The organism is Pseudomonas hefeiensis (genome assembly GCF_030687835.1).
GTDB lineage: Bacteria > Pseudomonadota > Gammaproteobacteria > Pseudomonadales > Pseudomonadaceae > Aquipseudomonas > Aquipseudomonas hefeiensis.
The window spans coordinates 3,218,451-3,276,121 of sequence record NZ_CP117449.1; the positions used below are offsets into that span (position 1 = coordinate 3,218,451).

Genomic DNA, 57,671 nt, shown 5'->3' on the forward strand with positions numbered 1-57,671 from the left:
CGCGCCGGCGAAAAGCTGTTCGTCGATTACGCGGGTCAGACCGTGCCGATCATCGACCGGCGAACCGGAGAGATCCGCCAGGCCCAGATATTCGTCGCCGTCCTCGGCGCCTCCAGCTACACCTTCGCCGAGGCCACCTGGTCGCAGAAACTGCCCGACTGGCTGGGCTCGCACGCCCGCTGTTTTGCTTTTTTCGGCGGCACCGCACAGATCCTGGTGCCCGACAATCTGCGCAGCGGCGTTTACCAAAGCGCATCGTTACGAGCCCGATATCAACCCCAGTTACCGCGATCTCGCCGAGCATTACGGCGTGGCCGTATTGCCTGCTCGCTCACGAAAACCCAAGGACAAAGCCAAGGTCGAAGTCGGTGTTCAAGTGGTCGAGCGCTGGATCCTGGCGGTGCTGCGCAACCGCCAGTTCTTCTCGCTGGGCGAACTCAACACGGCCATCGGACTGCTGCTGGATCGGCTCAATCAGAAGCCCTTCAAAAAGCTGCCCGGCTCGCGCCGGTCAGCCTTCGAGGCTATCGACCAGCCGGCACTGCAAGCACTGCCGGAACATCCCTACGTCTACGCCGAATGGAAAAAGGTGCGGGTGCACATCGACTACCACGTCGAAGTCGACGGCCATTTTTACTCAGTGCCGTACCAGTTGGTGAAGCACCAACTTGAAGTGCGGTTGACCGCGCAAACGGTGGAGTGCTTCCACGCCAACCAGCGCGTGGCCAGCCATCTACGCTCGCAGCATAAAGGCCGCCACACCACCCAAACCGAGCACATGCCCAAGAGCCATCGCGAACACGCCGAATGGACACCGCAACGGCTGATCCTCTGGGCTGAGCAGACGGGCCCGAATACGGCCGGTGTCATCGCCTACATCCTCGAACGCCGAATCCACCCGCAGCATGGCTTCCGCGCCTGCCTGGGCATCCTGCGCCTGAGCAAGCAGCACGGCGAAGCGCGGCTGGAAGCCGCGTGCCAGCGTGCGCTGGCCCTAGGCGCATGCAGTTACAAGAGCCTCGAATCGATCCTGCGCCAAGGCCTGGAACGGCTACCTCTTGCCCAGCAAAACCTGCCGTTACTGCCCGACGAGCACATCAACCTGCGTGGCCCCGGCTACTACCACTGACCTGAAAAAGGAGCACCCAAATGCTGCCCAACCCGACCCTCGACAAGCTACAAACCCTGCGCCTGCACGGCATGATCAAGGCGCTTGGCGAACAACACGCAACGCCTGACATCAACGATCTCAGCTTCGACGAGCGCCTCGGCCTGATGGTCGACCGCGAGCTGACCGAGCGCGAAGACGCCCGCCTGACTACGCGTCTCAAAGCCGCACGACTACGCCATAACGCCTGCCTGGAAGACATCGACTACCGCAGCCCGCGCGGGCTGGACAAGGCGCTGATCCTGCAATTGGGCAGCGGCCAATGGCTACGCGATGGCCTGAACCTGATCATCGGCGGCCCGACTGGTGTAGGCAAAACCTGGCTTGCCTGCGCGCTGGCTCATAAGGCCTGCCGCGACGGTTACAGCGTGCGCTATCTGCGCCTGCCACGCTTGATGGAAGAACTGGGCCTGGCCCACGGCGATGGGCGCTTCTCCAAGCTAATGGCTGGCTACGCCAAAACCGACCTGCTGATCCTGGATGACTGGGGCTTGGCGCCGTTTACCGCTGCTCAGCGGCGCGACATGCTTGAACTGCTGGACGACCGCTACGGCAACCGCTCGACGCTGGTGACTAGCCAGATGCCGGTGGACAAATGGCACGCACTGATCGGCGATCCGACCTTGGGCGATGCGATCCTTGACCGGCTGGTGCACAACGCATATAGGATCGAACTGAAGGGCGAATCGATGCGCAGGCGCGTGACGAAATTGACGACGGCAGGGACTTCAGACTAACAATGCAAACCTGCGTCGCTGCGCTCCGACTGCCTGTCCAAGTGGACGTGGATCAGATGTCCAAGTGCGCGTGGAACGAGTGTCCAAATGATCGTGGGCTGAGTGTCCAAGTGTCGTGGAATCCGCATCTTGCGGTTGCTCAGTGACGACGTCGTCAAATTCCTCCGGCTTTCCTTGCAGTCTGGCGATGAACAACTGGTCCACGATATTGATGTGCCTGAGCCAGTAGCAGGCTTCCTCCATTTCTACTGGGAAGGACGTTGCTATGGGCGCTTTCAAGCACCTGAATAGCACCTCCTCAGACCATGCCTTGTACTGATAAAGCGAGTGCAATAGGTTCTTGGCACACATGGTGTTCTCCCATTTTTTAAGCATTGTCGGCCCTGGCACATCACGGAACTGGGACAAAAAGGGGGGGCGTGTAACGGAACGGAATACCGTTGGCGAGATAGCATAGTCACTATATTGACTTTTATAGTCAATGGCGTGAAGCTGGATCAACGGCGATTAACGCCACCGCATTGAATTCCAGCAAAGCCCCACCTTGCAGGTGGCCCGCTCGGAAATGGCTTGAGGGTGTCTTGGATCATGAAGTACGTCAGCACGCGGACCCCTGGTAGAACATTCGAATTCAGCGAGGTGCTGATGGGGTCGTACGCGCCTGACGGTGGCTTGTACGTACCGCACAAGGTTCCCCGCTTTAAAAAGGAGGAACTCTCAAAGCTCGAATGGTTGCCCTTTCATGAATTGGCTCGCTATTTAATCGAACCATTTTTGGGGGGATGGATCGAGCAAGATCAGCTGTCTCGGATGCTCGAGGAGACCTTTGATTGTTTTAAAAGCAGCGCAGTGACACCGCTGTACCAGACAGCAAGTAACGAGTGGATACTCGAGTTGTTTCATGGGCCGTCAGGCGTCTATCAAGACGTTGGCCTTCAATTGATGTCTCGCTTTATCAATCACGATTTACTGAAGTCTGGGAAGAAGGCGCTGATTGTAGGTTGTACAGGCGGAGATACTGGCGCAGCTGCAATAAAAGCTTTTTCGGGAATGAAGAGTGTTACTTTGTTGGTATTGCATCCTTCCAAGGGTTTAACGACGGAAGATCACCGACGCTTACTGAGTGGAGAGGAAGGCAATGTCGTCAACATTGCGATCGACGGAGATTATTCTGATTGCCATCGTTTGTGTGAGCAGTTCCTAAAACAAAATAATGATGCGCAGCAGCATCTTATTTCGTTCAACTCAGTGCATTGGGTTCGCATACTTGCGCACCTCTCCTTCTATTTTTATTCCGCTCTTCAGCTCGACGCACCTAAAAGAGAGGTTGCTTTCAGTGTGCCAACTGGGAATTTTGGTGCCCTGTACGCCGGTTATATGGCCAAGCAAATGGGACTACCCATTCGACAGCTAATCGTTGCCACGAATGCTAACGCTGGACTGCACCATTTTCTCCAATCAAATCTGTACAGTCGAAATGAGATTCGTACGACCAAAACTCCCACTATGAATGTTTCATTGGCCTCTAATTTTGAGCGCTTACAGTGGAGTATCTTAAATCGATGCGGAGAAAAAGTAGCTCGTAACATGCAGTTGTTAGAAGGCGAGGGCACTATCCAGTTAGAGCAGGATGGATGGTTGGAGGCGAGAAAATTGTTTGACTCGCTGGCGGTGGAAGATGCGGATGCATTCAGGTGTATTCATGAGGTCTTCACACAGAGCGGGTATCTCGTCAGTCCCAACACCGCTATCGGCTTGCGCGCAGCACGTGTAAGCAGACGCAGCTTGCTGATTCCCATGATTTGTCTCGCGACGACGCATCCCTCGAAGATTGGTGCTGCAACCGATAAGTCGGAAATCTTCGGCCTCCAGCATGCAGGCGTCGCTCCCGCGTTGAGCGAACATGACTGCACTTCAATTCCTAACGAAATCGGGGCGCTGACCTCGCTCGTCAGGGCCTTATCCAAAGACACGGAGTCTCACTCGTTATAAAATCGGAGCCAGAGATGAAACGTGTTCTAGATAAAGTTGATGAAAAGATTTTAGAGGAACTCAGCCGAAATGCACGGTTAGCCCACAACGATATTGCCCTAAAAGTTAATTTATCCAGGAACGCAGTCAGACTGCGGATTGAGCGATTGGAACGCGACGGTTATATTAGAGGGTACACAATAATCAAAGGTATGCCGTCTAGCGATGTCGGGCCCATTAATGCGTTGATCTTTGTTTATCGTCAGGACCGCATGCGCGACTCGGAAGTTGTTCGCTCCGCGGGTGCAATGCCTGAGGTGATTGCCTGTAATGTGATGAGTGGTGATCTTGATATTGTATTGACGGTTCAGGCGATGAATGCAGATCGCATCCACAGGATATGGAGTGAGATTTCGGCGCTGCCGGGTGTCCTGAATACCGTAACCTCTTTTGTGCTGTCGAGCACTAAGTAGCAAGCTGCGCTATTGCATAAGCATTTTGCTCGTAACAACGTGCTGTTTGCCATATTCGTAAAGTTAGGTTGGCGGCTTACTATCTCAGCACCACAACATAACAATGAGAACTCTGTCGTGACTGAATACAAAATTGCGTTGCTTGGTTTTGGTGGCGTTAATCGCGCGCTGACCCAGCTGGTTGCCGATAAGAACTCGCGCTGGGCCGATGAGTTAGGTTTTACCTTGAAGATCGTCGGTGTGAGTGATCTTTACCTCGGCTCCATAATTAACAAGGACGGCCTGGACGCTCGTGAATTGGCCGCAGTGCCTGCTGCTAAGGGTGGCTTCAGGACGCTACCCGGCGGCAGTGCTGAACCGGCGAACGAAACCGTCATCCGCTTTTCTGGTGCAGATATTGTGGCTGAAGCAACCTTCACCAACCCATTGGACGGTGAACCGGCTACGACCTTCTGCCGCTGGGCGCTGGAGAGGGGCATCAGTGTCGTGACCACCAACAAAGGGCCCGTGGCGCTGCATGCACAAAGCTTGAAGACGCTGGCCGATAGCACCGGTGCCCGCTTTGAGTTCGAAGGTTCTGTCATGAGCGGGACCCCGGTTATCCGTTTGGCCAAGGAGTCACTGGCGGGTTCGGAAATCACTGGATTCAAGGGGATTCTCAACGGTACATCAAACTTTGTCCTCTCCAGCATGGAGACAGGGTTGGACTTCTCCAGTGCTGTCGCAAAAGCCCAGGAGTTGGGCTATGCAGAAGCCGATCCAACAGCAGATGTCGAAGGGCACGACGTTCGCTTGAAGGTCGTCATCCTCGCCAATGAACTGCTGGGCGCAAAACTCAAACCCAGCGATGTCTTGTGCAAGGGGATCTCTGGAATCACAGCCAATGGTATCGCCGAAGCGACGAAAGCGAATGCCCGTTGGAAGCTGATTGGCAGTGCAGAAAAGCTGAGCGATGGCTCGATTACGGCCTCGGTGAGTCCACAGCTATTGCCAGCGAGAGCGACGCGCTCTCAGCAGTGAGTGGAGCCACCAACGCAATCACGTTCAACACCGCCATTCTCGGTCCCGTCACTGTGGTGGGGGCGGGGGCAGGTCGTTTCGAAACCGCCTTCGCGTTACTCGCCGACATCGTGAGCATTCACAACCACAAAACCACGCCAGGTAAGTAATCATGAATAGCTTGAGTCTCTCGCTCGCTGCTTATTATAAGGCCATTACGGTGCTCAGCCCGTTTGACGGTAGCAAGGTGGGTGAAGTGGCCGATATGCCGGCATCATCAGCCACCACGATCATCGACACCGCCATTTTTGGGGCTTCGATTGCCAAGGATCTCGCACGGCATGAGCGCGCACGCATCCTGGAGACAGCCGCAAACTCAGTTGAGCGTGATAAGAACGCCTTTGCCAGGCTGATCGTTGCTGAGTCTGGCAAAACCTTGAAACAGGCGAGAAAGGAGGTGCTGCGCTGCGTCAATACCTTGAAATTGTCTGCCGAAGAGGCCAAGCGTAATGCCGGTGAAGTCATCCCTTTCGATGCCTATGTCGGATCTGAATCTCGTCAGGGCTGGTTCACGCGTGAGCCGTTAGGCGTAATCGTCGCCATCACGCCCTACAACGACCCGCTTAATCTGGTTGCCCATAAACTGGGACCTGCTATTGCCGGGGGAAATGCGGTTGTTCTCAAACCGTCTGAGCTCACACCGTTATCCGCGATCAAGCTGGTGGAGTGCTTGATCGATGCGGGCCTGCCGCCGGTTGTCGTCACTGTCGCCACAGGAGGCGCCGCGTTGGGCAAGGCATTGGTTGCTCACCGTGCCGTGCGCATGGTGTCGTTCACAGGCGGCTTTGTCACCGGTGAGCAGATCGCTCGCACAGCCGGCCTCAAGAAGCTGGCGATGGACCTTGGCGGTAATGCACCGGTCATCGTGATGGCTGATTGTGATTTGGATGAAACCGTTGATTCATGCGTGTCGGGGGCTTTCTGGGCGGCCGGTCAAAACTGCATCGGTACTCAGCGGATCCTCATCGAGGCCCCACTCTACGAAGCCTTCAAAACGCGCTTTGTTGAACAGACTCGCAAGTTGATCGTCGGCAACCCTGCTGATGAGCAGACGGACGTGGGGCCGATGATTACCAAGGCAGCAGCCGAGCGTACCGAAGATGTGGTCAATGACGCCATTACCAAAGGCGCCACCTTGTTGTTTGGCAACACACGTAACGGCTCGCTCTATTCACCTACCGTGCTGGAAAGTGTCGACCGCCATTGCAAGTTGTGGTGCGAAGAAGTGTTCAGTCCGGTGGTCATCCTCCAGAGCGTCGCGTCCCTGGATGAGGCGTTGGCGCTGGCTAACGAACCTGAATACAGCCTACATGCCGGGATTTTTACCAGCAATCTGAACGTTGCAATGACCGCTGCTAAACGTCTGGAGGCAGGCGGAGTGATGATCAACGACTCTTCCGACTACCGTTTTGATGCAATGCCTTTCGGCGGTTTCAAATACGGGAGCATGGGCCGTGAGGGGGTACGTTTCGCTTACGAAGATATGACGCAACCCAAGGTCATTTGTATTAACGGTGTGAGTGGAAGCTAAACAACTCGCTCGACTCAAGAATGAATCACACAACCATAAAGAGGAAAACGACATGCGCCCCGATAAGCACAATCTTTCGACATTGTCTGCAGCGACGCTGGCTGTTCATGGCGGGAATGTCGCGGATGTAACCAGTGGCGCCGTACGTACGCCATTGGTTATGGCGAATTCCTATCTCTTGCCGGAAGACCCAGCAACCATGGACTGGTCAAGTCCGGATGGGCTCGTGTACACGCGTAATCAAGGCCACAACCAGGTCTGCCTTGAGAGGAAACTTGCGGCCCTTGAGGGGTGTGAAGACGCGGTGGTATTCGCGACCGGTGTCGCTGCCTTGCACTCGGTGTTTTTTTCATTCTTGAAAAGTGGCGACCACGTCATTGTCAGTGACATCACCTACCAGGCGGTCTGGCGGCTTTTCGCAGAACTATTGCCTGAGCGTTACGGCATTGAAGCAACCTTCGTAGACGTCGGTGATCTGGAATCGGTGCGTAATGCCTTTCGGCCCAATACCAAGCTGATCCACACCGAAACGATCGCTAACCCCACCACCAAAGTTGCAGATATTGCCGCATTGGCTGAGATTGCACACGCCCATGGCGCGCTGATCTCTGTAGATGCCACGTTCACGCCCCCTCCATTTTTCCGTGCAAGTCAACACGGCGTCGACTTTGTCATTCACTCATTGACCAAGTACATCAATGGTCATGGAGACGCCATGGGTGGGGTGGTGATCGGCTCCAACCAGTTGATCAACAAGATTAAGAATGATGCATTGGTTGACCTCGGCGCGACCATTTCCCCGTTCAACGCGTGGATGATCATGCGCGGTTCGGTCACGTTGCCACTGCGTTTGAAGCAATTGTTGAACACAGCTGAAAAGCTGGCTCAGTTTCTGGACGGCGATGATCGGATTGCCTACGTCTACTACCCCGGTTTGCCTTCCCATCCGCAGCACGAGTTGGCGCGTCGGCAATTTGCAGGCAAGGGCTATGGTGCGGTAATGGCGTTTGCAGTAGAGGGCGATCCTGATATCCAGAACCGCTTTGTGTCGAATCTGCGCATCATCACGTCGGCCGTTTCCTTGGGGCATGACGAGTCGCTGATCGTGCACGTAGGGGCAGAAGGCCGGGGTGGCTTTGACAAGTACCCGGAAGAGTTCCGCCAGTACGGTCATTTGCGTTTTTCTGTCGGGCTGGAAGATCCAGATGACTTGATCAAGGATATTACATTCGCGCTGGATGCAACATTCAAGTGATTTGATAGGCGTTATGTAACCAGGGGTTGGTCAACCCGTCTTTACCGCCGTGCTCGCGGGGGGCTTTTTAATAAGGTTAGCGCGTTAGTTTTTTCTAGCGCGAACTATCTGTTTGCCTGTTGTTTGGGAGTTATTCATGGCTTGGGTAAGTTTGATCATTGCAGGTCTATTAGAAGTTATCTGGGCTTTTTCGATGAAGCAATCCGAAGGATTTACGCGGTTAGTGCCAACGGTAATTACATTCATCACCGTGATCGCCAGTTTTGCACTGCTTTCATTCTCGATGAAGAACCTGCCGCTGGGCACGGCGTATACCATCTGGACCGGCATCGGCGCGGTGGGGGCGTTTGCGGCGGGTATTTTCTTCATGGGTGAACCCGCCACGCTGTTGCGGATCGTGGCGGCCGTATTGATTATCAGTGGTTTGTTAATGATGAAACTTGTGTCTGCTTGAAAGGCGAGCATTTTGCTCGTGATAACGTTCAACTTGCCATATTCGTATAGTCGCCGTACTCAGGTAACGTTCAAGTCGAGGCGCTGGCCTTGGCGAAGAATAACAAGCGCCACGTTTTAACGCTGTGAGATGTTTACTGCCCTTAATCCAACTACAACATCTAGGGATTTACTTATGATTTCGCTACGACAACTGTTCTTGATAGTGCTTCTGCCTCTGTGCAGTAACGTGGTGTCCGCAAAAGACTACTCAACGCTGCGCTTTGGTGTAGATCCAACGTATGCGCCGTTTGAATCCAGGACGACAGATGGCAGCCTGAAAGGGTTCGATATTGATCTGGGGAATGCAATTTGTGCAAAGCTACAGGTCAAATGCATATGGGTGGAAAGTGATTTTGACGGTCTGATACCAGGACTCAGAGCAGGTAAATTCGATGGTATTCTGTCTTCAATGACAATGACGCCTGCTCGCGAAAAAGCCATCGATTTTTCAGACGAGCTATTTTCTGGTTTGACAGCTTATGTATTTAAAAAAGGCTCGGGCTTGAGCACAGACGTGGCGTCACTCAAGGGTAAACGGGTCGGGTATTTTCAGGGCAGCATCTGGGAGGCCTACGCCAAAGCAGTGCTGGACAAAGAAGGTGTGAAAACACAGTCCTATCAGAATCAGGATCAAGTGTATTACGACCTGGTAGCGGGTCGGCTGGATGCATCGCTCCAAGACACGCTGCAAGCTCAATTAGGATTTATCAATACCCCTCAGGGTGCTGATTACGAAATCAGTTCAACCGTTGAAAGTTCTTATCTGCCCTCCAAAACGGCCATCGGCATCGCTAAGGGTAACTCAGAACTCAAGGCCTTGTTAAACAAGGCGATCCAGGCTCTGCATGACGATGGGACCTATGATTCGATCCAGAAGCAGCACTTTGGGGATCTGAATCTTTACAGCGGTAAATAACAAATAACCACCCGGCGCTCATCCCCTGGGTGGGCGCTTATCGCTATAGGTTGTTGATCATGTTCGAAACACTATTAGGTGCATTGGGGCTCTCTGCATTCAGCCTGCAAGGCTTCGGCCCTTTGCTGCTCGAAGGCACCTGGATGACTGTCAAGCTTTCCTTGTGCTCCCTGGTGCTTAGCGTATTGCTCGGGCTGATCGGGGCCAGCGCCAAGCTTTCAAGCCTTAAACTGTTGCGCGTGCCAGCGCAGCTCTACACCACGCTGATTCGTGGGGTGCCCGACTTGGTATTGATGCTGTTGATTTTCTACAGCCTGCAAACCGGGCTGACGGTTATCACTGTGGCGTTGGGCTGGGAGTACATCGAAATCAATCCCTTTGTGGCCGGAATCATCACCCTTGGGTTTATCTATGGCGCCTATTTCACCGAAACCTTCCGCGGCGCCATGCTGGCAGTACCCCGTGGTCAGGTCGAAGCCGCTAACGCCTATGGGTTAAGTCGCGCTCAGCGCTTTCGTTTTGTTGTGTTCCCGCAAATGATGCGGTTTGCCCTCCCGGGGCTGGGCAACAACTGGATGGTGATTCTCAAAGCCACCGCATTGGTGTCGATCATCGGCCTGGCTGACTTGGTAAAAGCTGCCCAGGATGCAGGAAAAAGCACCTATCAATTGTTCTTTTTTCTGGTGCTGGCGGCACTGACCTACCTGGTCATCACCAGCGTCTCCAATTTCGTTCTGCGTTGCCTGGAAAAGCACTACGCCGCAGGTTCACGGGAGGCGGTGCGATGATCGAACTACTGCAGGAGTATTGGAGGTCATTCGTCTACAGCGATGGCCAGCAAATCACAGGTCTGGCGATGACGTTGTGGTTACTCAGTGCATCGCTTTTCATCGGTTTTATCGTGTCGATTCCATTGTCTATCGCACGCGTGTCGCCCAGGTTTTACGTGCGCTGGCCGGTACAGTTTTACACCTACCTGTTCAGGGGTACACCGCTCTATATCCAGCTGCTGATCTGCTACACCGGGATCTATAGCCTGGCAGCAGTACGGGCTCAGCCTGTGTTGGACGCTTTTTTTCGCGATGCGATGAACTGCACCATTCTTGCCTTCGCGCTGAACACCTGCGCCTACACCACCGAGATATTTGCCGGGGCCATTCGCAACGTCGCCCATGGCGAGGTCGAGGCTGCAAAAGCGTATGGCCTCTCGGGATGGAAGCTCTACGCGTTTGTGATCATGCCGTCAGCCTTGCGTCGCTCGCTGCCGTATTACAGCAACGAAGTGATCTTGATGCTGCACTCGACCACGGTGGCCTTTACCGCCACGGTACCGGACATTCTCAAAGTGGCCCGCGACGCCAACTCCGCAACTTTTATGACTTTTCAATCGTTTGGGATTGCGGCACTGATTTACCTGGCGGTGACCTTTGCGTTGGTCGGTGTGTTCCGAATTGCCGAACGTCATTGGCTGGCTTTTTTAGGGCCGACTCACTGAGCCCGTAGCTGACAGAGCTGCTCCCAACCCGCTTAGAGGATGATTGCGAACATGTACAAATTGACGGTTGATGGGCTACACAAAAGTTACGGAACCCATGAAGTGCTCAAGGGCATTTCCCTGCAAGCCAAGACAGGCGATGTCATCAGCCTGATCGGCGCCAGTGGCTCGGGAAAGAGCACGTTTCTGCGCTGTATCAATTTTCTCGAAACCCCCAATGATGGCGCTATGAGCCTGGATGGCAAACCGATCAGCATGATTAAAAGCCATGCGGGATTGCGTGTGGCGGATGATCGCGAACTGCAACGGCTACGCACCCGCTTGGCCATGGTGTTCCAGCACTTCAACCTATGGGGGCATATGACGGTGCTGGATAACATCACCATCGCCCCAAGGCGAGTGTTGGGCGTCAGCAAAAAAGACGCAGAGAACCGTGCCCGACGATATCTGGATAAAGTGGGCTTGCCTGCCCGTGTTGCCGACCAGTTCCCTGCATTTCTTTCGGGCGGGCAACAGCAGCGGGTGGCTATCGCGCGTGCGCTGGCGATGGAGCCCGAGGTCATGCTTTTCGACGAACCCACCTCTGCGCTCGACCCTGAGGTAGTGGGCGAGGTGTTGAAAGTCATCCAGGGGCTGGCTGAAGAGGGACGCACCATGATTATGGTGACCCATGAGATGGGGTTTGCACGCAAGGTCTCAAGCCAACTGCTGTTTCTTCATCAGGGACTGGTTGAAGAGCAGGGCGGGCCTGAGATTCTGGACAACCCTCGAAGCGAGCGCCTGCAACAGTTTCTGTCCAACGGGCTGAAGTGAAACGTCTCTGCTATGACGAACGGAAGAAACAACCACACGGCCTCTGAGTTTTTAGGACGTATTGATGAGGCCATCGTCGACGTGCTGCGCCGCAACGGACGCATCACCTGCAACAAGCTTGCCTCACTCGTGCACTTGAGCGAGAGCCCTTGTCAGCAACGCGTTCGTAAGCTGGAAAGAATGGGGGTCATTCGCGGTTACGGTGCGTTCATCGACGAGCACAAGCTATCACCCGGTTTGTCTCTGGTAGTTCTGGTGACGCTGGCCGAGGGCAAGGGATGCAACACGCAAAAAGCGTTTGAGGTCTTTCGCTCACGTTATCTTCAGAGCGTCGCCATGAGAGCGGTTATGCCCTCTTTCAGGTGGACACGTCAGCACTCATCGCGAGGATTCATGTGTTCCTGATTCCCGCTAGGCCAAAGTCCGCAGCCATTCCAGCAAATCGGCCTGCGGACTGTTGGGCTGCAACGGCTGTGCTGACAGCAGGCAATAGCGCGAGCCGTCCTCAACGAAACTCAACGGCGCAGCCAGCACTCCACTGTCCAGGTCGTCGCGCACTAGATGCCACGGGCCGATAGCCACACCGAGACCGGCGACAGCCGCCTGCAAGCTGAAGTAGAAGTGGTCGAAGGTTTGCCCCGGAGTGTCGAGCGCAGGCTGGCCAACTGCTGATGCCCATTCCTGCCACGCGCCGGATCGTGTGCGCGTGTGCAGACGAGGTGCGGTGGGCTTAAGCGCGGTGTGGGCCTTCTTCGTGGTGAACCAAGCCGCGGCCTTATCGAAGCGGCAAACAGGCCCTACTTTTTCCACAAACAAGGGTTCGACGTGGTAGCTATCAGGCCAAGGGAAGTCGTCCCGGCGAATAGCCAGGTCGATGCCGCTGGCGAAAGTGAACGGCCCACCGCCTGCAACCAGATGCACATCAATTTCCGGATGCCGGGATTTGAAATCCGGCCAGCGCGGAATCAACCAGCGCATCAGCAGTGTTGGTTCGCACGACAGTACCCAGCGTTTGCCTTGTTGGGTAGTGGCACGCAGCTCGCCCACAGCCTGTCGCATCAGATTCAGACCTTCGCCCACGGCGCGCGCGAGCGTGCGCCCGGCATCGTTCAGATAGACGCGCCGACTGCGTCGATCAAACAGGGTTACACCCAGCTCGTTTTCGAGCAGGCGCACGGCGCGACTGATCGCGCCTTGGGTCAGGTGCAACTCGGCCGCCGCCCGGCTGAAATTCTCCAGGCGGGCCGCCGCTTCGAAGCAGCGCAGGGCGAGCAGTGAGGGCAGGCGCGTATCACTTGGTGGTGAGTCAGAGTCACCATGCATATCAGAAAGCATCGTTATTCACTAATAGGGAGAGGCTGTAATATCGAGCAGCTTTGTTATTTTCGAAAGAGTACGCCATGACTGAACTAATAGCTGTAATCACAATTACCTTGCTTGCCGTCATCAGCCCCGGACCAGATTTTGCGATGGTCTCGCGCAACAGCCTGATGCTCTCGCGTCGAGCAGGTGTGCTGACAGCCTTGGGCATCGGATTAGGCGTGCTCTTGCACATCACCTATACCCTCGTAGGCGTGGGGCTTTTGATCCAGCAGTCGCTCTGGTTATTCAGCACGATCAAGTTGTTCGGCGCTGTGTACTTGATTTATCCTCGGGGTAAAAATGCTCCGTTCCAAGCCTAGCCATGTATCTGCCGACAGAGCAGTGGCACCGCTGTCGGACGCCGCTGCACTGCGTATTGGTTTCCTGACCAATGCTTTGAATCCGAAAACCACTATATTCATTGTCAGCCTATTCATGCAGGTGATACGACCTGAAAACACCGTTGGCGGTGCAGATTGGTTATGGCGCTTTCATCTCAGTGGCGCATATGGCCTGGTTCTGCCTCGTAGCGCTGTGCTTTTCGGCCGGTCCAGTGAGGGATAAGCTGCTGGCTGTACGTCACTGGATCGATCGCGCTTTTGGCGGACTTCTGGTCGGATTCGGCCTCCTACTGGCTTTGGCAAGCGTGCCGTCGCGTTCATAGAGATTTGGCGTCAAATATGACCACTGCAAGAACATGCTGGCTTTGAGGCGCTGACATCATCGGAGCGAAAGCGGTTGTTAATGTCAGCGCCGGATCACACTCAGCAGGCATTTAAAACTTAGAGCCAACCCTCGATCTTCACTGGGTATCAGGCAGCCGACTGCTCCATCAATCAGGCAGATAAATCTCTGCTTTCATGAATGTGGCGGCTTTACCTTTAATCAACACCCTGTCCTCTTGCAGTTCACACTGCAAGACCCCACCTCTGGACGACGCCTGGAATGCCGACAGGCGGCGCTTCCCAAGTTTCTCTGCCCAGTAGGGCACCAACGTCGCGTGGATCGAGCCAGTCACAGGGTCTTCAGGAATCCCTGCACCAGGGGCAAAATAACGCGAGATGAAGTCGTACGTTTCGCCGGTAGCCGTAATGACCACCCCAACCGGCCCGAGTTTCGCCAGTGTGTTGAGATCCGGTTGATAGGTGCGGACTTCCTGCTCGCTGGCCAACTGGATAAACACGTTCTCAAAGTTCTTGAAATGATTGACGGCATTGTCGAGAAATAGGGGCGCGATGCCAGGCGGAAGTCCAGTCGAATGTTCCGGCTCAATGCAGGGGAGATCCAGTAGATACTCGTTGCCCAATGCCTGCACGTTCAGGTCTCCTACCCGTGTCGAGAAGCGTAACGGTCCGGGCACACCGAATTCGGTAATCAATATGTGAGCGCTGGCCAGTGTCGCGTGCCCACAGAAATTCACTTCAACCGTTGGAGTAAACCAGCGCAGTGCCCAGTGGTCTCCGGAAGGTTTAACAAATGCGGTCTCTGCCAGATTGTTTTCGTTGGCGATCGACTGCATCAGTTCATCAGGTAGCCAATCTTCAAGGAGCAGAACGGCGGCTGGATTGCCGCCGAATACAGTTTCGGAAAACGCATCTACCTGGAACATTGTGAGTATCATGTCGGGCTCATTTTATATTGACTATATAAGTCAATATACCGACTTTTTAAGCGATGAGGGAGTGCAATCCTGCTGTCTTTTGCTGTCTTTTGCTGTCTCAACTACGTGAAAGCAGCAGCTTTATTCCTGCCGCACCGAACACGAGTGCGAGGGTGCCTTCAATCCAGCGTCGAGCCCTGCGGTAGCCGCGAATCATGGGAGCAGTGGAGAAGATAATCGCGTAGCCAAAGAAGATTGTGATGCTCAGTACGGCACAGCCGGCCAGGATAACCGCGACTGTTGTCGGCGTGGCTTCGGGCCCAAGGCCAAGCGTCATGGTCGCGACCCAGCCCAGCAGTGCCTTTGGGTTAGTGAGATGCATGAGTAACCCTCGTCGGTAGAGACTCAAGCCCGACACCGTAGGGGCAGCCGCCAACATTTGTTCAATTCGCGTGTCAGACGCAAAAGCCGAGCGCCCGGCCTTGATGGCGAGATAAATAAGGTAGATTCCGCCGACGATTTTCAGTGCGAAAAGCACCTGTGCAAATTGCGCCAGGATGGCCGACACACCTGAGGCCGCCATTGATCCCCAGAAAAAAGAGCCGCTGATTACACCGGCTGCCAGCAGCAAGGCAGGCTTGCGTCCTTGGTGCATCGCGACGCCCATGATTCGCATATTGCTTGGGCCAGGGCTGGCCGCTCCAACAATGTAGGCAGTAAATACAAGCAGTAGGTGATGAGGATCAAATGACATGGTTTACCTCTGCGCAAACACAACATGTTTGTCATCAGCCGGAGTTAGAAGACTGTGTGATTAATACAGTTAATTGCCCGCTCCGGCACCTGCCGGCGGTTGCCTGGAGTCTATACAAACCCAGAGGGTTCATCCTGTCACGCGACGTCGCGCATCGCGTTCAACTAGGTTGACCTGCTCATGCAGTGCGCAGTGCTCCCTCATTTCTCAGCAAGCCAACACGCAGCGCGCTTAGATCAGGCCGCGCGGCTTGCGGGTGGCGCTCACATCAGCCTGCGGTTTTGCCCGCGCGTGGTCATGACAAAGCCGTCCTCTGTTGGCGCCAAATTCACCTCAATCTGGCTGATATCTGAAAGCGAACCCACATGGGTTCCACCACAGGGGATAGTTACCTCGGTGCCATTGAGGTTCGAACGCCAGAGCCGAACATCATCAAGCAGTCCTTCGGGCGGAGTCACACTGATGAGCGCTTCTGACTTCAGCCAAGAGCGTATTATCGAATTGATCTCTGCGCCCAAGCTTTCAATGTGTTCGTGAAAACGATCGCGATCAAAGCCCTTCTTCTTGAGAGACTTGCCCAATCGATAAATATCTGTGGACAGATCCTGTTGTATTGAAGACATCTGTATTGCCGCCTTGTCGAGATTGGGTCGTCCAAATGCATCGACATTCGAAAACGCTTTGGTCCAGAAAGGAGCTGACGCCGCGTTCAATGCAAGAGCGGCGAGATGGGCCGCGGTATGAGCTACGGATAGCGCCTTGCGTCTATGTGGATCGACCGTGAAGCGTGCTTCCTGGCCAACATAGGCGTGCATGTTCTGAGCGGATTGAACGATGTGGACAACCACACTTTGCCAATCCCCTTCACCCTTCCTGGCGAGGTTGACTTCCTCACCAATCAAAAGTACACCGGCTTCGGTATCCACCAACCCCGTCCAGGCGTCGGTAAAATTGAATAGCGCACCGTCCGCGAAGGTGATTTGACCCAGATCGCCTGGTTGATCCGGCCACCGGGAACTCAGGGGATGCACTGGTGTTTGATCTGCGATAATGAACCAGCAGTCTTCGGCGTAAGGCGCTGCAAATTCGATCCTGCCTTGGCCGGTGAGGGCGCCGCCTGGGAAAGTTACGAACGTACCACTTTTCAGGGAAGTTTCGAATTTCATATGTTTGCTGCCTTCTTGCTGTGTGCGTCAATCGATATGCCAGGCAGAGAAATCATGGCCTTCATGAAGGTCACAACTGTGCCAAGCCCTATGTTCATTGACTTCAAGTCCGACAAGACCGCACCGATCGCGGTGAATTTGGCGAACCTTCAGACCGACTTTAAATCAGGGCTGAAATTCCCTGAAAGGTCATTATATTGATAATTAAATCCAAATAAAGTCAACATAATGACTGTTGCAGCTGAAGGTTGCTGAGGCGGATCAATAGTTGGGAGCGCTGCGTGCGTGCCGTATCGAGGATTTCCAGCACGAGCAAATGCTTGGCTTCCAGGCCCTGCCAGCCACAGGGTTCGCTTGGATGCCGAAATCCTGAACGCTGACGAAGGTGTTTGGCTATCACTTATCAGGACCATTTGCTATGCCGCAGCGGGCATTCAACCGTTGCCGCTTAGATATTGTTGTATCTACATGACAGACCGAATTCTCACATCATGGGACCGAGTATGGATAATTGGCGTATTTTTCATCAGCAATTTCCTGGCATGTGATACATCTGAGAAAACTACAAAGAGGTCAGCATGGACCGAATAAAGGGAACCGCCGTTCTCGACAAAACCTTCGACATTCTTGAAGCCATCGGACTCTCCACTGACGGCCTGGATAATCAGCAACTCGCCGCACAGTTGAACCTCCCTCGTGCCACGCTTTATCGCCTACTGGCCCTTTTGATTGAACGTGGCATGGTGCGCCGTGACGCCAACAATAAATGCTACCGCTTGGGCTTTCGTTACCTGGAGTTGGTGCGCGGTGCCTGGATGGAGCCGGATCTGATCGCTGCTGCGAGCTTCGAGCTGCGCGCCTTGCGTGATTTGACCGGGGAAACTACCTATCTGGCGATTCGCGACGGCGATCAGGTGTTGTCCCTGGAGCGCTGTGATGGCGCCCACAGCCGACGCTCCGCCGCCTCGATGGGCCAGCGCAAGGCCATGTACTGCACGGGGCAGGGCAAGGCGATCCTCAGTGCATTGGCGGATGAAGAGCGGCGTGAGCTGGTCAAGCACATGACCCTTACTGCCCTGACACCGCTGACTATCACCGACCGCAACCGCCTGATGACCGAATTGGATGTCACCCGCGTGCGCGGCTATGCCATCGATGACGAAGAAATTGTGCTCGGCGTGCGCTGCGTAGCCGCGCCCGGTGGTGGACAGCGCGGGCCAGGTACGCGGCGCGCTGAGCATCGCCGGCCCGGCCTATCGCCTGACCCTGGAACGATTGACCCTGCTCGGTCCGGAAGTGGCGGCATCGGCGCAGCGGGTGGGTAGCCAACTGGCGGTGAAGCAGGCCGAGGCGCGCCCGGATGAGTTGCAGCCGGTGAGTAGCCAATGGGCATTTTTGGGCGGGCACCCGCGTTGGAGTGCCAGTGAAAAATGCTTGTACTGGGCGGATAAACTCGGCCCGGCGGTCTTCCGCCATGGCGGCGAAGGTACCAAGCGGATCCTGCGCACCGAAAAACCGATCATGGGCCTGGAACTCACGCCGAACGGGCTGTTTGTGGCGCTGGAGGACGAGTACTTTCTCTTCGACAAAGGTGAGGTGCGGCATCGTACCCCTTGGGGTTTTGGTACACCCACCTGCCTGTGTTGTGATCGTGACGGGCGGGTCTGGGCGGCGATCCGAATGGGCAGCGGCCAGTGGAAGGTCGGCGAAGTCTCCCGCGATGGCACACTCACCAGCCATTGGCAGATCAGTGAGGCCATAGGCGCGCTGTGCTGGGATTCGCCGCGTCAGCAGTTGTTCGCGCTGGCGCCAGAGTCTGGCAGTGTGTACCGGCTGCGCGCTGGCGGCGAAGTGCGCCGGTTCACCAGCATGCCCAAGGGCTCGGGCCAACTCAGTGGCCTGGCGGTGGATGAGGACGGCAGCGTGTGGACGGCGTTGTCCGGCGGCTGGAGCATCGTCAAGTTTGACCACGAGGGCAACCTGGAGCGCATGCTCGGTGTACCGGTCGCGTCGCCCACCGACCTGTGCTTTGGGGCGGTCGATGGGCGTACTCTGTTTGTCACCTCATCGCGGCAGGCGGTCAGCCGGCAGGCGCTCAAGAATGCTCCATGGTCCGGGACCGTCATGAGTACGCCTGCCGGCAGCCAAGGTGCGCCTGCCCCGCTGACCCGGGGCCCGGCCTAAGGGTTATTTCAAGGCGAAGGTATAGGAGAGGATGACGCGGCTCTCATCACGTCGTCCGGTGGCGTCACCCTGTATCTCGACATTGCGCAGGCGCAGTGCCAAGTCCTTGAATGTGCCCGACTGGATCACATAGCTCAGGTCGATGTTGCGTTCCCATTCCTTGCCCGGCCGGCCGTTGACCTCGAAGTTGTCCCCATGCACATAACGCGCAAACGCAGTCAGGCCCGGCACGCCCCAGCCGGCGAAGTTGATGTCGTAGCGGCCTTGCCACGACCGTTCCTGGGCGCGGTCGAAGCGCATCACCTGGATCGCGTTGCCCACGCCAGGCAGATCGGTTTCCTGCAGAAACGGCAGCGCGCTGTCGCCGGCGTTGTATTGGTAACCCACGGTGACTTTGTGCATGTTGTAGGCGGCGCTGGCCAGGGCCGAGGTCAGGCGACTGTCGAGGGCACCGGCGAGGGCTGATCCGGCTTCGCCCGTGTCCATATGGCTCATGGTGCCCGCCAGGCGCCAGGCGCCCACATCCACAAACTTCGAGGCGGTGATCAGTTTCTGCTGATAGACGTCCTCCAATTCGCCGGCCCACACGCCCAGGCTGAACGACTGCACCGGGGCCCAGGTAGTGCCCAAGTAGTTGAAGCGGTCACTGCTGACGTTCAGGTAGTTACCGGTCTGCATATCGGTGGAGTGGGAGAACCCGCGATAGTTAGTCTGGCGCATCTGTCCGAGGCTGAAGGTGAAATGCTTGATCTCCTGACTGTCGATCGTCACCCCTTCGAAGAATTGCGGCAGCAGGCGTGAGTCGCCGGCGTACACCAGTGGAATCTTGGGAAACAGCCCGCCGATCTTCAGTTCGGTCTTGGAATACTTCAGTTTCAGCGCAGCGGTACCTTCGGAATACTCATTGACCGAGCGCGGGTCACTGTCGCGTGGGGCACCCAGTCGCTTGGTAAAACCGGGTAGTAGCTCGCTGCCGCTGCGGGCGGGCGAGGAGTCGAGCTTGAGGCCAAGCCCGGCATAGACGTCCACGCCAACGCCGATGGGCGTGTCGGTGTAGCCTGATTGGGCCTTGAAGATAAAGCCTTGGGCCCACTCTTCGATTTTAGACTGCGCCGGCGCCTTGGCGTCGCGCAGGTCGTGATTGTAGTAGAAGTTGCGCAGGGTCAGCGAAGCTTTGCCGTCATCGATGAGGTCGGCATAGGCCACGACGGGTGCAAGACCCAGGCTGAGAATAGGCAGGGAGCGATAGAAGTTCATTGTTATTGTTGTCCTTCGGTGTGGGTCTGATCGGGTCAGGCAGGGGTCCAGGTGAGTGAAAGCGCAGCGCTCAGCGTTTGCCCTGCGTCGAGCACTTGGGTGCCTCGCTCGGGCCATTGCGCGGGTGGCGTGTTGAAGGCGTCCGCCAGGTGCGATACCGGCTCCAGGCACAGGTAGGGCGCACCGGATGGGGCAAAAACCACCAGGTGACTCAATGGCATCTCCGCCGTCAGCAGCACCTGGCCCTGGGGGTAGTCGAGTTGCAGGCGTCCGTCCCAGCGTGAGCCGTACACCGCCACTTCATGGGCGACATCGGCTGGCAGCAGTAGCGGCTCGCTCAGTTCGCGCACGCTACCGGTGGGCAGGTAGTCCGAGTCGATGTCCCAGGCCAGGGCAGGGGCGAAGCGTACGGTCATGCCGGGGTGGCGCTGGAAGTACGGGTGCATGCCCAGGCCCGCCGGCATTGAGGTGTGACCCAGGTTGGTGACCGACAGTTGCAGCCGCACACCGTCGCTGTGGAGTTCGAAGCGTTGTTGGAAACGCACCGGCCATGGCCAGTGTTCGCCGCTATAGTCCACTGCCAGCAGGGCGTAGGTGGCGCTGTGTTCGATCACATCCCAGGTCAGGGTGTGGCTGACGCCATGCAGCGTGTGCGGGCGGGCGGCGGGGTGTGCCGGCAACGCATGGATCAGGCCCGCGTGCTTCAGATGCGCATTGCGCAGGCGGTTGGAGTAGGGCAGAAGCGGGTAGGCGCCACCTCGCGGCCAATTCAGCGGATCAAAGCTGTCGGTATGGAGCGGAGTTAACACATCCAGCTCGCCTACCTTGAGGCTGGCTATGCGGCCGCCCCATTGTGGTAATAAGGTCAGGGACCAGACTTCGTTGTGCAATGCCAGGGTATGCATGGTCGCTCCGTATTTTTTCGGGCATGCAGGAGCCTGGCCGGCGGCCCGAGGGCGCCGGAGAGGGCTAGTGCGTCAAGGGTTGGGTCAGTTGCGCTGGAAGCGCTCGAACACGTTCATGTCCATGTCCAGGCCAAGTCCGGGGCCCTGCGGCACGCTCAGTTCACCGTCATGCAGCAGGCCGCGCACGTCATAGAGCCAGCCTTGTGGCTGCACATACAGGTACTCCACCTGGGGTACCGTTGGCTGGACTGCCGCCAGGTGCAAGGTGGCGATCAGGCCCGGTCCGAAATACGGGGTATGCGGCAATACCACAGTGTCGTGCAGGCTGGCCAACTCGGCGATGCGCAGGCATTCGGTAATGCCGCCGACCTTGGTCACACTATGCTGGATCGAATCCACTGCGCCCATCTTGAGGGCCTGTTCGAATTGGTGCGTGGTGCACCAATTCTCGCCTGCTGAGATCGGCACGCCGGCGCCGCGGAGGCTGGCCAGGGTGGCGAAGTCTTCCGGCGGGAAAATCGGCTCTTCCAGCCACGCCAGTTTCAGGCCTGCCAGGCGCGGCAACCAAGTGCGTACATCCTCCTCTTTCCAGGCGCAGTTCACGTCAGAGGCCAAAGGTGTATCGGCACCTATGGCGTCACGACAACGGGCGATCTCCTCGATGCTCACTTCATGCAGCTTGATGGTCTTGAAGCCTTGCTCCAGCGCTTTCTGGCAAACCATGGGCGCCACGCTGTTCTCGCCGTAGCGCACCAGGCTGGCATAGGCGGGAATCGAGGTGCGGGTTGCTTCGCCCAGCAGACGATGCAGTGGTACGCCTTCACGGCGTGCCTTGAGGTCCCACAGCGCCATGTCCACACCCGAGAGCGCAAAGGTGGTGACGCCATAGCGACCAAACAGATGCAGCGCCAGTTGGGTATCCAGGTTCCACTGGGCGATATCATGCACTTCGCGACCGACCAGCAACGGCATGAACAAGCGCTGGATCAGTGCGCGGGTAGCATTGGCGACGAAGTAACCGAATGCCTCACCCCAGCCTACGTTGCCGCATTCGTCTTCTACCCGGACCAGCACGTTTTCCAGTGTGTTCCAAGTGGTCGGCGTGACATCGTGCCCTTTGCCACCATCGGTGAAGGGGATCTCGACAATGTAAGTGTCCAGTCGGGTGATTTTCATGAGCGAGCCCCCAGCAAGGCCGTCAGCGCAGCACTGGCGTAGCTGCCGCCGACGTGGTCACGTCCGGAGTGAACAGGGTCCATTGCCTCGTACGGCAGGAAGTCGGCAGCCAGGTGGTCGGCAGCGTTATCCTGAGGTGCATAACCCAGTGCGCGGGCACGGGCATTGCTGAACAATGCATCAGGGCACTCAGACACACCGTAGACAATTTCGTGGCTGACCTGCGGATGCTCCAGGCCGATGCGCACCAGTTGCGCCAAGTCGCGGGCGCTGGTCCATAGGCGCAGGCGGCGGGCATCGCTGACCTTGGCATCAGCGTTGCCAATACGGATCACAAAGGTTGGCAGCTTATACCGCAGGGTCCAGGCGGCGCAGGCGGCTTCACCGAACACTTTGCTCAAGGCGTAGTAGCTGTCGGCGGCAGCCGGCATTTCGTCGAAGGTCTCGGCAGCGTCAGTGCGGTACTGACCGAGCACATGGTGGCTGCTGGTAAAGATGAAACGTTGCACACCATGGCGTTCTGCCGCTTCGAGCAGGTAAAGGGTGGCGTGGTAGTTCGGCTCCACGGTGCTGCCAAAGGCGATCCCGGTGCCATGGGCGCACGCCAAGTGCAGCACCGCATGGCTGCCGGCGACGGCCTGATCGACAAAGGCCGGGTCGGTCAGATCACCCACCAGTGCGGTTTCGCCTGCTTCAAGACCGAGGATCGGTTGACGGTCGAGCAAGCGCAGCCGGTATTTCTGGCGCAAGTAAGGACGCAGGGCGGTGCCAACGATGCCGGCGGCACCTGTGATCAAAAGTGTTTGCATAGCCAATACTCGAATGCTTGTCCGTGCCGCCCGCGCACGGGCGGCGAAAAAATCAGGCGGTTGCTGCTACAGCCTGTGGGGCTGTGGGCGCCGTCACGAAGAACGCCACGATCAAGGCGCCGAAAATGCCGAGGATACCCGCCAGGCCAAAACCGCTAGCAAAGGTGCCGGTGCTCTGGATGATGATCCCGGTGAGCGTCGGCGCGACGATGCCGGACAGGTTGGCGAGTCCATGCATGAAGCCCCCGGCCGTACCTACCTGGTGATCCGGCACCGCGTCCTGGATCAGCGACCAGTACGCAGGGGCCGAAAGCATCAGGAAACCAATCGCCGCGGTCATCACCACTACGGTCGATGTCACGCTCTCCAGTTGCCCTGTGATACCGATGCAGCACGAAGCGATCAGTAAGCAAGTTACCAGCACTACCTTGCGCGAGAACAACCGGCGGCCCGTGCGCTTGAAGACCCAGTCGATCAACACCCCGCCCGCGATAAAGCCGAGGGTGCCGACAAACCACGGCAGGGCGGTGACGATGCTCATGGACTTGAGGTCGATGCCCTTGGCATCGATCAGGTAGCTGGGGAACCAGGTCATGAAAAAGTAGAGGATGTAGTTGTAGCAAAACAGCGAGACACCGGTGACCAGTACAGCCCGTTGCATGATGATCTGCATCACTGGCGTACGCGGTGCCTCTGCTGTCGCCTGCACCGGAACTTCACGGTCGGCGTTGATCAGTGCCAGTTCCTGCAGGCCTACCTTGGGGTGTTCCTTGGGCGTGGACGCGGCCATGCGGAACCAGGCGATTGCCCAGACGATACCGATGCTGGCAATCACCACGAACGCCACGCGCCAGCCCAGCCACAAGGCTAGGAAACCGACGATCGGGCCCGCAAGTGCACCGCCCAGCGGGCCGCCGGCTTGGGCGAAACCAATGGCGCGGGCACGTTCTTTGATGGGGAACCAACTGTTGATGGCTTTATTGGCCGTGGTACTGACCGGGCCTTCGCCCACGCCAAACAATGCGCGCACGATCAGCAACGACCAGAAGTTAAACGCCAGGGCCGTGCAACCGCAGAGCACCGACCAGAACCCCATCGACCAGGTGAGCACACGCTTGGGCCCGAAACGGTCGGCCAGGTAGCCCCCGACAAAACAGAACAACGCATAACCAAAGAAAAAACTGGAGAAGATCAGGCCCTTCTCCGACGGTGTCAGGTGGTAATCCTGGGTGATGAAGGGCATTGCAATCGACAGTGCAGCACGGTCCACGTAGTTGATGACCATGGCCAGGAACAGCATCGTCAAGATCACCCAACGATAGGGTTTGTTGTTATTCATCGCTGTCTCCGCGCGCCCTCGTTGGGGCGCGCCTATTGTTGTGGTCGAGCGGGTTTCAGCAGGTGTAGTCCACAGCAACCCATTCGAAGTACTGCTTCAGGTCCTTGACGAGCGCCTGGTGGGCTGGGTGGGGCAGGTAACGCTCCACCGCGTCGGCATCGTCGAAGCTTGAGTCAAGCAGGTAGTCCCAGCAAATGGGACGATCCAGCTCATTGGCCGCGACGGTCCAGTCGCGGATGAAATCGATCTGTTCCGGCAGGTGCTGCATACGCTGCACCAGTTGCTGTTCCAGATCCAGGTTCACGGCCACCTCAGGCAGGCGGCGGAACATGACGAGGTGTCGCATCATGGCGCTAGCCTCCTTACGCCTGGGCCCAGGCCGGTGCGTCTTGCAGGGCCACCGGGCGCAGGAAGCGCTCGATGGCGGCGTAGCCGACCGAAGTGGTCTGTGGTGTGGTGGAACTCGGCCATGGACCGCCATGTTGCTGAGCGGCGCAAACCGCCACACCGGTCGGCACGCCGGTGAACAGCACGCGGCCCGATACCGCTTCGGCGACCTGTACCAGTGCGCGGTTGGCTGAGGTGTCTTCGTTGGCCCCCCACAACGTGGTAGTCAACGTGCCGCCGACGGCCTGCAAGACCTGGTGGACCTGCGCCAGATCACGCGCCTTCACGACCAATGCGCCGGGGCCGAACATTTCTTCGCGCAGCGCCGGGTTCTGAATAAAGGTCGGCGCATCGGTGGCGTACACCCGTGGCGCCGGACCTTGTACATCCGGGCCGGGTGCGAGCAGGGTGGTGGCATGGCCTGCCACATGGGTGCTGGCCGTCTCAAAACCCTGACGCATGCTTGGGGTGAGCATGGCGTGAGTTTGGATCGGCGCCAGTGCTTCACAGAGTTGGCCGATGAAACGCTCGCTGGTCGTTCCATTAAGCACCACAATCAAGCCCGGGCTGGTGCAGAACTGACCGCACCCCATGGTGATCGAGGTGGCGAGTGTGTTGGCCAGTTCGGCGCTGTTTTGCTCCAGCGCGGCTGGCAGGGCCACCAACGGGTTGATCGAACCCAGCTCGCCAAAAAACGGCACCGGGCGTGAGCGCTCATTGGCCAGTTTCCACAAGGCGGTACCGCCCTGGAACGAACCGGTGAATGCCACGGCGGCGATGTCCGGGTGTTGCACCAGATAGCCACCGGCGCCACGGCTGGCGTTATCCACCAAGGTCAGCAAACCTTCAGGCAAGCCTTGGGCACGCACCACCTCACGGGCCAGATCGAACACGACCTGGGACAGGCGCGGATGACCGGAGTGGACCTTGACCACCACCGGGCATCCTGCCGCCAGGGCCGATGCGGTGTCGCCGCCGAGTACGGAAAACGCGAAGGGGAAGTTGCTCGCTGAGAACATTGCTACTGGGCCCAGTGGGCGCAGTACACGAGTCAGTTGCGGACGACCGGCAGGCGGTGCGCCGGCCACGGCTTCGTCAACAACGCGGGTATAGGCGGGCCCGATGGAGAGGCCATCGGCAAACCCGCGCAATTGGAAAGCTGTGCGCGCAATTTCACCGCCCAGGCGTCCGGCACCCAAGTGGGTTTCTTCGTCGGCCAGGGCAATCAGGCTGTCCTTTTGCGCCTCCAGGGCTTCAGCCAGTCCGCGCAGCAATGAGGCACGTACCGTTGCGCTGGCTTGCGCCCACAGCGGTGCGGCAGCGCGAGCTTGGGCAACGGCGGCGTCGACTACGGAATATTCGCTCATCTCAAGCCTCCAGGGGGGTCAAGTGGTAGCCGCGACCTTCGTAGTCGAAGGCCACCAGTTCATTGATGGTCACGTCCTGCTTGGCAGGCGAGGCGTAGTAAGCGCGAATCTCGCTGATCAGGCCCGTGTCCTTGTCGAAGATGTACCACTCGTCTCCACGCAAGGCGGTGCCCAGCTTGCTTTTCCAGTGGGTCCACTCGATCACGGCTTCATTGCTGTCGTGGCTCACCAGGATCTTCTCGATGGTCCACTGCGAACCCAGGTTTGCCACGCACCACTGCCACTTGCGCGCGATGGTGTCGGCGGTGCGCCACGGAATCTCCGGCAGACCGTCCGGAAAGTAGTGCACGGCGTCCGGGGTGAAGCAGCTGACCAGCGCGTCGTAGTCCGCTGCATTGCACGCGTCGAAGTAGCGACGGATGGTTTGGGCGTGTTTGTGCTCGGCCATGATCAAACTCCTGTGCCGATAATTGACGGAATGTGTGGGCGACCGGAGGCAACCCAATCCTGGTAGGCCGCGACGGCCTCGGGGCTTGGCGGGTAAACGCCCCACAGTGCTTCACCGGCGGCGATGCGCATGGCCAGGTAGTTTTCGATGTCGTCCTGTTCCAGGCACACCTCGGCCAGTTCCTCAGCCAGGTGCGCGGGCACCAGGGTCAGGCCATCGGCGTCGCCGACAATCACGTCACCGGGGTACACGGCGATGCCGGCGCAGCCAATCGGCACCTGCAGGTCGGCCACGTGGTGGTAGGAAATGCGCGTGGTGGCGACGATTTCGCGAGCGTAAGCGGGCAATGGCAGTTCAGCGATCTCGCTGCCGTCGCGCAATGCGCCGTCGGTCACGATGCCACGGGCACCGCGAGCGAGCAGGCGGGTCACCAGGATGTTACCGGCGGACGCGGCAGCGGCGTCGTTGCGGCTGTCGATCACCAACACGTCGCCCGGCTGGATCTGCTCCACACCTTGCCATTGCAGGTTGTCGCCGTTGGGTTTGGTGGTCATGGTGCCGTAGGTGTCGATGTCTTCACGGGCCGGGATAAAGCGCATGGTGAAAGCACGTCCAGCGAACGGCTTGGCGGTGCGGCTCATGGCCTTGAGGCCGACAAATGCCGGCTGACGATAGCCGCGCTTGAACAGTTGGGTGGTCAACGAACCGCTGGAGCAACGGGCCAGTTTTTCCAGTGTCTGGTCGCTGACGGTTACGTCGCGCTTGGCCGTGTTTTCGTTTGCTTCAGCGTATTGGTGAATAGCCATTCGGTTCTCCTGGCATCCCGTGACGACGGGGTAAGTTCTGCTCGCGGTGACAATCATCTGGCGAGGCGAGCGATGGGCCGATGCTATGCGCAACCTCGGCCGTGGCAAAACATCGCGGCGTATGCTGAGGGCTTGCTGTCTCACATCGCGGGACTCGCCTCGGCGCAGCCGCACGGCGTCATGCGAGGGCAACGCCGCTGCGCGGTAGTCTGGGCCGGTGTTCTTTCCCAAGGATTGCCCCGATGCCCCTGTACTCGCTTGATCCCGCCTTGCAGGCCTATGTCGATACCAGTGCCAGTTTCACTCCCCTCAACGACACGCTTTCTGCGCGACGCACAGCGTTTGCCGAGGCCTGTCGGCATTTCACGCCGCCTGCCCCGGCGCACCTGCTGATTGACGATCAGTGTGTGGGCGGGCGGCAGGTGAGAATCTATTTCCCGGCGGGTGATGTACCTCACGGCGGCTGGCCCACGGTGTTGTACCTACACGGCGGCGGCTGGAGCATGGGTGCGCACGACACCCATGACTGGTTTGCCTTCGCCCTGGCCCGGCGCCTGCAGGTTGCACTGGTGGCCGTGGACTACCGACTGGCGCCGGAGCATCCGTTTCCCGCGCCATTGGAGGATGCGTTAATGGTGTGGCTGCACTTGCGCGAAGGACGGTTGGCCGGACTTTCTTCTGAGCGCCTGGCAGTGGCAGGAGACAGCGCCGGTGGGACCTTGGCGGCAGGGTTATGTGTTGCGCTGCGTGAGCGAGGCTTAGCCCAGCCGTACCTGCAGGCATTGGTGTACCCGGTACTCAGTGCACATCAGCAGTTCGCCTCCATGCGCGAACATGCCTGCGCACCGATGCTCACCACGCAAGGGCTGATGGCGTCGCTTGCTGGATATGTGCCAGACGAGTCTAGTCAGCGCGACCCCCAGGCCTTGGCACTGGAGCAGGAGGCCGCCACTGGACTGGCTCCGGCATTTGTTGGCGTGGCGCAGTGGGATCCGCTCTGTGATCAAGGCCGGGCCTACGTGGCGATGTTAAGACAGGCCCAGGTGCCTGCCGAACTGTACGTCGGTGAAGGGCTAGTGCACGCCAGCCTGCGTGCGAGTGGGGTTGCGGCAGTGGAGAGTTTCTATGACGCAGTTGCCGCCGCCTTGCGCACTGCATTGTTATAAGGCTCCGTACTTGGGAGAGTCTCACTGAGTGAGACGCTGGCACGGAAAAATCCTCAGCCGGGTATGGCCCATCAACCCCACCATCAGAGTGACTTTTTCGAGATTGGGACTGCCGGACCTCAGGCTGGGGGCATCCTTTTCAAACCATCCAAAGCATGCCCTCAGATGTACCCCCAATGGAGCAATCCACTGGAAGTGAATGGAGCTCCATGGGTGGTGGAAAGGCAGAAATGATCAGCTAAACAGCCTGCCCGACGACGCCTAAAGACTCTCAGGATCCCCAAAAAACATCTGAATCCGCGAACGCAACCAGCGCTCACCCGGGTCGTTGTCCTGGGAACCGCGCCAGGCCATGTGCAGTTCGAAGCTGCGTACCGGAATCGGTGGGTCCTCGGCGCGAACGCCGCCAGCGGCGGTCAGAGCGTCGGCGGTGTAGTCGGGCACGATGGCGATGATGTCAGTGCCCGCCAGCAGCGTGCTCAGGCCATTGAACTGCGGCACGGCCAGTACCACGTGACGCTTGCGGTCCAGTTTCTCCAGCTCTTCATCGATGAAACCGCTCAGATCGCCGGCGAAGGACACCAGGGCATGGGGCCGGGCGCAGAATTCATCCAGGGCCAGCCGTCCTGGGGCCGTGTCGGCCCGCAGTACTTTGGGCAGGCTGCGCCGCAAGACTTTACGCTTGGCGTTGGCCGGCAGATCCTCGGTGTAGCTGACGCCGATGGAGATTTCGCCGGACGCCAGCAGACCCGGCATCAGGATGTAGTTGACTCGCCGCACCACCAGCACAATGCCGGGTGCCTCGGCCCGCAGGCGTTTGAGCAGCATCGGCAGCAGGGCGAACTCGGCATCGTCCGACAGGCCGATACGAAACACCGAGGTGCTGGTGGCCGGGTCGAACTCCGCCGCACGGCTGACTGCCGTGGAGATCGAATCCAGGGCCGGGGAGAGCAGGGCGAAGATCTCGACTGCCCGGGCCGAAGGTTCCATGCTGCGACCGGTGCGCACGAACAGCGGGTCATCAAACAGGTTGCGCAGGCGCGACAGTGCGGCACTGATGGCCGGCTGGCCGAGGAACAGCTTCTCGGCGGCTCGGGTCACACTGCGTTCATGCATCAATGTTTCGAACACGATCAACAGGTTCAGGTCGACACGACGCAGGTCATTACGATTCATCTGGGGTCCTGGCAGATTCAGCAAGCTTGACGTGAGCGGCCATATGAGAACAATGACCGGCATGAATCTTACGGGGAAAGACTGGTACTCTGCACCGGCTAATTGCTTTTTCTTAGGGTAGACCCTGCAGGACTGGCTCAATTTTTTGCTGCGGAATCAATGACAGGCATGTCGACTATTAATAGCCACTGATGGTCTTGGGTACAAAGCCCGGATAGAGTTCATGGCATTAGAGGTTACTTTGACGAGGTTTGCGATGTCCCGCACGATCCGTTTTCACAAGTTTGGTGGTGCCGAGGTGCTCAAATGCGAAGAGCATGCGGCGGCTCTTCCTGCGCCAGGAGAAGTGCAGGTCCGTGTCGAAGCGATCGGCATCAGTTGGTATGACATCCTGTGGCGCCAGAACCTGGCGTCGTCCCAGGCACACCTGCCTTCGGGCCTTGGTCATGAAATGGCCGGGGTGGTGACGGCTGTCGGAGACGGTGTCGACGACCTGGCTGTAGGCGACAAAGTTGCCAGTTTCCCTGCCGAGAGCCCGAACGATTACCCGGTGTACGGTGAGATCATCGTGCTGCCGCGTACCGCGCTGACCCGTTATCCCGATGTGCTCACCCCGATTGAAGCCGCGGTGCACTACACGCCCCTGCTGATCGCCTATTTCGCCTATGTGGACTTGGCACGGGTCAAGCCGGGGCAGTTTGCCCTGGTCACCGATGCCAGTCATTGCGCCGGCCCATCCTTCGTGCAACTGGGCAAGGCCTTGGGTGTGCGGGTGATCGCAGCCACCAAGACCGCCGACGAGCGTGAGTACCTGCTGTCGCTCGGTGCTGAGAAAGTGATCGTCACCGAAGAGCAGGACTTGCTGATGCAAATCAACAAGCTCACTGATAACCGTGGCGTCGATGTGGTGTTCGATGGCCTCGGCGGGCCGCAAATGTCGCTGCTCGGCGACGTGCTCGCACCTCGGGGCAGCCTGGTGCTGTATGGCTTGCAGGGCGGTAACCAGACACCGTTCCCAGCCTGCGCGGCGTTCCAGAAGAACATTCAATTCTTTGTACACTGCATCGGCAATTTTACCGGCAAGCCGGAACTGGGCATCATCCAGGACCAGGTGGCTTTGCAGCGAGCACTGCGTGATATCAATCAACTGACCGCCGATCGCGTGCTGTTGCCGCTCAAGACCCGGGTGTTTCCATTCTCCGAGTTTGTTGAAGCCCACCGTTACATGGGCGAATGCCCCTGCCGTGAACGCGTCGCCCTTGAGGTAGTCGACCCTACCTGATTCTCCTCCTGCGCAAGAGTCATCGTTCAGACTCTTGCGCTGCCTTCGCCCGTCTCGCCCCTCCGCTCTCATGCCCCGGCTCCTGAAGTCTGGCGGTGATGCCCTCGCGCCCGGCAATCACCCTCGATTGGACGCTGCTGTTCGCTAAAAACCAGAAAACTGTTTAATCGCCATGGAACTGAACTGGTTTTTGCCCTCAATCTGTATCTTCTAATCGTTATTTAAGTCCTGATAATTGAACGCTGATTTCCATCTCAAGGAAGAAGTCGTGGCGCAATACAAGTTTTTAGAAGATCGTCATCCTTCAGGGCCGGCTCAAGCCGCTTCAGGCGTTACTTGGTTTAACGCTATCAGTCGCCTTTGGGGAAAACAGACGGGGGCTGGGGGTCAATTCAAGTTAGGCATGTTCTTTGTTTTTCGTACTCATTGTCTGAAGGACGTTGTCGGAATTCTCCTAGGACGCGCTAAAAAAACGACGGAACCCTTTGATCTAGCGGCTTGCAGGCACGCACCCAAGCAAAGGAGGCGAACGCTCCAGCACATGTATCAAATAATTACGACAAGCAAAGCTTGAGCGTATTACCAATACTCTTTGCAGTACTAAAACAATCCATCCAGACCAACCCGTCGCTCGGTCACGTTGTGCGGGTGCGACGCCGATAGTTGAATTTCCAGGTAAATGGCTATGAGTGCAATTCATGAGCAGGCAATGACTCACGTGTATCAGCAGATACTGCAGCGATTGTCAGGTTTTTATTCCCGCGCGGAACGTACTGCGTTGCAGCTTTTGATCCAGCGTTTAATTGTCGCGGCCGGAGGCATTGACCGGATCGGCGACTATCGCGTGTTGACAGTCCAGAACGGGAGCCGGGACAGCTTTTATGTCCTGGCGGCGTTGCGGGCCGCGCAATTGAGCATCGCGGGCCGGCATCCGGTGACCTTCGACCTGCGCGTCGCCACCCCTCGTTTGAGCGAAACCACCCAGGCGACCCTGGAAAACATCCACCGCTGCTATAGCGCGCTGTTCGTCTACGACGATCCCCGGGTGGAGCTGCTGATGGCGGATAACCGCGAAGTGGTGCCATTCAATCACAAGCAGCCTTTGTCGGTGGTCGGGCATGAGGCCAATCGCATGGACGCGCTCGTTCTGGGCCACCTGCGCTCGGTCGACAGCCCCTTGGAGGTAGGTGATCACGGCTACCTGGCGATGGCGGAGTTCTACCGGCATATGGCTCGTTGGGAGAGCGGGGTGGACTCGTTAGTCAGCAGTGATACGCCTCGCGAGCAAAAACAGTTCATGTCGGGCCTTCGGCGCGCTGCCCGCAAGGTAGGCCTGGCCACTGACCCGTCCAGCGGTTTCGACAGTCTCTTCGCGCAACTCGATACCCTGGGCGCGAATCCCTACCAGGGTTTTTATGGCCAGGACCACCTGGGCGCGTGGAGACCCGAGGGGCATTTCGAGGCTTGTCGGCGCGTGAGCCATATTGGTATCGACGATCTGATCGTCGACAGCTCGGAAGAAACCAACTGGCCGCTGTTCAGTGAGTTTCTGCGGGTACGGACCGATGAATTCGTCGCATCGGCGCCGGAAAACGAGTACCTCAGCCCGCTGATGTCGGCTCATTTGCATGGCCTTCAGGCCTGCTATCTGCAGGGGCGCAGCTACGAAGCGGGTTACGGGGACTACGTACAACGAGCAATCATGATCATGCACCGCAAGCAACTGCCCGAGCACGTCTGCGAACAGGCCAGGACGCTGTTTGGCCCACCCTCGGCCATCCCCGAGCGCCGTGCCCAGGCCGCCAGCGAAGCGCACAAAACCCTGGGGCTCAACGAAACGCAACTGGTGTGCATGTTGTTCGCCCCATTCGTTGAGCAAGGCGCAGGCCTGGAGCACTTCCTGCGTTGCTGCCATCCCGGCATGCTGGTGGCGATGCCGGACCTGCACAAGGCCATGCAGGGCGCGAACATCGCCGATCAGGTGGCCCAATGGATGGTCGATGTCAGCGGCCTGCCCATCGACATGGTCGGCAAGCTGTATCGGGCGAGCATTACGCCGCTGGAGCAGGAAGTGGTGTCGGGGATTGATTCGCGCAACGCCATTGATGACGTCGACGCTGAAGAAGCCGGGCAGGGCGCCGACGCCTTGCGCGAACGTTCGGCACGGCATTGAGGGTCGAGGTTTGACGGATTCATTCGCCACGTATCCGGCCGTTGTTCCCGGTCATCCGGCGGAGCCGGTCCCGCCCCTTGCTGTTGGCCCAGCCCCATGAAAGGTTGCCGGGAACCAGACTTCGCTTACCAGGCGGTTTATCGGTATCTAACGACCCTGATCAACGAGTTGGGCGCCGATGCCCGAGTGCGCTTGCCGTCGTTACGACAACTGGCCGAGCGCCTGAGCGTATCGATTTCCACGATCCAGTACGCCTATTCGTTACTGGAAAAAGAGGGAAGGGTCTACTCCGTCGCCAAGTCCGGTTATTACGCGTTGCCAGTGCCCTGCGTTGCGACGCTGGGGGGCGGTGATGATTTGCTCGAGACCCTGTACGTCAATGCGCGGCGCCCGGGAATGCTGGTGCTCAGTGCGGACGAGCCTGCGTCAGTGCAACCGCTGGACAGCCCGCTGTTGTTGCTTGAGCGTGAGCTGCTGCGCCAGTATCCGCGCTCCTCACAGATGCCTTCGCAACCCTGGGGCGAACTGGAACTGCGTACCGCGCTGGCGGCTCGCTACACTTCTTCGCCGGCCCGGTGCTGGAATGCGGACGACGTTTATATCGGCGCCGATTTGCGCGGCGTGCTGGAGATTCTGATCGCCGTGCTGGCGCTCAAAGGCGCCACGGTACTGATCGAATCGCCCTGCGACTGGACCGTCCTGCGCCTGCTCCAGGCGGCCGATATCGACGTGATTGAACTGCCACTGCTGGCGGATGGGGGCATCAATGTCGAGCAGTTGGAGCAATTACTGACGGGGGAAACGGTACGCCTGGTCATCCTGTCCTCGGTCCTGAACATGCCCAAGGGCACGCTTGTTCCTGAAAACAACCGTCGCGCCGTAGCACGCTTGCTGGATCTGCACGGCACATGGGTGCTGGAGAACGACAGTTATACAGACTTGGTGTTCGAAGCCGGGGTTACGCCTTTTCGAGACTTGCTCGACCCGGATCGACTGATCGTCTATTCCACTTTCGAAAAAACCATCGGCCCCGAGGCGCCCTACGGCTATGTACTGTCGCGTCAGTTGACGTTGGAGTTGCAGCGCCATTTCCTGCTGCGCGCGTTTAGCCTGTCGCCGATTCGCCAGAAAGCCATTGCCCGCTTGTACAGTAACGGCCGGATCGATCAGCACTTGATGGTCTTGCGGCGCTTGCTGCGGGAAGGGGCTGTCTCGACGACGCAACTGCTGCGCGAGCGGCTGGGGGACAGCCTGCAATGGTTGGAACCTCAGGGGGGCGCGACGATCTGGACGCGATCTTCGCGGCGCGTCGATTTACGACGGGTCTTCCAGCGGCTGCTTGCGCAGCGAATCGTCATAGCACCGGGCGAACTGTTCAGTCTGCAAGGGCTGTATGCACAGCATATGCGCCTGACCCATGCCTTAGGCGGTTCACACGATCTGGATACAGCACTCTGCGCGCTGGCCGATGCCTTGAGACTTGAGCAATCGTGACGAAGGGCGATGGATCGAACCCGTCGCGCCACGGTCGAACTGTCAGTAAACTGCTTCCATTTTATCGAGCCACTCCATCCAGAGGTTTTGCATGACAGTCAGTCCATTTGCGGGCAAGCCGGCACCGGCAGAGTTGTTAATCGATATCCCGCGACTGGTGACGGCCTACTACACTGGCCGACCCGACGCCTCGGTTTCCACCCAGCGTGTGGCTTTCGGCACCTCCGGTCACCGTGGCAGCTCCTTCGACCTGGGGTTCAACGAATGGCATGTGCTGGCTATCAGTCAAGCGATCTGCCTGTACCGTGAAGCCCAGGGCATCAACGGGCCCTTGTTCCTGGGGATCGATACCCATGCGCTGTCTACCCCGGCAGGGGCCAGCGCGCTGGAGGTATTCGCTGCCAACGGGGTCACCGTGATGATCGCCGAGGCCGATGAATACACGCCCACGCCGGCGATTTCCCACGCCATTCTTTGCTACAACCGGGGCCGCACCACCGGTCTGGCGGACGGCATTGTCATCACGCCGTCCCACAATCCGCCGCAGAGCGGAGGTTACAAGTACAACCCCACCAACGGCGGCCCGGCCGATACCCACATCACCAAATGGATCGAAGCCAAGGCCAACGAGCTGCTCGCCAGCCAGTTGGCCGGCGTCAAGCGCATCAGCTATGAGCAGGCCCTGAAGGCTGACACCACTCACCGTCACGACTACGTCAATACCTACGTGGCGGATCTGGGCAATGTCATCGACTTCGATGCCATCCGCGCTGCCGGCTTGCGCCTGGGGGTCGACCCGCTGGGTGGCGCGGGCGTGCGCTACTGGCCCGCCATTGCCGAGCATTACCGCCTGGATCTGGACGTGGTCAACACCCAGGTGGATTCCACCTTCCGCTTCATGACTGTCGATTGGGACGGGCAGATACGTATGGATCCGTCCTCCAGCCATGCCATGCAAGGGCTGATTGGCCTCAAAGAGCGTTTCGATGTGGCCTTCGCCTGCGACCCGGACCATGATCGCCATGGCATCGTGACGCCCTCCGGTGGTTTGCTGGCGCCGAACAACTATCTGGCGGTGTCCATCGACTACCTGTTCCAGAACCGTCCGCAGTGGCGTGCCGATGCTGCCGTGGGCAAGACAGTGGTCAGCAGCGGTCTGATCGATCGCGTGGCCAAGCGCCTGGGGCGACGTCTGTATGAGGTGCCGGTAGGCTTCAAGTGGTTTGCTGACGGCCTGTTCGACGGGTCCCTGGGCTTTGGTGGCGAAGAAAGCGCCGGCGCCTCGTTCCTGCGCAAGGACGGTGGTGTGTGGAGTACCGATAAGGACGGCCTGATCCCCGCGTTGCTGGCGGCCGAAATGACCGCGCGCACCGGTCGCGACCCAAGCCAGGCTTACCGTGCCCTGACGGATGAACTGGGTGAGCCGTTCTCCGTGCGCGTCGATGCCAAGGCCAGCCCGCAACAGAAGGCGCTGCTGAGCAAGCTGTCGCCGGACCAGGTCGCATCCACTGAATTGGCCGGGGAGACCATCCAGAGCATCCTCAGCCATGCCCCGGGCAATGACCAGGCCATCGGCGGCCTGAAGGTCATGACCGAAAACGGTTGGTTCGCCGCGCGTCCGTCAGGCACTGAGGACATCTACAAGATCTACGCCGAAAGCTTCATCAGTGATGAGCACCTCAAACAATTGGTGGTCGAAGCGCAGGCATTGGTCGACGGAGCCATCTCCAAGCAGTGATTCAAAGTTAATCCCGAGCAGGATCGCCCGCACAGTATGTCCCGGCCTCTGTGGGAGCGAGCCTGCTCGCGATTGCGGTGGGTCGGGCTACGCTGATGTCAATGTGCGATACCACTTTCACTTCATCGCCTAAATCCATGACTTACAAGCTTTTGGGTGGAATCCGCTGACAAATACAGACACCATAGCCGTCATGGTTCTGAACACCGGAGTCCCCAAGCGTGTCGCAACACACTCCCGATCTTCCCCCCGAACTTCTGTCCCTGGCCCAGATGCCTTTGCTCAAGCGCCTGGCCGCGCGGTTTTTGGGTCATGGCCTGACGCAACTTCGAGCCCAGCATCGGGCTTCCTGGCTACACGGCCAGGCCGATGGCTTTCGCAGCGGGCATAGCGCCGGTTTTGACTACGGCTATCAGGAAGGCAAGGTCGAAGGGCTGGAAGAGGGCCGGCAGGTCCTGTTGATCCGAGACTCCCGAAGCACCGAGCACCCGGCACCGAAAGTCGATGAGCTGCTGTTCGATGACTGGCGCCTGCGGTTGACCGCCGAACTCAAGAAACGCATCAAGGCCGATGTTGCCCGATTGCTTCCCGCTCACGCCCAACCGAGCGCCGCCCAGTGGAAGATGATCCTGAGCGATACGCCATCTACCTCGGTCATCGCGGGCGCAGGCGCCGGGAAGTCCACGACCCTGGTGCTACGTCTTGTGCTGCTGTCTCATTACCTGGGTTTTGAGTTGGATTCGATGACCGTGGTGACCTTCACGCGGGAATCGCGCAAAGACTTCATTCACAAACTCATTGAGGTTTTTGCCCTGTGGGGGCGAACAATCAGCCTCAAGGAAGCTCGCGACCTGGTGCGGACCTTCCATTCACGCATCTTGCCCATGGTGCGCAGCTTGCCCGGGTTCGAACGACTCCAGGCCTTTGAAACCCTGAGCCATCGCCCCGAATCGACTGATGATGACGCCCAGGGCAATCCCTTTGAGTTGCGCATCAACGATACTCAGCGCCAACAACTCAATGCCTGCTATCACGGTCTTTATCAACGCGACGAGCGTTTTCGCGAGCTGATCAAACCAATGTCCCGGCACGCCTTGCAGCTCAGGGAGTTGGAGCGCGACCATCCCGATGTGCAAAAGCGGGTGGCGGTGACCGAACTGGCCGCCCAGCGCGATGAAGAACTGTGCGATGCGATCGAAGACCTGTGGTTTCGCGCCGGTGCCTGGCCGATCAAGGGCATCGAGCCAAAGCGTCAGGCCTTCCAGATCAACGGCGCGACGTTTCATTGCCACGGCTACATCCCCACTCTGGACGCTTGGGTGATGCTGGGTTTCGACCCGCGGGAAGACGCCCGGCTCAGCCGGCCGGGAGCCAAGCTGAGTATCCGCGCAGAGTGGGCGGTCAAGCGCACACTGTTTCAAGCTTTCTGCTCTAAGCCACTGATATGGCTGGATAGTTATGAGTCATCAAAGCGCGTACTGAGCGTGTTGGCCGGCGATGCCAGCGCGGGTCCAGGGTTCGACTACAAGGTGAAAGGCGAACTGGGTTCGGCACCGCTGCTCGATTGTTTTGTCGCGGCAGCCGGTTTTATCGAGAACCTGGGCCTGGACGTTTCGGACGCTGTGGGCCGGATGTGTTTTGCCCAGGATGACCCGGACCGTTATTTCTTTGAGGCCTTGAGTCGCTACTGGCGGGCATTTGAAGACCACTTGCTTGATCAGTCGCCCCCCGCCATGACTTATAACCGGATGTTCGCGCTGTTCAGTGAGCACTCCCCAGAGAACTTCAAGCTGCTGAGCGATGCGACACTGCGTCCTCTGTCGCACTTGATGATCGACGAGTTTCAGGATGTCTCGCCGCAGATCGTTTCCTGGCTTCGCGCAAGCCTGCGGGAAGTGCGCAGCCGTGGTCCCGCCATGCATGTAGGCCGAGGTGCCCAGCGTTCCTCCTTGCTGTGCGTGGGCGATGACTGGCAGTCGATCTACGGCTGGCGCGGCAGCTCACCCAGTTATTTCATGGCGTTCAACAAACAGTTTCCTTCGCCGGCAAACACCCGGGTCATGCTCACCGATAACTATCGCAGCCATCAGCACATCATCGACGCCGCCGAACACGTCGTGCGTGCGGCTGCGGCTATTCCCGGCAAAAAGGCCAAGGCCAGCGGCACGCCTCGAGCCTTGAGCCCGGTCAATGTGCTGGACAGAGACGACGAAGGCCTGGCGAAGCGGCTGGATGAGCACTATCGCAAGGGCGACTCAATCTTGATGTTGTATCGAAAAAGCAGCGACAAGCTATTGATTGAAAAACATATTCAACCAACAGTTAATGTGGATTCTAGCTTGCCGTACCCGGCGAGGCGCCTCAGGCAGATGACCTACCATAGCGCCAAGGGGCTTCAGGCCGATGCGGTGTTTTTGCTCGGTGACTGCCAGCACTCGACCAGCTCCCCCTACAAGAATCAGGTCTACCGAATGGCCGGGCTGGGCCAGGAAGGCGATGCCGAGCCGTACGACACGGCGCAGAAAGACGAGATTCTGCGTCTGGCCTATGTCGGTATTACCCGGGCGGTGCAGCATTGCTATTGGTATGTCGACGGGCAGGACACACAGGTAAACAAGGCGCCCAAGGCGTCAGATCGGATAGGGACCGGCAAGCCGTTCTTTGCCGATCATCGCCGCGCCCGCGGTTGAGAACATCGGGGCACGAACAAAACCGTCAGCCAAAAAGAAGCCCACAGATGTGGGCTTCTTTTTTTTCAGGAGGCAAATCGTCGCAAGCCAACCGGTGGCACGAAAGCTTCCAGCTCGGCTTCCACCGCTTCGATTATTCGCTCCACGTCAGGGGCGTTCATCACTGTCGCGCAGGGGATGCCTGCAATCGCGATCATAGTCTCGCCGCTGGCACGGTCAAACAGCCGGGCGACCATGCTGCCCGGTGCGTCCATGCTGGCCTCGAATCCCATGGGATGAAAATGCCAGCGCATCAGCTGGCAGGCGTTGGGAAACGTAACCTTGCTGAAAGATCCTCTATTCATCTGTTGCCCACCTTCTTCATCAAGCGCTTCCGTTTGCTCATATCAGGAAGGAAGAGCCATCATGGCTCTACCAGTGAGAACTAAAAATAGCACCTGAAAATGAATGTCATGTGGCTTTTTTCAGGCCGTTTGGCGATTGGTTCACTTTTTTTGATTTGCATCACGACTTATGCCGTTTTGATCAGGGCGTCATCTTCTCTGGGCACGGATGTCATCCCGCTCATCCAGAGGCTCTGGATCCCGGCACTTCAAGGCAATTACCCAAGCCAGCAGCATCAAAGACGCGGCAACGCTGAAGGTGAAATGCAAGCCATTTGCCACTGCCTCAGGGGTAGCCTGGGCGATGCCGTTCGTCGGTACCGTGAGCGCAAACACCGCGCCGAGCGCCGATGCACCGGTCAAAAACCCCAGATTGCGCGACAGATTGAGCAACCCTGAGATGACGCCACGCTTGCCAGCGGGCACGTCTGCCATCACCGCTGTATTGTTGGCCGTCAGGAACAGCGCATAGCCAAGGGTTGTTACCGCGATAGCGGCGACATAGCTACCCACGCCGAGGGTCGGTGACATCAGCGACAGCATCAGGCAGCCGAGAATCATGATCAGCAGCCCGAAGAGGCGCATGGGGCGCACGCCAAACCGGTCCACCAGACGCCCGGCAGGCACGCCCGCCAGCGCGGCGACCGACGGTCCCGCCGCCAGCACCAGACCTACCAGGGCGGTAGGCAACCCAAGAGCAATGGACAGATAGAATGGTCCCACCAGCAGCGTCGCCATCATGACCGTTGCAACCAGAGCACTGGTTGCCAACGTGGAAACCAGCAGCCGGTCCCCAAGCAACGCCAAGGGAATCAGCGGCGACGCGACCCGGCTCTGAGCCAAAACAAACAGGCTGCCGCCCAGGATAGCCGTCAGCGACAAGGCAATATTTGGCCAGCCGAAGTCGCCTCGGCCCAACGTCGTGGCGAGGGTATAGGCGCCAAGCGTTATCGCCAATAGAAGCGTACCCAGGGTGTCGAAGCGGGGGCGCGCGGCCGATCTCTCCGGTTGCCGAGCTGGCAATGAACGCCAGGCCAGTACACACGTCAGCAGCCCAAGAGGAACGTTAATCAAAAATAACGCCTGCCAACCGAAACCGCTGATCAATGCGCCCCCCAGAGAGGGCCCGAGGGCGGTACCTACCGCTGATAGGGTGCCCAAAAGCCCCATCGCGCTGCCGGTCTTTTCCTTGCTGACTGTTTCACCCACAAGGGCCAGCGTCAGCGTCATCATGACGGCCGCTCCAAGGCCCTGTAACGCCCGGCCTGCGATCAACAGCCAAAGCGAGGGCGCCATGCCGCAAAGCGCCGACGCAAGAGTGAACACCACGATTGCGCCCAATAGCAGCTTGCCAGGCCCCACCAAATCCCCCAATCGCCCAAGGCTCACAATCAGCGTGGTGATCGCCAGTAAATAGGCAAGTACCACCCACTGAACCTGCTGAAAGGGGGCATCGAACGCCTGGGCCAGCGTCGGCAAGCCGACCGTCACCACGCTGGCGCCCAGGGAGGCAAGCAAGGTTGAAAGTGACAGGCTGGCCAAGGCCCAGCGGGGTGAAGAGCCCCGTCGTGCGGGCATCGCGCTCGGCCGGCCGGGTTGTGTATTAACGGGTTTCATCATGTCCTCTCGCTCTGCTGCTGCACAAATGGCGCTGTCAGAACGTTACGCCCGGGCATAACATGGCGGAAGACGCACGGATTGCACTTTATAACTGCATGCAGCGCCACCTATTCCAACCCAGGACTGCGCCATGTCCACACCCGACCTCAATCTGCTGGTTACCCTTGATGTCTTGCTATCGGAAGGCAGCGTGGCCCGAGCCGCTCGGCGGCTGCGACTCAGCCCATCGGCTATGAGCCGGGCGCTGGCGCGGTTGCGCGAAACCACGGGCGATCCACTGCTGGTACGGGCCGGGCGCGGCCTGGTCCCCACACCCCGCGCATTGGAACTGCGCGAGCAAGTCAGCCAACTGGTACAGGACGCCCAGGCAGCGCTACGTCCGTCCCAGACCCCGGACCTGCGAAAATTGAGCCGAACCTTCACGCTGCGCACCCGGGAAGGGTTCGTAGAAAACTTCGGCATCGACTTGATCGCCCGCATCAGCGAACAGGCGCCCGGTGTACGCCTGCATTTCCTGAACAAGGCCGACAAGGACAGTACGGCGCTGCGAGAGGGCACCGTGGACCTGGAAACAGCCGTCGTGGACAAGGACACCAGTCCGGAGCTACGAACCCAGGCGTTGTTTACTGATCGCCTCATTGGTGTGGTGCGCGCCGGTCACCCACTGAGCCAGGCCGAGGTGAGTGCCGCCGGTTATGCGGCGGGCGGGCACATTGGCGTGTCCTTGCGGGGTCTGGACCACGGCGCCCTCGATCAGGCTTTGCGGTCCTTGAACCTGACACGGCAGATCGCGATCACCATCCCGGGTTTCGCCACTGCGCTTGGCCTTGCCCGGTCCAGCGACCTGATCGCCAGCGTCCCTGAACGCTATACCACCCGCCTGCGTGCCGACATGCACAGCTTTGCGTTGCCGTTTGCGGTGCCGGCATTCACGATTTCCATGCTTTGGCATCCCCGGATGGATGCCGATCCTGTGCACCGCTGGTTTCGCGGTTGTCTGCGGGAAGTGTGCTCAGGCAAAACCGTAAAGATTTAGTTGCCATTAGTTAGTAGCACTTCGCTGGCACTTAGTGGGTGACAGTGCGACGCGAGTGGCCAATTGGTGGTTAACGTCATTTAATATTTAAATAGAGTTTTGTCCGACAATCTTTAATGTCGCCCGCAAAATACCTGTACTAACGGGGCGCCGTGTATCTTTTTCGATTGTTGAAGGCGTGAGCGTGTAAAGAGGTCAAAAAAATTCGCTGGACGTTTGATTTCCAATTGTGTCAGTTTTCTTGCGTCCTCAATTGGGCGAGTGATAGGACGCTCTCGCCAGAGATTGTTCTATCTGACAAAAACTGTTCCATTGCAAACAAGGAAGTATGTTTATGTCGAAAGTCAAAACCAGCGCTATTGACTCTGCCGAACAACTGCTCTGGGCGCCGCAGTCACTGGCGGCGGCGAGCAATGCATTCAATCAGATCAATAGTTTCAGCCACCAATACGATCGGGGCGGCAACCTGACCGTCAATGGCAAACCCTCGTACTCGGTGGACGAAGCTGCCACCCAGTTGCTGCGCGACGGTGCGGCCTACCAGGACCGGGACGCCAGCGGCAAGATCGAGCTGACCTACACGTTCCTGACCTCCGCCTCCTCGAGCACCATGAACAAGCACGGCATCAGCGGTTTCAGCCCGTTCAGCGCCCAACAGAAAGGCCAGGCGGTCCTGGCCATGCAATCCTGGGCGGACGTGGCCAATGTCACGTTTACCGACAGGGCCAGCGGTGGCGACGGCCACATGACCTTCGGCAACTACAGCAGTGGCCAGGACGGCGCCGCGGCATTTGCCTATCTGCCGGGCACGGGCGCCGGTTATGACGGGACCTCCTGGTACCTGATCAACAGCCGCTACACCCAGAACAAGAACCCTGAACTGAACAACTATGGCCGCCAGACCCTGACCCACGAAATCGGTCACAGCCTGGGCCTGGCGCACCCTGGCGACTATAACGCCGGTGAAGGCAGCCCGACCTACGATGACGCCAGCTATGCTCAGGACACGCGTGGCTACAGCCTCATGAGCTACTGGAGTGAAAGCAACACCAGCCAGGACTTCAGCAAAGGCGGCGTCGAAGCCTATGCCTCGGGTCCGCTGATGGATGACATCGCCGCGATTCAGCAGCTCTACGGTGCCAACACCAGCACCCGGACCGGCGACTCAACCTACGGTTTCAACTCCAACACCGGTCGCGACTTCTACAGCGCCTACTCGTCTTCGGACAAAGTGGTGTTTTCGGTATGGGACGCCGGTGGCCGCGACACCCTGGATTTTTCGGGTTTCACGCAGAACCAGAAAATCAACCTCAATGGCGCCTCGTTTTCCGACGTTGGCGGCATGGTCGGTAACGTGTCCATCGCTCAGGGGGTGACTATCGAGAATGCCATTGGCGGCTCGGGCAGTGACTTGCTGATCGGCAACGCCGTGGCCAACGAACTCAAGGGCGGTGCCGGCAACGACATCCTTTGGGGCGCGGGCGGTGCCGACAAACTGTGGGGCGGTTCGGGCTCGGACACCTTCGTGTTCGCCGCCAGTTCTGACTCACGGCCAGGTGCGGTCGATCAGATCCTCGATTTCGTCAGCGGCCTGGACAAGATCGACCTGACCGGCATCACCCAGGGCGCGGGCCTGCACTTCGTCAATGCGTTCACCGGTGCGGCGGGTGATGCAGTGCTGTCGACATCGGGTGGCAACAGCCTGCTGTCGGTGGACTTCTCCGGGCACGGCGTGGCTGACTTCCTGGTCAGTACCGTCGGCCAGGCGGCGGTCTCGGATATCGTGGCCTGATGTCCCTATCCCGTGGGAGCGGCCAGCGCTCTTGCGGGATCCCTCAGGATTGAACCAATGTGCAGAAATCCCAAGCCTCGAGGCGCCCAGGCAAGTGCCTGGTTACTCGCTACGCTGATGATGTTTACCGGAGAAGTCGCCATGGCGCGCAGCCTGTTGTTAGCAGAACCCTCCCAGTTGGCCGGTCAGTGGCAGGCTGTTCTGTCGGGGCCGCAGGCGTCTGCGCAAACCCCGCCGCCCGAGAACCCACCGTCCAGCATCTGCCTTGTCGAGCTGCAGGCGGATCAAACCCTGGGCGGGCAAACCGATTGCCTGGGCCAGTGGCTGGGGGATGAGCCGGTCCGTTGGTTCACCGAGCCCGACGGTCTTTCACTGATTGGCAAACAGAACACCCGGGTTCACTTGCAACTGCACCAAGAACAACACTATCAAGTCACCTTGAAATCAGGTCGGGTAGTAACGCTGGAACGGCGTCTGGCCCAAACCATTCCTTAACAAGTCAGCACAGTTTGCGAATGCCTCAGGCGCGCTTGTTTAAAAAACAGGCGTGAGCCGCGGCGCGGCCCGATGTAAACCATTTAAAGATTGGCAAGTTGAATAACCGCCAGGCTACTGGCAAAGCCAACAGCAAGGATATCTTCATGAACGTTACAAGGAGCACGGCCACGGTGCCGTTGTTTAGAGCGCTGGGCGATTATAAAAATATTCTGGTCAGCGTCGGTTGTTTTACCGCTTTGATCAATGTGCTGATGTTGGCGCCTTCGATTTATATGCTCCAAGTGTATGACCGGGGCCTGTCATCCCAAAACGAAACCACGCTGTGGATGTTGTCGTTAATGGTGGTGGGCTTTTTCGTATTTATCGGACTGCTGGAAATGGTCCGCAGCTTCATCGTCATCCGCATCGGCAGCCAGTTGGAAAGACGCTTCAACCTTCAGGTGTACAAGGCCGCGTTCGAGCGAAACCTTCGCCAGGGCGAGGGCAACGCCGGGCAATCGCTGGGGGACCTTACCCATATCCGCCAGTTCGTCACCGGACCTGCGCTGTTCGCATTCTTCGACGCCCCGTGGTTTCCCGTGTATTTGCTGGTGATCTATCTGTTCAACGTCTGGCTCGGCGTGTTCGCCACCGTCGGCACGGTGCTGCTCATTGGCCTGGCATGCCTGAACGAGGTTATGACCAAAAAGCCGCTGGGGCAGGCCAGTGTTTACTCGCAACAGTCCAGCCAACTGGCGACCAGCCACTTGCACAACGCCGAGACCATCCAGGCCATGGGCATGCTCGGCGCATTGCGCGGCCGCTGGTTTGCCGTGCATTCGCAGTTTCTCGGCCTGCAAAACCAGGCCAGTGATACCGGCGCGGTGATCAGTTCCCTGAGCAAGACCCTGCGCCTGTGCCTGCAATCGCTGGTACTGGGGTTGGGCGCGCTGCTGGTGATCAAGGGCGACATGACCGCCGGAATGATGATTGCCGGCTCGATCCTGATGGGCCGGGTGTTGAGCCCCATCGACCAGTTGATCGCCGTGTGGAAGCAATGGAGCGGGGCCAAGCTGGCTTATCGCCGTCTCGATGCTCTGCTGCAGGCTTACCCAACCCAGGACGAGGCGATGACATTGCCGTCGCCCAAGGGCCAGGTGAGCTTTGAACAGGTCAGCGCCGGCCCGCCGGGGCTGCGCAACGCGACACTGCATCAGCTCGGTTTCAGCCTGAGCGCCGGGGAAGTGCTCGGGGTGCTGGGAGCGTCGGGGTCCGGCAAATCCACCCTGGCCCGGGTGCTGGTGGGGGTGTGGCCCACCCTCGCTGGCACGGTGCGGCTTGATGGGGCGGACATCCATCGCTGGAATCGCGACCAGCTCGGTCCGCACATCGGTTATCTGCCCCAGGACATTGAGCTGTTCAGCGGCAGCATTGCCGAGAACATTGCCCGTTTCCGCCAGGCCGATCCGCAAAAGGTCGTCGTCGCTGCGCAACAGGCCGGTGTGCATGAACTGATCCTGCGCATGCCCCAAGGCTACGACACCGTGCTGGGGGAGGATGGCAGCGGTTTGTCTGGCGGTCAGAAACAGCGCGTCGCCCTGGCCCGGGCGATGTATGACCAGCCGAGCCTGGTGGTGCTCGACGAACCCAATTCCAATCTCGACACGGTTGGCGAAGCGGCACTGGCCGGCGCCATCGCGCAGATGAAAGCCCAGGGCACCACCGTCGTGCTGGTAACCCATCGCTCCTCGGCGCTGGCCCAGGCCGACAAGCTGCTGGTGCTCAATGAAGGCCACTTACAGGCGTTCGGTCCAAGCCAGGAGGTGCTACGGGCATTGTCCGGCCAGCCGCAATCGCAACGCGACAAACCCCAGGCAGGCCCCAACGGACTGAGCATGAGCCGTCAGTACCCGGCTGCCAGCAAACCTGGCGGCGCATGAGCAAGGATCGCGACATGAATCTGCAACACTCTCAAGACCTCGAACGGCCCGAGCGCGATGCCCGTTTCTTCACCCGCCTGGGGTGGGTATTGGCGATCGTTGGCGCCGGCAGTTTTTTCACCTGGGCCAGCCTGGCGCCGCTGGACCAAGGTATTGCGGTGCAAGGCACCGTGGTGGTGTCCGGCAAGCGCAAGGCCGTGCAATCGATGAGCAGCGGCGTGGTCAGCCGGATCCTGGTGCGTGAAGGCGAGGCCGTGAAACAGGGCCAGCCGCTGTTCCGCCTGGACCAGACTCAGACAGCCGCCGATGTGCAATCGCTGCAAGCCCAGTACCGTATGGCCTGGGCCAGCCTGGCACGCTGGCAAAGCGAGCGGGACAACCTCCCACAGGTCAGCTTTCCGGCTGAACTGAGCCACGACCCCGACCCACGCCTGGCACTGGTGCTCGAAGGCCAGCGGCAGTTGTTCAGCAGCCGCCGCGAAGCGGTTGCCCGGGAGCAAGCCGCATTGCGCGCCAATATCGAAGGCGCCACGGCGCAACTGGCGGGCATGCGCCGGGCGCGCAATGACCTCAATGCCCAGGCCCAGTCCCTGCGCCAGCAGCTAAGCAACCTGCAACCGTTGGCGGACAACGGCTACATCCCGCGCAACCGTCTGCTGGATTACCAACGGCAACTGTCGCAAGTGCAGCAGGAACTGGCGCAGAACAGTGGCGAAAGCGGCCGGGTGGAGCAGGGCATCGTCGAGTCCCGCCTCACGCTTGAGCAACACAATGAGGAATACCAGAAGGAAGTGCGCAGTCAGTTGGCCGAGGCGCAACTCAAGAGCGAAACCCTGCAACAGCAACTCAAGTCTGCCGCGTTTGAGCTGCAACACAGCGAGATCCTTGCCACCGCCGACGGCATCGCCGTGAACCTGGGCGTACACACTGAAGGCGCCGTGGTCCGTCAAGGCGATACCTTGCTGGAAATCGTGCCCCAAGGCACGCGACTGGAAGTCGAAGGGCACCTGCCGGTCAACCTGATCGACAAGGTTGGCACCCATTTGCCAGTGGACATTCTCTTTACCGCGTTCAACCAGAACCGCACGCCGAGGGTGCCGGGGGAGGTCAGCCTGATTTCCGCCGACCAGATGATCGATGAAAAAACCGCTGAGCCGTATTACGTCCTGCGCAGCAGCGTCAGCGAAGTGGCGATGGAAAAACTCAACGGGCTGGTGATCAAGCCCGGGATGCCGGCGCAAATGTTCGTGCGCACGGGTGAGCGCTCGCTCATGAACTACCTGTTCAAACCGCTGCTCGACCGAGCCGGCTCCGCGTTGACCGAAGAATAAGGATATCTGGGGGTATGAAGGGACTTTACTGGCTCGCCGCGCTGGCGGCGGTTATCTGCAACAGTGCCTGGGCCATGGGCCCATTCGAGTTTTATGAACAAGCCCTGCGCAATGACCCGGTCTACCTGGGTGCGATCAAGGAGCGCGATGCCGGCCTGGAGAACCGCGCCATTGGCCGCGCCGGGCTGCTGCCGCACCTGGGCTACAGCTACAACAAGGGACGTAACCAGTCCAAGGTCACCTACCTTAACGAGCGTGGCGCCAGCCAGCATGACGACCGCAACTACAACAGCTACGGCTCCAGCCTGACCCTGCAACAACCTCTGTTGGACTACGAGGCCTACGCCGCCTATCGCAAAGGCGTGGCCCAGGCGCTGTTTGCCGACGAAAACTTTCGTGGCAAAAGCCAGGAGTTACTGGTGCGGGTGTTGAGCGCCTACACCCAGGCGTTGTTCGCCCAGGATCAGATCGACATTGCCCAGGCCAGGAAAAAGGCTTTCGAACAGCAGTTTCATCAGAACGAGCACCTGTTTGCCCAAGGCGAAGGCACGCGCACCGACATCCTTGAAGCGGAGTCGCGCTATGAGTTGGCGATTGCCGAAGAGATCGAGGCCCGCAACGAGCAGGACGCTTCCCTGCGCGAACTTGGCTCGCTGATTGGCGTCCCGACCCTGAACATCGGCGACCTGGCGCCCCTGAGCGAAACGTTCCAGACCTTTGCCCTGCAACCGGCCAGTTTCCAGACATGGCACGAACTGGCCGTGAGCAACAACCCGACCCTGGCGTCTCAGCGCCAGGCCGTGGACGTGGCGCGCTTCGAAGTCGAACGCAACCGCGCCGGCCACCTGCCCAAGGTCAGCGCCTACGCGACGATGCGCCAGAACGAGTCGGAAAGCGGTAACACCTACAACCAGCGCTATGACACCAACACCATTGGTCTTGAGATCAGCGTGCCGTTGTACGCCGGTGGCGGGGTCTCGGCGTCGACCCGCCAGGCCAGTCGCAACATGGAACGGGCCGAATATGAACTGGACGGCAAGACCCGGGAAACCCTGATCGAACTGCGCCGCCAGTTCAGCGCCTGCATGTCGGGGGTGAACAAACTGCGGGCATACCGCAAAGCCCTCAGCGCCGCCGAGGCGTTGGTGGTCTCGACCCGACAAAGCATCCTCGGCGGCGAACGGGTCAACCTCGATGCCCTGAACGCCGAGCAACAGCTCTATACCACCCGACGCGACCTGGCCCAGGCCCGTTATGACTACCTCATGGCCTGGACAAAGTTGCATTACTACGCCGGCACCTTGGGCGCGCAGGACCTGGCGCGGGTGGATGAGGCGTTTGTGTCCCCGGCGCTGACCCAATGACAGGCAGTGCCGTGTGGGGAGGGGATTTATCCCCGCTGTGTTGCAGCCCCACCCAACGGCGCTGAACTTTTCCTGCAAAACCTCGACAGCCAGGCGACTGCTGCGCAGTCGAACGGGGATAAATCCCCTCACCACAAGAACTTCGCCGGTTTCAGCAACCGTTCCAACAACAAAAAAAGAGGTCATCACAATGGGTATCTACGACTATAAAAACCTCGGCACCACCGAGTCCAAGGCGCTGGTCAGCGATGCAATGGCAATCATGCTGTATTCCTACCACAACCTGGACCACGGCTTTGCCGCCGGCTACCAGCAGAACGGCTTCGGCGCGGGACTGCCCGCCACGCTGGTGACGGCGCTGCTGGGCGGCACCGATTCGCAAGGGGTGATCCCCGGCGTGCCGTGGAATCCCGACTCGGAGCAACTGGCCCTGGAGGCAGTGCAAAAGGCCGGCTGGACCCCGATCAGCGCATCGCAACTGGGCTACACCGGCAAAGTGGATGGCCGTGGAACGTTTTTTGGTGAGAAGGCTGGCTACACCACCGCGCAGGTGGAAATTCTCGGCAAGTACGACGCCGATGGGCAACTGACGGAAATCGGGGTGTCGTTTCGTGGCACCAGCGGCCCACGGGAAACCCTGATCAGCGACTCCATTGGCGACGTAATCAGCGATCTGATGGCGGCTTTCGGGCCCCAGGACTACGCGAAAAACTACGTCGGCCAAGCTTTTGGCAACTTGCTCGGGGACGTCGCGGCGTTCGCCCAGGCCCACGGCCTGACGGGCCAGGACGTGTTGGTCAGTGGCCACAGCCTCGGTGGGCTAGCGGTCAACAGCCTGGCGGACTTGAGTGCCAGCCAATGGTCGGGTTTCTACAGCAGCGCCAATTACATCGCCTACGCCTCGCCAACCCAAAGCAGCACCGACAAGGTATTGAACATTGGCTATGAAAACGATCCGGTGTTCCGGGCGCTGGACGGCTCGACGTTCACCCCGGCGTCGGTGGGCGTGCATGACGCTCTGCAGGAGTCAGCCACTAACAACATCGTCAGCTTCAACGACCATTACGCCTCGGCGGCCTGGAACGTGTTGCCGTTTTCTATCCTCAACATCCCCACCTGGATATCCCACCTGCCCACCGGTTACGGCGATGGCATGGGCCGGATTCTGGATTCGGCGTTCTACGACCTCACTGAGAAAGACTCCACCCTCATCGTCGCCAACCTGTCGGATCCCGCACGCAGCAGCACGTGGGTCCAGGACCTCAATCGCAACGCGGAAACCCACACCGGCAGCACGTTCATCATTGGCAGTGACCGTGATGACCTGATCCAGGGTGGGCAGGGCAATGACTATCTGGAGGGTCGCGCCGGCAACGACACCTTTCGCGACGAGGGTGGGTATAACGTGATATTGGGCGGGCAGGGCAACAACACCCTGCAACTGCAGCACTCGGTGAACGATGCAAGCTTCGTCCAGGACGGCGCCGGGACCCTGTACGTGCGCGATGCCCAGGGTGCAATCAGCATGACCCGCGACATCGACACGCTGGTCAGCAAAGAGCCCGGTTTGTTCTGGGGCGTGCTCAAGGACGAGGTCAGCCACAGTGTCACGGACAATGGCCTGGTGGCGGGCGGCAAGCTGACGGCGTATGCATCGTCGACCACAGGCACCTCGGCTGACGATACCTTGACCGCGCGATCATCGGGGGACTGGCTGTTCGGGCATGACGGCGACGATGTGCTACTGGGCGGCACGGGTAACGACACCTTTGTCGGCGGGTCGGGCAATGACCGGCTGCAATCGGGCGGCGGCACTGACACGTTCTTTTTCAATGGCGCGTTCGGCCACGACCTGATCAGCGGTTATGATGCCGGCGACACACTGGTGTTTCTTGGCGTGCAGGGCGCCGGGGAAGGTTATGACTACCGCCAACACCTGTCTCAGGTTGGCAATGACACGCTGCTTGAGGTCGGTGACAGTTCCGTGACCCTGGTGGGGGTCAATCCGGGCCAGCTAGGAGGCGAATTTGTCTTCGCCTGATCCACGTTGATTTGAGTACGTTGTGCTGAGGGGATGCGTGTGTCCCTTCGGCACAAGGGGAGTAAAGCAGTGAGCAGTAAACAAGCCTCAATCATCGGCCTGATGTGGGGACTGGCTTCGGCCGGCGCCCTGGCCGAGTTGCCGGACCAATCGATTCTGACCCGCTACGGCGTCACCTCGGAACAATTGCCCGCCGCCCAGGCAGGCGACCCTGTCGAGGCGGCGGCGCCCCGGCCGCGCTTCGAAGTGCAGGCAGAAAAACCCTGGGTCTCGGTGAGCCTTGGGGAAGTGAAGAAACCGGCCATCACCGGAAACATCAGCATCGATCACGCCATTGAACAGCAATACAACCGCTGCCTGCGATTGAGGGATCAGATGATGCGGCGAAAAGGTGGGCCGATCAGTTGCGAAGAAGGCAGTCCGACACCCGCAATGGGCACCGGATTCAGCCGATGACATGGGATCAGGCCCTCTCCAGGGGGAGAGGGCTGCAATAAACTCAGTCTTCCTTGCGAACTGTCGCCACTTCATCGGCGCGAACCCGGACTTTCTTGCCGGAAATGTCCTCGAACTCGTAGAAGCCGTCGGCGGTACGGGTGTTGGGGGCATCCTTGGTCAAATACTGGGTGCCGTTCTGCAAGGTCACCACCGTGGGCGACGAGCAGCCGGCCAGAGCCAGGAACGCAGCGGCGACCAGGGGCAGACCCAGAATCCTGATGTTCATATCCGTAACCTCTCAATCAAAAAGACGCAGTTCAGTTGATTAGACCGCGCCATCACTGTAGTTAACCGCCATTGGTCTCGCTTGCCGTAGGAAAGTTCATCATTGACCGTAGGATTTCCCTGCTAAATGCAGGTGACCACTCATCTTTTGCAGTTGCCTGGGCCCGTCGCAGCTGATATCTGTACGCATAACCAGTATTCCAGCATGCGTGGCAATTCTTTCCGTGACGAATAACCCTCTCGACGATCCTTTCTACTACCTGAACAACTTTCAGCAGGTGCTCGCCTGGCTGACGCAGCGCTATGCCGACGTGCTCAGTGCGGAGGAGCAACGCTTCATCGAGCATTTCCCCACTTTGCCCCGCGCCTCCCAGGGCTTACTGGTACGCATGGTGATGCGCAAGGGGCTGCATTTTCGCCATAGCAAGCTGCATTACCCAGAGATCGGTGATATTGGCAGCGCCATCGAACCGCTGCTGGCTCAGGGTTGGGTCGAGGATCAGGCGCCTCTTGGTCTTGTCGAGTTGTTCGAGGTGCTGCTCAAACAGGAAATCATCCTGTGCCTGGGTCACCTGATCGAACACCCCAAGGCGACGAAGGGCCAGTGGCTGGAGTCCTTGCAGGGTCATTTCGATCAACCACAGCCTTTTCGCAGCTGGTGCCCGCAACTCGAAGACCGTCTCTTCAGCCTGACGATCATGAACCTCTGCGACCGGCTGCGGTTGCTGTTTTTCGGCAATCTCTATCAGGACTGGTCAGAGTTCGTGCTGGCGGACCTGGGCATCTTCACCTATGAAACCGTCGAGTTCAGCACCCAATCCCGTGGTCTGCGCAGCCGCCAGGATGTCGATGCCTGCCTGTTTCTGCACGAATGTCAGCAGCGTTTCGAAGCCGACGAGCCTCTTGAAGAGATCGTTGCCCACGTCCATGCCATGAGCCTGGACAATCCGTGGCTGGAGCGGCGCCGGGGCAAGCTGCTGTTCCAGATCGGCCAGCACGGCGAGCGCACCGGCGATTTCAGCCTGGCCTTGCGCATTTATCACGATTGCAGCTACCCCGGCGCACGTTTGCGGATGATCCGGGTGCTGGAGCGCATCGGCGAGTACACCCAAGCCCTTGAATGGGGTGAGGCGGCCGCTAAGGCGCCGCAAAGCGCCGCCGAAACCCAGGCACTGCTCAGGATCCTGCCCCGGCTACGCCGCAAGCTGGGCGGGCCACCGGTGCCGCGAATCATGGCGCGCAAGGTGCAGCGGCTGGACCTGCACCTGCCTCGTGTCGATCCGGCCTTGTCGGTGGAGTACCACGTCCAGGCCCATCTGCACGATGAAACCGCGCCGGTGCACTACGTGGAGAACAGTCTGATCAATTCGCTGTTTGGCCTGCTCTGCTGGCCGGTGATTTTTGCCCCGTTGCCGGGGGCGTTTTTCCACCCGTTCCAGCGCGGGCCGGTGGACCTGCTCAACGAAGACTTCCACGACCGACGCGCCGAGCTGTTCGCGGCCTGTTTCACGGAGCTCGACGACGGACGTTACCGGGACACCATTGTTCGTCGTTACACAGAGAAATGGGGCGTGCAGTCGCCTTTCGTGTTTTGGGGCGCGCTGTCCGAAGAGCTGCTCAATCAAGCCCTCGATTGCCTGCCTGCCGAACACCTCAAGCACTGGTTCAGCCGCCTGCTGCTGGATATCAAGGCTAACCGCGCCGGCATGCCGGATCTGATCCAGTTCTGGCCGCAACACAAGACCTACCGCATGATCGAAGTCAAAGGCCCCGGCGACCGTCTGCAAGACAATCAATTGCGCTGGCTGGAGTTCTGTCACGAACACCAGATGCCCGTCGCCGTCTGCTATGTGCAGTGGGCGGAGCAGGGCGCATGACCCAGGAACCGGGCTACAGCATCGCCGTTCGGGCATTGTGCGAGTTCACCGCCAAGACCGGCGACCTGGACCTGCGCTTTACGCCGTCGCCCACGGCCATGGAAGGGATCGTCGGCCATCGCACCGTGGCCTCGCGGCGTAGTGAGGGTTACCAGGCCGAAGTGAGCCTGGAGGGCCGCTACCAGACGCTGAAGATCAAAGGCCGGGCGGATGGCTATGATCCGGCCTGCAACTGCATCGAAGAAGTGAAGACCTACCGGGGCGACCTGGACAAGCAACCGGCCAATCATCGCCAGTTGCATTGGGCCCAGGCGAAAATCTACGGCTGGCTGATGTGCCAGAAGCTGCAACTGCCGCGGATCGACGTGGCGCTGGTCTACTTCGACATCGTCAGCGAAAAGGAAACCTGCCTCACCCAAAGCTTCGAAGCGACGCAGCTTGAGGGTTTCTTTGAACAACAGTGCGCGCTGTTCCTCGCCTGGGCCGAACAGGAAATGACTCACCGCCAGGCGCGCAACCTCGGCGCTCAAACACTGGCATTTCCTCACGCCGGCTTCAGGACCGGGCAACGCCACCTGGCCGAGTCAGTGTTCAAGGCCGTCAGCACCGGCCGCTGCCTGATGGCCCAGGCGCCCACCGGCATTGGCAAAACCGTTGGCACCTTGTTTCCGATGCTCAAGGCACTGGCACCACAGCGACTGGACAAGGTGTTCTTCCTCACGGCCAAGACACCAGGGCGCAAACTGGCGTTGGATGCGGCCCGGGTGATCACCCAAAGCGCACCGTCAATGCCGTTGCGGGTGCTGGAGATGATCGCCCGGGACAAAGCCTGCGAGCATCCGGACAAGGCTTGCCATGGCGAAGCCTGCCCATTGGCCCGAGGGTTCTATGATCGGCTTCCGCACGCCCGTGCGGCGGCGAGCCAGGTCACGCTGCTCGATCAGGCGGCGTTGCGCGATATTGCTCTGGCCCATGATATCTGCCCGTACTACCTGAGCCAGGAAATGGCCCGCTGGGCAGACGTGGTGGTTGCTGACTACAACTATTACTTTGACTTCAGTGCCTTGCTGTTCGGCCTGGCTCAGGCCAATGGCTGGACCGTCGCGACCCTGGTGGATGAAGCCCACAATCTGGTGGAGCGGGGGCGGCAGATGTACAGCGCGACCCTCGATCAATCCAGCCTGGCAGCGGTGCGCAAAACCGCGCCCGAGGCGTTGAAGAAAGCCTTGCAACGGGTCAACCGCCAGTGGAACGCGCTGCATGAGCCACAGATTGCGGTCTATCAAGCGTATGAAAAACCACCGGACAAACTGCTCCAGGCTCTGTCGCTGTGTACCACGGCTATCAGCGATTATCTCAATGACCATCCCCAGGGCCTGGATAGCGGCTTACAGGCGTTTTACTTCGATGCCTTGCAGTTTTCCCGGGTAGCGGAATCCTTTGATGAGCACTTTCTGTTCGACATACACAAGCGTGAATACGGCCGCCAGCGAAACGCATCTACCCTGTGCCTGCGCAATGTGGTGCCGGCCGGTTTCCTGCGACCAAGGCTAACGGCAGCCCGCAGCAGCGTGCTGTTTTCCGCCACCCTGAGCCCCCGCAATTACTACACCGACCTGTTGGGGACCCCGGCGGACACCGTATGGATCGATGTGGAATCGCCATTCCAGGCCCAACAACTCGATGTCCAGATCGTCAGCCGAATTTCCACCCGGTTTGCCCATCGCCAGGCGTCGCTGGAACCTATCGTCGCGTTGATGGCTCGCCAGTTCAGCGAGCGGCCGGGCAATTATCTGGCGTTCTTCAGCAGTTTTGATTACTTGCAACAAGTGGCCGGACTGTTTGCCGAGCGCCACCCGCAGATTGCCACCTGGTCACAATCACGCGGCATGGGCGAAGCGCCCCGACAAGCCTTCCTCGAGCGATTCATGGAGCACAGCCAGGGCATCGGGTTTGCGGTGTTGGGCGGTGCGTTCGGGGAGGGTATTGATTTACCGGGCTCCCGCCTGATCGGTGCGTTCATCGCAACCCTGGGGCTGGCGCAGTTCAACCCGGTCAATGAACAGATGAAGCAGCGCATGGCGGCTATTTTCGGCGATGGCTACGACTACACCTACTTGTATCCCGGTCTGCAAAAAGTGGTGCAGGCTGCAGGCCGTGTCATTCGTACGCAGCAGGATCGTGGGGTGGTGATGTTGATCGATGATCGATTCGGTGAGGCGAGGGTGCAGCACTTGTTGCCGCGCTGGTGGTCAGTTAGTCAAGAGCAGCACAACTGCTGTGGGAGTGAGCTCGCCTCTACAGAGGATCTGTGGTGAATCTCATATCGCGACCAAGCTGCTGATTCCCACGGATTTAATCACTATTTCCGATGCCGCACTTGCTCCATACTTCGCAAAAAATCCTTCTGGATGCCTTGGCCAAAAAAATGCTCGAAGACGCCCCCAAGACCGCACTCATCAACCAGGAACAGCGTTTTCGCCTGCTCATCGATGCCGTGGTCGACTACGCCATCTACATGACCGATCCCTCGGGCATCATCACCAGTTGGAACTCCGGTGCCAGGCGTTTCAAAGGCTATGAAGAGTCCGAGATCCTGGGCGAGCATTTTTCCCGCTTCTACACCGACCAGGATCGCGCAGACGGTCTTCCGCAACGGGCGCTGGAGACGGCCCTGCGCGAGGGCCGTTTCGAAGGCGAGGGCTGGCGGGTGCGCAAGGACGGAACGCTGTTCTGGTCCCATGTCGTCATTGACCCGATCATCGATAGTCAGAGCGGCGACTTGCTTGGCTTTGCCAAGATCACCCGCGACCTGACCGATCGCAAGATGGCCGAGGAAACCCTCAAGCAAAGCGAACAGCAGTTCCGCCTGCTGGTGCAAAGCGTCACCGATTACGCCATCTACATGCTCGACCCAGACGGCCAGGTGACCAACTGGAACCTGGGCGCGCAACGGATCAAAGGCTATCTTCCGACGGAAGCCATCGGCCGGCATTTTTCCATGTTCTATACCCCTGAGGACCGCGAGGCCGGTGAGCCACAGCGTGCCTTGAGTATCGCCGCCAGTGAAGGGCGCTTCGAAAAGAGGGGCTGGCGGATACGCAAGGATGGCACGCGGTTCATGGCTCATGTGGTCATTGACGCGATCCGCAGCGACACAGGGACGCTACTGGGTTTTGCCAAAATCACCCGCGATATCACCGATGCCACCCGAGCGCAGCAAGCCTTGGAGCAGGCTCGCGAAGCGCTGTTCCAGTCGCAGAAGCTGCAAGCCATCGGCCAGCTCACCGGTGGCATCGCCCATGACTTCAATAACCTGCTGACGGTGATCCTCGGTAACCTGGAAATTGTGCGCAAACGCATGCCCAGCGATCCGAAACTCGCCCAATTGCTGGATAACGCCACCCAGGGCGCGCTGCGCGGTGTTTCGCTGACGCAACGGATGCTGGCGTTCGCCCGCCGGCAAAAGCTGTCCTCCGAATCGGTGGAACTGTCGGCGCTGGTGCAGGGCATCAGTGGTTTGTTGCAAAGCTCCATCGGCCCATCGATACACATTCAGACTGACTTTGCCCAAGCGCTTTCGCCGGTGCTGGCCGATGTCAACCAACTGGAACTGGCCATCCTGAACCTGGCGACTAACGCTCGGGATGCCATGCCGCATGGGGGGCGGATACTGATCACCGCCCAGGAGCGCTCAGGCACCGAGGCAGGAAAGGACACGCCGATGGCGCCAAGGCGATACATTTGCCTGTCCATCACCGACGAGGGCGAGGGTATGGACGAGGCAACGCTGGCTTCGGCCGTGGACCCGTTTTTTACCACCAAGGGGGTAGGCAAGGGCACTGGCCTGGGTCTGTCCATGGTGCATGGCCTGGCCGAGCAATTGGGTGGTCGC

At 59.0% G+C, this 57,671-nt stretch carries 47 protein-coding genes and 3 pseudogenes (2 of these 50 cut by a window edge); 33 read left to right on the forward strand and 17 right to left on the reverse strand.

Annotated elements, in window-relative coordinates:
* From istA to PSH57_RS14270, 13 genes and pseudogenes are all read left to right on the forward strand, one after another.
* Positions 1 to 1,129, forward strand: a pseudogene (gene istA, locus PSH57_RS14210) (IS21 family transposase); it begins 387 nt to the left of the window's first position.
* A 20-nt stretch (positions 1,130 to 1,149) separates the two neighbouring features.
* Entirely contained in the window at positions 1,150 to 1,905 is a 756-nt protein-coding gene (gene istB / locus PSH57_RS14215) for an IS21-like element ISPsy14 family helper ATPase IstB (protein WP_305390241.1), read from the forward strand.
* 588 nt (positions 1,906 to 2,493) lie between these two features.
* Positions 2,494 to 3,897, forward strand: a complete 1,404-nt coding sequence (gene thrC, locus PSH57_RS14220) for a threonine synthase (protein WP_305390243.1) — start codon at positions 2,494 to 2,496, stop codon at positions 3,895 to 3,897.
* 14 nt (positions 3,898 to 3,911) lie between these two features.
* Positions 3,912 to 4,349, forward strand: coding sequence for an Lrp/AsnC family transcriptional regulator (locus PSH57_RS14225; RefSeq protein WP_305390245.1), 438 nt, complete (start codon positions 3,912 to 3,914; stop codon positions 4,347 to 4,349).
* Between the two features lie 117 nt (positions 4,350 to 4,466).
* Positions 4,467 to 5,518: pseudogene (locus PSH57_RS14230) on the forward strand (homoserine dehydrogenase).
* Positions 5,519 to 5,520: 2 nt separating this feature from the next.
* Positions 5,521 to 6,939 carry an aldehyde dehydrogenase family protein gene (locus tag PSH57_RS14235; RefSeq protein WP_305416666.1) on the forward strand — a complete coding sequence of 473 codons (1,419 nt, stop codon included), beginning with the start codon at positions 5,521 to 5,523 and terminating at the stop codon, positions 6,937 to 6,939.
* Between the two features lie 52 nt (positions 6,940 to 6,991).
* A complete protein-coding gene (locus PSH57_RS14240) occupies positions 6,992 to 8,194 on the forward strand; it encodes a trans-sulfuration enzyme family protein (protein WP_305390247.1) in 1,203 nt (400 codons plus the stop codon).
* 136 nt (positions 8,195 to 8,330) lie between these two features.
* Positions 8,331 to 8,648: a DMT family transporter gene (locus PSH57_RS14245; protein WP_305383538.1), complete on the forward strand. Its 318-nt coding sequence runs from the start codon at positions 8,331 to 8,333 to the stop codon at positions 8,646 to 8,648.
* 174 nt (positions 8,649 to 8,822) lie between these two features.
* The gene (locus PSH57_RS14250; RefSeq protein WP_305383539.1) at positions 8,823 to 9,605 is read left to right on the forward strand and encodes a transporter substrate-binding domain-containing protein; all 783 of its coding nucleotides are present in this window, start codon (positions 8,823 to 8,825) and stop codon (positions 9,603 to 9,605) included.
* A 59-nt stretch (positions 9,606 to 9,664) separates the two neighbouring features.
* Complete coding sequence (locus PSH57_RS14255; RefSeq protein WP_305383540.1) at positions 9,665 to 10,393, forward strand: ABC transporter permease; 729 nt, start codon at positions 9,665 to 9,667, stop codon at positions 10,391 to 10,393.
* A complete protein-coding gene (locus PSH57_RS14260) occupies positions 10,390 to 11,100 on the forward strand; it encodes an ABC transporter permease (protein WP_305383542.1) in 711 nt (236 codons plus the stop codon). Before PSH57_RS14255 ends, PSH57_RS14260 begins: the two co-directional genes overlap by 4 nt.
* Positions 11,101 to 11,151: 51 nt before the next feature.
* Complete coding sequence (locus tag PSH57_RS14265; protein ID WP_305383544.1) at positions 11,152 to 11,913, forward strand: ABC transporter ATP-binding protein; 762 nt, start codon at positions 11,152 to 11,154, stop codon at positions 11,911 to 11,913.
* A 12-nt stretch (positions 11,914 to 11,925) separates the two neighbouring features.
* The gene (locus PSH57_RS14270) at positions 11,926 to 12,318 is read left to right on the forward strand and encodes an Lrp/AsnC family transcriptional regulator (protein ID WP_305383545.1); all 393 of its coding nucleotides are present in this window, start codon (positions 11,926 to 11,928) and stop codon (positions 12,316 to 12,318) included.
* A gap of 6 nt (positions 12,319 to 12,324) precedes the next feature.
* On the opposite strand, the gene PSH57_RS14275 is transcribed toward PSH57_RS14270, so the two are convergent.
* A complete protein-coding gene (locus tag PSH57_RS14275) occupies positions 12,325 to 13,248 on the reverse strand; it encodes a LysR family transcriptional regulator (RefSeq protein ID WP_305383546.1) in 924 nt (307 codons plus the stop codon).
* A gap of 65 nt (positions 13,249 to 13,313) precedes the next feature.
* On the opposite strand from PSH57_RS14275, the pseudogene PSH57_RS14280 reads away from it, so the two are divergent.
* Positions 13,314 to 13,939, forward strand: a pseudogene (locus PSH57_RS14280) (LysE family translocator).
* Between the two features lie 168 nt (positions 13,940 to 14,107).
* Here the strand turns inward: PSH57_RS14280 and PSH57_RS14285 are convergent.
* The 3 genes from PSH57_RS14285 to PSH57_RS14295 form a co-directional block, all read right to left on the reverse strand.
* A complete protein-coding gene (locus tag PSH57_RS14285) occupies positions 14,108 to 14,884 on the reverse strand; it encodes a PhzF family phenazine biosynthesis protein (protein WP_305383548.1) in 777 nt (258 codons plus the stop codon).
* Between the two features lie 109 nt (positions 14,885 to 14,993).
* A complete protein-coding gene (locus tag PSH57_RS14290; RefSeq protein WP_305415836.1) occupies positions 14,994 to 15,629 on the reverse strand; it encodes a LysE family translocator in 636 nt (211 codons plus the stop codon).
* 263 nt (positions 15,630 to 15,892) lie between these two features.
* A complete protein-coding gene (locus PSH57_RS14295) occupies positions 15,893 to 16,795 on the reverse strand; it encodes an alanyl-tRNA editing protein (RefSeq protein ID WP_305383551.1) in 903 nt (300 codons plus the stop codon).
* Positions 16,796 to 17,373: 578 nt separating this feature from the next.
* Between PSH57_RS14295 and PSH57_RS14300 the strand changes: the two genes are divergently transcribed.
* Together PSH57_RS14300 and PSH57_RS29310 are read left to right on the forward strand one after the other, a co-directional pair.
* Positions 17,374 to 18,120 carry an IclR family transcriptional regulator gene (locus tag PSH57_RS14300; protein WP_305444661.1) on the forward strand — a complete coding sequence of 249 codons (747 nt, stop codon included), beginning with the start codon at positions 17,374 to 17,376 and terminating at the stop codon, positions 18,118 to 18,120.
* Positions 18,121 to 18,664: 544 nt separating this feature from the next.
* Positions 18,665 to 18,979, forward strand: a complete 315-nt coding sequence (locus PSH57_RS29310) for an SMP-30/gluconolactonase/LRE family protein (protein WP_422766100.1) — start codon at positions 18,665 to 18,667, stop codon at positions 18,977 to 18,979.
* Positions 18,980 to 18,982: 3 nt separating this feature from the next.
* Here PSH57_RS29310 and PSH57_RS14310 read toward each other — a convergent pair whose 3' ends face one another.
* From PSH57_RS14310 to PSH57_RS14350, 9 genes are all read right to left on the reverse strand, one after another.
* Positions 18,983 to 20,236 carry an OprD family outer membrane porin gene (locus PSH57_RS14310; protein ID WP_305415839.1) on the reverse strand — a complete coding sequence of 418 codons (1,254 nt, stop codon included), beginning with the start codon at positions 20,234 to 20,236 and terminating at the stop codon, positions 18,983 to 18,985.
* 35 nt (positions 20,237 to 20,271) lie between these two features.
* Positions 20,272 to 21,141 carry an aldose epimerase family protein gene (locus PSH57_RS14315; RefSeq protein WP_305383556.1) on the reverse strand — a complete coding sequence of 290 codons (870 nt, stop codon included), beginning with the start codon at positions 21,139 to 21,141 and terminating at the stop codon, positions 20,272 to 20,274.
* An 84-nt stretch (positions 21,142 to 21,225) separates the two neighbouring features.
* Complete coding sequence (locus PSH57_RS14320; protein WP_305444663.1) at positions 21,226 to 22,317, reverse strand: mandelate racemase/muconate lactonizing enzyme family protein; 1,092 nt, start codon at positions 22,315 to 22,317, stop codon at positions 21,226 to 21,228.
* A complete protein-coding gene (locus PSH57_RS14325) occupies positions 22,314 to 23,126 on the reverse strand; it encodes an NAD-dependent epimerase/dehydratase family protein (protein WP_305383558.1) in 813 nt (270 codons plus the stop codon). Before PSH57_RS14325 ends, PSH57_RS14320 begins: the two co-directional genes overlap by 4 nt.
* 52 nt (positions 23,127 to 23,178) lie before the next feature.
* On the reverse strand, positions 23,179 to 24,465 hold the full coding sequence (locus PSH57_RS14330; protein WP_305415841.1) for an MFS transporter: 1,287 nt from the start codon (positions 24,463 to 24,465) through the stop codon (positions 23,179 to 23,181).
* Between the two features lie 55 nt (positions 24,466 to 24,520).
* Positions 24,521 to 24,814, reverse strand: coding sequence for a Dabb family protein (locus PSH57_RS14335; RefSeq protein WP_305383560.1), 294 nt, complete (start codon positions 24,812 to 24,814; stop codon positions 24,521 to 24,523).
* Positions 24,815 to 24,827: 13 nt separating this feature from the next.
* Positions 24,828 to 26,219 carry an aldehyde dehydrogenase (NADP(+)) gene (locus PSH57_RS14340; protein WP_305383562.1) on the reverse strand — a complete coding sequence of 464 codons (1,392 nt, stop codon included), beginning with the start codon at positions 26,217 to 26,219 and terminating at the stop codon, positions 24,828 to 24,830.
* Position 26,220: 1 nt separating this feature from the next.
* Positions 26,221 to 26,667, reverse strand: a complete 447-nt coding sequence (locus PSH57_RS14345; RefSeq protein WP_305383564.1) for a nuclear transport factor 2 family protein — start codon at positions 26,665 to 26,667, stop codon at positions 26,221 to 26,223.
* Positions 26,668 to 26,669: 2 nt separating this feature from the next.
* On the reverse strand, positions 26,670 to 27,473 hold the full coding sequence (locus tag PSH57_RS14350) for an RraA family protein (RefSeq protein WP_305383566.1): 804 nt from the start codon (positions 27,471 to 27,473) through the stop codon (positions 26,670 to 26,672).
* A 242-nt stretch (positions 27,474 to 27,715) separates the two neighbouring features.
* On the opposite strand from PSH57_RS14350, the gene PSH57_RS14355 reads away from it, so the two are divergent.
* Positions 27,716 to 28,639: an alpha/beta hydrolase gene (locus PSH57_RS14355; RefSeq protein WP_305383567.1), complete on the forward strand. Its 924-nt coding sequence runs from the start codon at positions 27,716 to 27,718 to the stop codon at positions 28,637 to 28,639.
* Between the two features lie 261 nt (positions 28,640 to 28,900).
* On the opposite strand, the gene PSH57_RS14360 is transcribed toward PSH57_RS14355, so the two are convergent.
* Positions 28,901 to 29,815, reverse strand: a complete 915-nt coding sequence (locus PSH57_RS14360) for a LysR family transcriptional regulator (RefSeq protein ID WP_305383568.1) — start codon at positions 29,813 to 29,815, stop codon at positions 28,901 to 28,903.
* 256 nt (positions 29,816 to 30,071) lie between these two features.
* Between PSH57_RS14360 and PSH57_RS14365 the strand changes: the two genes are divergently transcribed.
* From PSH57_RS14365 to PSH57_RS14385, 5 genes are all read left to right on the forward strand, one after another.
* Positions 30,072 to 31,097, forward strand: a complete 1,026-nt coding sequence (locus tag PSH57_RS14365) for a zinc-dependent alcohol dehydrogenase family protein (protein ID WP_305383569.1) — start codon at positions 30,072 to 30,074, stop codon at positions 31,095 to 31,097.
* 685 nt (positions 31,098 to 31,782) lie between these two features.
* The gene (locus tag PSH57_RS14370) at positions 31,783 to 33,270 is read left to right on the forward strand and encodes a hypothetical protein (RefSeq protein WP_305383570.1); all 1,488 of its coding nucleotides are present in this window, start codon (positions 31,783 to 31,785) and stop codon (positions 33,268 to 33,270) included.
* Positions 33,271 to 33,366: 96 nt separating this feature from the next.
* Positions 33,367 to 34,764: an aminotransferase-like domain-containing protein gene (locus PSH57_RS14375; protein ID WP_305383572.1), complete on the forward strand. Its 1,398-nt coding sequence runs from the start codon at positions 33,367 to 33,369 to the stop codon at positions 34,762 to 34,764.
* A gap of 91 nt (positions 34,765 to 34,855) precedes the next feature.
* Positions 34,856 to 36,502 (forward strand): phosphoglucomutase (alpha-D-glucose-1,6-bisphosphate-dependent), encoded by a 1,647-nt coding sequence (pgm, locus tag PSH57_RS14380; RefSeq protein ID WP_305383573.1) that lies wholly within the window; start codon positions 34,856 to 34,858, stop codon positions 36,500 to 36,502.
* Between the two features lie 221 nt (positions 36,503 to 36,723).
* Complete coding sequence (locus tag PSH57_RS14385) at positions 36,724 to 39,192, forward strand: UvrD-helicase domain-containing protein (protein WP_305383575.1); 2,469 nt, start codon at positions 36,724 to 36,726, stop codon at positions 39,190 to 39,192.
* A 65-nt stretch (positions 39,193 to 39,257) separates the two neighbouring features.
* Here the strand turns inward: PSH57_RS14385 and PSH57_RS14390 are convergent, their stop codons facing one another.
* Positions 39,258 to 39,536, reverse strand: a complete 279-nt coding sequence (locus PSH57_RS14390; protein ID WP_047226440.1) for a DUF1652 domain-containing protein — start codon at positions 39,534 to 39,536, stop codon at positions 39,258 to 39,260.
* 189 nt (positions 39,537 to 39,725) lie between these two features.
* Positions 39,726 to 41,192, reverse strand: a complete 1,467-nt coding sequence (locus PSH57_RS14395) for an MFS transporter (RefSeq protein ID WP_305390386.1) — start codon at positions 41,190 to 41,192, stop codon at positions 39,726 to 39,728.
* Positions 41,193 to 41,325: 133 nt separating this feature from the next.
* Here PSH57_RS14395 and PSH57_RS14400 point away from each other — a divergent pair, with 133 nt between their 5' ends.
* The 8 genes from PSH57_RS14400 (at position 41,326) to PSH57_RS14435 (ending at position 51,632) form a co-directional block, all read left to right on the forward strand.
* Positions 41,326 to 42,231, forward strand: a complete 906-nt coding sequence (locus PSH57_RS14400; protein WP_305383576.1) for a LysR family transcriptional regulator — start codon at positions 41,326 to 41,328, stop codon at positions 42,229 to 42,231.
* Positions 42,232 to 42,565: 334 nt separating this feature from the next.
* Positions 42,566 to 44,023, forward strand: a complete 1,458-nt coding sequence (locus PSH57_RS14405; RefSeq protein WP_305383577.1) for a serralysin family metalloprotease — start codon at positions 42,566 to 42,568, stop codon at positions 44,021 to 44,023.
* Between the two features lie 57 nt (positions 44,024 to 44,080).
* Positions 44,081 to 44,518, forward strand: coding sequence for an AprI/Inh family metalloprotease inhibitor (locus tag PSH57_RS14410; RefSeq protein WP_305383578.1), 438 nt, complete (start codon positions 44,081 to 44,083; stop codon positions 44,516 to 44,518).
* 146 nt (positions 44,519 to 44,664) lie between these two features.
* Positions 44,665 to 46,440 carry a type I secretion system permease/ATPase gene (locus tag PSH57_RS14415; protein ID WP_305383579.1) on the forward strand — a complete coding sequence of 592 codons (1,776 nt, stop codon included), beginning with the start codon at positions 44,665 to 44,667 and terminating at the stop codon, positions 46,438 to 46,440.
* Entirely contained in the window at positions 46,437 to 47,771 is a 1,335-nt protein-coding gene (locus PSH57_RS14420) for an HlyD family type I secretion periplasmic adaptor subunit (protein ID WP_305383580.1), read from the forward strand. Before PSH57_RS14415 ends, PSH57_RS14420 begins: the two co-directional genes overlap by 4 nt.
* Before the next feature lie 14 nt (positions 47,772 to 47,785).
* Positions 47,786 to 49,135, forward strand: a complete 1,350-nt coding sequence (locus tag PSH57_RS14425; RefSeq protein ID WP_305383581.1) for a TolC family outer membrane protein — start codon at positions 47,786 to 47,788, stop codon at positions 49,133 to 49,135.
* Between the two features lie 190 nt (positions 49,136 to 49,325).
* The gene (locus PSH57_RS14430) at positions 49,326 to 51,176 is read left to right on the forward strand and encodes a polyurethane esterase (RefSeq protein ID WP_305383582.1); all 1,851 of its coding nucleotides are present in this window, start codon (positions 49,326 to 49,328) and stop codon (positions 51,174 to 51,176) included.
* A gap of 69 nt (positions 51,177 to 51,245) precedes the next feature.
* Complete coding sequence (locus tag PSH57_RS14435) at positions 51,246 to 51,632, forward strand: hypothetical protein (RefSeq protein WP_305415843.1); 387 nt, start codon at positions 51,246 to 51,248, stop codon at positions 51,630 to 51,632.
* Between the two features lie 43 nt (positions 51,633 to 51,675).
* Here the strand turns inward: PSH57_RS14435 and PSH57_RS14440 are convergent, their stop codons facing one another.
* Positions 51,676 to 51,900: a YgdI/YgdR family lipoprotein gene (locus PSH57_RS14440; protein WP_047226447.1), complete on the reverse strand. Its 225-nt coding sequence runs from the start codon at positions 51,898 to 51,900 to the stop codon at positions 51,676 to 51,678.
* 223 nt (positions 51,901 to 52,123) lie between these two features.
* On the opposite strand from PSH57_RS14440, the gene PSH57_RS14445 reads away from it, so the two are divergent.
* The 3 genes from PSH57_RS14445 to PSH57_RS14455 all read left to right on the forward strand — a co-directional run.
* Entirely contained in the window at positions 52,124 to 53,776 is a 1,653-nt protein-coding gene (locus tag PSH57_RS14445) for a VRR-NUC domain-containing protein (RefSeq protein WP_305383584.1), read from the forward strand.
* Positions 53,773 to 56,094, forward strand: coding sequence for an ATP-dependent DNA helicase (locus PSH57_RS14450; protein ID WP_305383585.1), 2,322 nt, complete (start codon positions 53,773 to 53,775; stop codon positions 56,092 to 56,094). Before PSH57_RS14445 ends, PSH57_RS14450 begins: the two co-directional genes overlap by 4 nt.
* A 110-nt stretch (positions 56,095 to 56,204) precedes the next feature.
* A protein-coding gene (locus tag PSH57_RS14455; protein WP_305415847.1) for a hybrid sensor histidine kinase/response regulator crosses the window boundary here: on the forward strand, positions 56,205 to 57,671 show its 5' portion. It continues 465 nt past the right edge of the window; 1,467 of the gene's 1,932 nt are visible here — the first part of the coding sequence; the start codon lies at positions 56,205 to 56,207; the stop codon falls past the right edge of the window.

Coding starts and splice junctions, on each gene's coding strand:
- PSH57_RS14390 (WP_047226440.1), bottom strand. CDS start 39,536: ATGAATAGAGGATCTTTCAGCAAGGTTACGTTTCCCAACGCCTGCCAG.
- istB (WP_305390241.1), top strand. CDS start 1,150: ATGCTGCCCAACCCGACCCTCGACAAGCTACAAACCCTGCGCCTGCAC.
- PSH57_RS14250 (WP_305383539.1), top strand. CDS start 8,823: ATGATTTCGCTACGACAACTGTTCTTGATAGTGCTTCTGCCTCTGTGC.
- PSH57_RS14450 (WP_305383585.1), top strand. CDS start 53,773: ATGACCCAGGAACCGGGCTACAGCATCGCCGTTCGGGCATTGTGCGAG.
- PSH57_RS14275 (WP_305383546.1), bottom strand. CDS start 13,248: ATGCTTTCTGATATGCATGGTGACTCTGACTCACCACCAAGTGATACG.
- PSH57_RS14360 (WP_305383568.1), bottom strand. CDS start 29,815: ATGAATCGTAATGACCTGCGTCGTGTCGACCTGAACCTGTTGATCGTG.
- PSH57_RS14300 (WP_305444661.1), top strand. CDS start 17,374: ATGGACCGAATAAAGGGAACCGCCGTTCTCGACAAAACCTTCGACATT.
- PSH57_RS14365 (WP_305383569.1), top strand. CDS start 30,072: ATGTCCCGCACGATCCGTTTTCACAAGTTTGGTGGTGCCGAGGTGCTC.
- pgm (WP_305383573.1), top strand. CDS start 34,856: ATGACAGTCAGTCCATTTGCGGGCAAGCCGGCACCGGCAGAGTTGTTA.
- PSH57_RS14375 (WP_305383572.1), top strand. CDS start 33,367: ATGAAAGGTTGCCGGGAACCAGACTTCGCTTACCAGGCGGTTTATCGG.
- PSH57_RS14315 (WP_305383556.1), bottom strand. CDS start 21,141: ATGCATACCCTGGCATTGCACAACGAAGTCTGGTCCCTGACCTTATTA.
- PSH57_RS14355 (WP_305383567.1), top strand. CDS start 27,716: ATGCCCCTGTACTCGCTTGATCCCGCCTTGCAGGCCTATGTCGATACC.
- PSH57_RS14265 (WP_305383544.1), top strand. CDS start 11,152: ATGTACAAATTGACGGTTGATGGGCTACACAAAAGTTACGGAACCCAT.
- PSH57_RS14410 (WP_305383578.1), top strand. CDS start 44,081: ATGTGCAGAAATCCCAAGCCTCGAGGCGCCCAGGCAAGTGCCTGGTTA.
- PSH57_RS14235 (WP_305416666.1), top strand. CDS start 5,521: ATGAATAGCTTGAGTCTCTCGCTCGCTGCTTATTATAAGGCCATTACG.
- PSH57_RS14430 (WP_305383582.1), top strand. CDS start 49,326: ATGGGTATCTACGACTATAAAAACCTCGGCACCACCGAGTCCAAGGCG.
- PSH57_RS14405 (WP_305383577.1), top strand. CDS start 42,566: ATGTCGAAAGTCAAAACCAGCGCTATTGACTCTGCCGAACAACTGCTC.
- PSH57_RS14440 (WP_047226447.1), bottom strand. CDS start 51,900: ATGAACATCAGGATTCTGGGTCTGCCCCTGGTCGCCGCTGCGTTCCTG.
- PSH57_RS14330 (WP_305415841.1), bottom strand. CDS start 24,465: ATGAATAACAACAAACCCTATCGTTGGGTGATCTTGACGATGCTGTTC.
- PSH57_RS14295 (WP_305383551.1), bottom strand. CDS start 16,795: ATGAAATTCGAAACTTCCCTGAAAAGTGGTACGTTCGTAACTTTCCCA.
- PSH57_RS14395 (WP_305390386.1), bottom strand. CDS start 41,192: ATGAAACCCGTTAATACACAACCCGGCCGGCCGAGCGCGATGCCCGCA.
- PSH57_RS14290 (WP_305415836.1), bottom strand. CDS start 15,629: ATGTCATTTGATCCTCATCACCTACTGCTTGTATTTACTGCCTACATT.
- PSH57_RS14240 (WP_305390247.1), top strand. CDS start 6,992: ATGCGCCCCGATAAGCACAATCTTTCGACATTGTCTGCAGCGACGCTG.
- PSH57_RS14420 (WP_305383580.1), top strand. CDS start 46,437: ATGAGCAAGGATCGCGACATGAATCTGCAACACTCTCAAGACCTCGAA.
- PSH57_RS14370 (WP_305383570.1), top strand. CDS start 31,783: ATGAGTGCAATTCATGAGCAGGCAATGACTCACGTGTATCAGCAGATA.
- PSH57_RS14345 (WP_305383564.1), bottom strand. CDS start 26,667: ATGGCCGAGCACAAACACGCCCAAACCATCCGTCGCTACTTCGACGCG.
- thrC (WP_305390243.1), top strand. CDS start 2,494: ATGAAGTACGTCAGCACGCGGACCCCTGGTAGAACATTCGAATTCAGC.
- PSH57_RS14340 (WP_305383562.1), bottom strand. CDS start 26,219: ATGAGCGAATATTCCGTAGTCGACGCCGCCGTTGCCCAAGCTCGCGCT.
- PSH57_RS14415 (WP_305383579.1), top strand. CDS start 44,665: ATGAACGTTACAAGGAGCACGGCCACGGTGCCGTTGTTTAGAGCGCTG.
- PSH57_RS14325 (WP_305383558.1), bottom strand. CDS start 23,126: ATGCAAACACTTTTGATCACAGGTGCCGCCGGCATCGTTGGCACCGCC.
- PSH57_RS14400 (WP_305383576.1), top strand. CDS start 41,326: ATGTCCACACCCGACCTCAATCTGCTGGTTACCCTTGATGTCTTGCTA.
- PSH57_RS29310 (WP_422766100.1), top strand. CDS start 18,665: ATGCCCAAGGGCTCGGGCCAACTCAGTGGCCTGGCGGTGGATGAGGAC.
- PSH57_RS14350 (WP_305383566.1), bottom strand. CDS start 27,473: ATGGCTATTCACCAATACGCTGAAGCAAACGAAAACACGGCCAAGCGC.
- PSH57_RS14310 (WP_305415839.1), bottom strand. CDS start 20,236: ATGAACTTCTATCGCTCCCTGCCTATTCTCAGCCTGGGTCTTGCACCC.
- PSH57_RS14245 (WP_305383538.1), top strand. CDS start 8,331: ATGGCTTGGGTAAGTTTGATCATTGCAGGTCTATTAGAAGTTATCTGG.
- PSH57_RS14225 (WP_305390245.1), top strand. CDS start 3,912: ATGAAACGTGTTCTAGATAAAGTTGATGAAAAGATTTTAGAGGAACTC.
- PSH57_RS14425 (WP_305383581.1), top strand. CDS start 47,786: ATGAAGGGACTTTACTGGCTCGCCGCGCTGGCGGCGGTTATCTGCAAC.
- PSH57_RS14285 (WP_305383548.1), bottom strand. CDS start 14,884: ATGTTCCAGGTAGATGCGTTTTCCGAAACTGTATTCGGCGGCAATCCA.
- PSH57_RS14255 (WP_305383540.1), top strand. CDS start 9,665: ATGTTCGAAACACTATTAGGTGCATTGGGGCTCTCTGCATTCAGCCTG.
- PSH57_RS14260 (WP_305383542.1), top strand. CDS start 10,390: ATGATCGAACTACTGCAGGAGTATTGGAGGTCATTCGTCTACAGCGAT.
- PSH57_RS14320 (WP_305444663.1), bottom strand. CDS start 22,317: ATGAAAATCACCCGACTGGACACTTACATTGTCGAGATCCCCTTCACC.
- PSH57_RS14270 (WP_305383545.1), top strand. CDS start 11,926: ATGACGAACGGAAGAAACAACCACACGGCCTCTGAGTTTTTAGGACGT.
- PSH57_RS14335 (WP_305383560.1), bottom strand. CDS start 24,814: ATGATGCGACACCTCGTCATGTTCCGCCGCCTGCCTGAGGTGGCCGTG.